Here is a 57,003-nt window from a genome sequence, read left to right on the forward strand (position 1 = left end):
TCGCCGAAATGAAGGCATCCGGCAGATCGGCTGTGCCGTAACCATCCACCGCCAGTTCCACCCGCACGCCGCGGCGCGCCGCATCGATCAGCACCCGTTGCAGCTGCTGGCCGACCTTGTCGTCGAAGATGATGAACGTTTCAAGTAGGATTTCTTCGCGCGCCTGAGCCATGGCCTCGAACACGCGGGGGTAAAAGCCTTCGCCATTGATCAACAGCTCGACACTGTTGCCATCCACCCAAGGTTTGTTCACAGGTTGATCTCCGCAGCCAATGGGGCATGGTCAGACAAATGCGACCAGGGATAATGGGACAACACTTGCGCCTTGCCCGGTTTGGCATTGCGCAAGTAGATACGGTCCAGCCGCAGCAGCGGCAGGCGCGCCGGGAAACTGCGGGCCGGGCTACCAAAATGCTCGCCGAACGCTTCCACCAGGCGTTGCGAGAGCACAGCGTCGGCCTTCAAGCGCCAGTCGTTGAAGTCCCCGGCGACAATCACCGGTGCATCGGCGGGCAAGCTGTCGAGCAAGTCGAACAGCAGGCTTACCTGGCGCTGCCGATGGGCTTCACGCAACCCCAGATGCACGCAGACTGCATGAACCGATTCGTGGCCGGGCACCTCCAGGCGACAGTGCAGCAAGCCGCGCTGTTCGTTGCCATGGATCGACACATCGAGGTTGCGGTGCTCGGCAATGGGGAATTTCGACAGCAGCGCGTTGCCATGATCGCCATGCGGGTAAATGGCATTACGGCCATAGGCGAACTGCGGCCACATGCTGTCGGCGAGAAATTCATACTGCGGGGTTTCGGGCCACGCGGGATGGCGCACGGCATGGTGCTCATGGCTGCCGTGCACCTCCTGCAGGAACACAAGATCGGCATCGGTGGCTCGAACCGCCTCGCGCAACTCGGGCAGGATGAAACGCCGGTTCAGCGCGGTGAAGCCTTTGTGCACGTTGATCGTCAATACATTGAGACGATGTACCGCGGTGGCCTGGTCGATGATGCTGGCGGGTGTTTGCAGTGTCTTGTTCACAATTGCACCTGCGGTGTCACACCCGGTTCTGTCACCAAGTGGCCGTTCAGATCCAGTTTGTCCAGAAGACGGCGCGCGTCGTAAGGTGCATGTACCTTCTGGTCGTTGTCGAAATAGCAATACACATCCCGTGACGCACGCCGGGGTGGCGGCTGATTGACTATCAGGTGGGCATCGTCCGGCTGGTCGCCGCGACTCCAGCATTCGATCCGCTGCTTCCAGCGGCGCAAGGCGCGGGCGGTATACCCGCTGCTGTAAAGCTCGACATCCCCGTGCAGACGCAGGTAGACGAAATCAGCGGTCACATCCTCGACAGAGGGCCACTTTCCCGCGCTGTCGGCGACTACTAGCGCCACCCGGTACTTGCGCAGCATGCGCACGAACTCCTCGCACAAAAAGCTCTCATTACGAATCTCTACTGCGTGGCGCATACGTGCATTGCCTTCGATGGCAGTGCCGCCATTACCCCGTAAACGCTCAGCGCAGTTGCGGGCACAGGCGTGCGCCGCCTCGCGGTCGTGAGGTAATAGCGCGAGGAACCGCTCGAAACGATCCTCATCGAATTTCATGTTCGGCGGGAACTGCCACAGAATCGGCCCCAGCTTGTCCCCCAGCAACAAAAGGCCCGATGCAAAGAAATTCGCCAGCGGCTCTTCGATGTCCTTGAGGCGCCGGCCATGCGTGATATAGCGGGGCCCTTTGACTGAAAAGACGAAGTCTTCCGGCGTATCGTCCCGCCAGCGCTCATAGCGTTCCGGTGTCTGCAGGCTGTAGAACGACCCGTTTATTTCTATGCTGTTGACGGCGCGCGAGGCAAATGCCAATTCATCGTCCTGCCGCAGGCCCTTGGGGTAGAAGTCCTTGCGCCAGGGGCCATAGCGCCATCCGGATATGCCGATGCGGATCTCGCTCACACTGTGGTCCTCATTGCTGTCCCTTCACTAGCGACCCGCAGCGACCACAAACGGTTCAGGATGGTTGACCAGTGGTGACTGGCTGTGTCCTGGGAACTTTGCACCCGCGCACGTTTCCACCGAAAACCAGACCTGACGAATACGTTGCGATGGCGCAATGGGAGGCTTGTTCGGCACACGGGAATGACCCGCTAACCTGGAGGCAAACATGGCCCGACACATCATTCACTTCACCGGCCCGATCAACTCATCCACCTGCGGCAACCTGATCAGTACCTGCTCGAAGGTGATGCAGCAGGGGGGCGATGTGCTTCAGTTGAACATCGCCACGATGGGCGGCGAATGCAGCTATGGGTTTACCTTGTACAACTTCCTGCGTGCCTTGCCTGTACCTGTGCACACGCACAACCTCGGCACCGTCGAATCGATGGGCAACATCCTGTTTCTGGCGGGCGAGCACCGTACCGCCTGCGCCATGAGCAAGTTCCTGTTTCACCCGTTTCACTGGACCCTGCATGGCGCGGTGGACCATGCGCGTATGGCCGAGTATGCGATGAGCCTGGATTATGATTTGCGGCTGTATGCCCAGATCGTCACTGAAAGAACCGCTGGCAGCGCCGAAGCACTGGACGTTCAACGCTACCTGATGGCTTATCCGCGAATACTGGATCCTCAGGAGGCACTGAAGAGCGGCCTGATCCATGCCATCGATGAAATGCCGATCGAGGCGCAAGTGACACAGTGGAGTGTGCATGCGTAAGGCTCGCAGCACCGGCAAGAAGGGAGCGCGCAAACATTTCTCCGGGCGGTGTTTCGTGCCACCGGTCGCCTGCCCACGATGGAATTGAGCATTCCTGCGCATCGGCGGTTCGGAAAAAGGGCATGGCAAAGATTCATGCGTCCAACCATCCCATCGCAAGGAGAAACGACATGGCTCGTGATCAAGAGCGGACTGGACAACGTGGTGGCACCAAGGAAACCAACCCGGGCAATTTTGCCAATGACCGTGAACGGGCTTCCCGTGCAGGCCAGAAGGGCGGGCAGGCGTCGGGCGGCAACTTTGCCAATGATAGAGAGCGCGCCTCGCAAGCTGGCCGCAAGGGCGGGCAGAACAGCCATGGTGGAGGCCGCCAGCCGAATTGAACAGTCGCGTTAGCCGAGGCCTGTCGGCCTCGTCCGATGTCCTCTCAGGGAGACTCAAGCATGCGCGCATTGACCTATCACGGCGCTGGCGATGTCCGTGTCGACAACGTGCCAGAACCGGACCTGCAGGAAGATGACGATATCCTTCTGCGTGTGACCGCCACGGCCATCTGCGGCTCGGACTTGCACCTTTATCGTGGCAAGATCCCTTTGGTCGAGACGGGCGATATACTCGGCCACGAGTTCATGGGGATCGTCGAAGACGTTGGTAGCGCAGTGACAGCCGTACGCCCCGGTGACCGGGTGGTGATCCCGTTCGTGATCGCGTGCGGCGGCTGCTTCTTCTGCCAGCACCAGCTGTTCGCGGCCTGTGAAACCACCAATACGGGCCACGGGGCGATTCTCAACAAGAAAGTCATCCCGCCGGGTGCAGCCTTGTTCGGCTACAGCCACCTGTATGGTGGGGTGCCAGGTGGCCAGGCCGACTACGTACGGGTTCCCAAAGGCAACACCGGGCCGTTCAAGGTACCAGGGCACCTGGCCGATGATCAGCTGCTGTTCCTTTCCGATATCCTGCCCACCGCCTGGCAAGCGGTGCTCAACGCAGAGGTCGGACAGGGCGCTTCGCTGGCCATCTATGGCGCAGGGCCGGTCGGGCTGCTGTCGGCGGCCTGTGCAAGAATGTTGGGGGTAGAGCAGATTTTCATGGTCGATGAGTGCGGCTATCGCCTGGATTATGCTCATCAGGCCTACGGCGTAATTCCTATCGACTTTGCCCACGACGACGATCCTGCCGACACCATCATTCGCCAGACGCGCGGCATGCGGGGCGTCGATGCAGTGATCGATGCCGTGGGCTTCGAAGCCAAAGGCAGCACCACCGAAACCGTGCTGACGGCCCTGAAACTCGAAGGTAGCAGCGGCAAGGCGTTACGCCAGAGCATCGCTGCGGTTCGCCGTGGTGGCGTGGTAAGCGTGCCGGGGGTCTATGCCGGTTTCATTCACGGCTTTTTGTTCGGCGACGCCTTCGACAAGGGCCTGACTTTCCGCATGGGCCAGACGCATGTCCATCGCTACCTGCCGGAGTTGCTCGAACACATCGAGGCAGGCCGGCTCAACCCGCAAGCGATCATCACTCACCGGCTGGCGCTGGAAGATGCCGCGCGAGGCTACGAACTGTTCGATGAGCAGCAGGAGCGCTGCCGCAAGGTGATCCTGGTACCTGGCGCTGCACCCGAACCGTTGCCTTGAGGGGAGTGGTGTGGGGTGAATTGTTGGACAATTATTTTGAATCTTTCCTGGCGGGCATCACTCAATGAATGAGTCATCCATGGAGAAGAGGAGGGCCCCGTGATGCCTAACCCCCAGCTGTACATCATTGACTACCAACTGCGTGGCGAACCACGCAGTTTCATCATCCGCATGGAGCGGATGGACAACACCGAAGCCTGGCACTGGGCCAGTTGTGATGCGGGTATTGGCATCATTCCCAAGTTCGGTCGCGAAAAAATCAAGAAAGTCAGCAGGCCAATGGCTGAGCGCTATGGGATTACCGCAGTGAGTTGGCGGCTGTCCGGGGGAAAACCCAACCAGCCGGTCAGTGACTCTGCGATTAGCAGTTGAGGGGAAAGGAGCGGGCTTTTGCCCGCTCCCTAAGGTCAAGCGCCTGACTCGGGATCGCTTGCTGGTACGCCTGGACGATTTTCCTCATCGTCGGTGACATTCGGGTCAGCATCCGGGTCGTCCACCCGATCGTCAGGCTGGCCCGGATCCAGCTCAGGCCAGTCATCCTGGACGTTACCGCCACCCATTTTCATTAGTTGGTTCATCACGGTTCTCCTTGGCGTCAGATACAGTTAGGAGTGTGATCGAGCTACGGATGATCAGCCTGCGTCCTGAAAATACCGACCAATGGGTTATTGCCCATGGGCGCGACCTGGCTTGTTGGCTGCGGCGCAATTGCCGGTGCAATCAAAACCATGCCGTTGGGGGGATCGCGGCTTGAGGGCCAAAGGCGAGGAGGGCGCTTGAGCCTGCTGGACCAAGAGCGGCTGGCTGACTGCTGTGAAAGTCGGCCGGGCAACGGTCGTTAGTGAATGCCTTGATCTTCCAGTGCTTTGCGCAACGCATGGACGCCCACCGCAACGATTAATCCAGTCATTACGATGCCAGCCATTCCGATCACAACAGCCAGGCTACGAGCCAACCCATCTTTAGGTACCAAGTCACCATACCCAATCGTCAAACCTGTCACGAAGGAAAAATACAGGCCATCTCCCAAGGGCCAGCCTTCCCGGATCCCAACAACCCAGCCGAGCAGGGCCATGAATATCAGTAACAGCGAGACGATTGGCCAGACGATGGCCAGTCCGCGCCAGAACTCACGGACGAAGTTGCGCCTAAGGTCCTTCATTGCTCGCATGGCATAAGTTCCTTGGAGAGTGCAGGCGGATGCTTGACAGGGAGTTTGGCACAACTTTCATCGCGCACTGGAGCAAACAGGTCGGGCAGGCGCTTTACAATCCTCCCTCAGCCCCTTTTTTATAACTACACTAAATGAATATTTAGTGTAGTTATAACTTTAAAGAATATCGTAAAGGGTAGGCGCCGTGCAAATCAGGCCTGGCCACCACCTGATTAAGGTCAATCAGTTGGGCGATCTACTCCGACTATGCAATGATTGACGGTTATCACACACCCAAGGTAATTGAAACAACGCCCATTAGGTTAATGGAAATGGAAGTTGATGGCCCGGGAAAGCGGCCACCTTATGGAGATCAAGGAATGAGCACCACCGCACATCGATTAACACACCTAGGGCAGCGTTGCCTGCTGGTGGCCGCTGGGATAGCTATCTGGTTGCCGCTCGGTGTAGCCAGCTTATTTACTATTTTGCTGGGCCACGAAAAATCGTTATCAGCGGGTATGGCGTTTGCGAATGTATGGTTCATGACTGCGCAAGCTGAACTGATCGCGATCGTCCTTTTGCTGGTTTATGCCGGATGGGCCAGGCCGTGGAAATCCAAGGGGCCTACATACGACACCTTCATTGTGCATAGCTGCGCTGCGGGGCTGATTGTGTTGGGCGGATCTACGTTCTTTCTATCATTGATTGGTGGTGGTAGATAACGCCGTGACGTGCACGATCAGTTGAAGCGCTTCATGCCGTGCCGCACGGATGTTGCAAACATTGGTCGTGGATCTCGTCCAGGTTACGGGAATTTGGTTACCAGCGGCGAGCCGGGGCCGTGCACCTGGCTACAATTCTGGCCACCACGGGCCCGGAAGCTCCATACGAAGATGCGCATAATGCATATTATGTTAAATCATATTAAAATAAGAGGCATCGACCACCCCTCATCACCTCGCTGCGTGCCAGCCATCAACCCTGCACACCAATTGCGCAGCCAGTGTCCACTTCTTGCAAGCGTCGCGCCAGCAGCCAGGTAAAGGCCAGCACTGGGATCAGCGCACAGCCAGCCGCCAGCCATAGCAGCATGCCGAAGCCCTCACCGGCCAGCTGTCCGGCAAGGGCCGGACCTGCCATGGAGCTCAGGGCAAAGGCGCCTGGAATCAGCATGATCGAGCGACCGCTGCGGTCCAGGCGGGCAATCGCTGCGGTCTGATAGACGCAGCCCCAGGTGAAGCCCACTTCCCAGATCCAGGCGCCGGCGGCATACATCAAAAAGCCTTCGGCATTGCCCAGTAACAACAGCCCGGTACCCAGCACCGCGAGAACGATGAGATGGGGTATGCGTACGCCCAGACGGTCACCCACCACGGCCAAGGCCAGCGCCGCTGCGCCGCCCAGCAGTTTCAGCACGGCGAAGACGATACCCAGTTGCGCTGGCTGCAATGCCAGGCCATGGCCCAAGCGTTCAAGGAACGCCCAGAGGCCAATCTGCCCGGCGCCGAACAGGAAGAAAAACGCCAACGCTGCATAAGCCGCCGGCGGAAACTTGAAGCGTGAGAGCAACCAACCTGCCTGAGCCTGTGGCGCTTCGTGAATGAAGTCCTGACGCCGGGGCAATGCCAGCGCGCTTAGGCTCAACAGCAAAATGATCGCGGCCAGCATCAAGGCCGCGCCGGCATAGTGGAAATAGGCAATCACCAGCGACGGCAAGGCGAACAGCACCGCAGCCACCACCCCCAGTTCAATGCCCAGGCGCATGCCCAGGGCGCGTTCCTTGTTGGCCATTTCACCCATGATACGCATGCCCAGGCAGGTCATCAGCGCAGCAAAAAAGCCGATCACCGCCCACAGCGGCAACTGCGCCGTGGCCGGTAACCAAGACGACATTCCATACGCCGCCGCAGCGCCAAACGCACAACCCAGGGTCAACCAGCGCCAGTTCAGGCGGTCGATCAGCACCACTGCCAGCAGCGTGCCAAGCAGGTAGCCGGCAAAACACACCGAGCCCAGCAGGCCGATCTGTTCGACAGTAAAGCCCAGGCTGTCGACCATCGACCCGAGCAGGATAGGCAAGGTATTGAACGGCAAGCCGCCAATAGTCGAAGCGAAGCTGGCGGCCAGCATGATCGCCAGTGTTTTACGGCCACTCATGTTCATTGCCCTCTCCTGCTCGAATGGCTATCAGCGCTGGCCGACGGTAATGATTTCGCGGCGCTCGGCCATGGTGGGCGGCACGCTGGCTTCGTCCATGAAAAACTGCTCGTACCATTCGCGCAGTTGATAGACCGGGCCATCACCTTCGGCCAGGACCGGGTTGTTCACCCGGATCTTGTGCGCCCAGATATCAACGTCCTGGTAAAAGGATTCGCGGTTGCGCATCACGTAATCCTTGGCCATTTCCCGGTTCTGTTCTTCGCTCCAGCCCGGCACTTTCTTCACCATGCAGCCAAAACGCAGCTCAAAACTGTTGGCTGTGATCGGCACATGGCAGTTGAGCAGGATCGAGTGGATCTCCATGCCCTCGAACACCGCGCGCATCCGGGTGAAGTGCGTGGCCGGTCCGTAGTAAGCCGATTCGGCCACCAGGTCACCGCCCAAACGCTCGGAGTCGCCATGGAAAATCTGCTGGGCGATGTGGCCTTCGAAGACGTTGGCAAAATACTTGGTTGGCGTGCCATGCACCGGCCCGAAGTGCTGGGCATCTGCCAGGTTATCGACCAGTTCGCGTGGGTTGGTCTCGATAATCAGCTTGTCCATGTGCCAGTCGTGCAGCCACTCGTCACTGTCCTGTTCCGGCAGATGAGGGATCACCACGCCGTCTGCCGGCGCCTTGCCTTCCGGGTTGTTCCAGACGAACAGCAGGTTGTTCTCTTCACAGGTCAGCCAACTGCGGGTCTTGGCTTTCGGCGGGATACGCTTGCAGTACGGGATCTCCACGCACTTGCCGCTGGCGTCGTACTGCCAGTGATGAAAGGGGCACACTACCCGGTCGTTTTCCAGGGTGCCGCGCGAAAGGTCGGCGCCCATGTGCGGGCAATGCGCATCAATGACGCTGATCTGGCCGCTGGAAGTCGCAAATGCCAGCAAGCGCGTGCCGAAGATATTCAGGGTGTGCAGTTGCCCATCACGGTAGTCGGCCGCTTCACCCAGGCAGTGCCAGCCTCGGCCAAATCGAGGGGCCAGAGCAGTTTCGACATTGATTGCTGCGAGCTTGGTCATTGTTATTGTTCCTCGTGTGGAAATCCCCGGTAACTTGCCCGGTCAATCTTCACCGAGCAGGCGCCGGTGCTCATCCTCCGCATGGACTAGGTGAGCACCCCACGAGTACTTCTTCAGCCAGGATTCATCGCCAATCGGCGACGATGCCGTGCTCCAGCGCAAACGCCTGCGCGGCGATGGTGCGCCTTTGAAAGCGCGCTGCCTGATCGCTGGTGGCCAGCCACACCATCACCTCTGCCGGCACCTGGGGAGGTGCGGTGCCGATGCGCATGGCCAGCAAGCCGTTTTCGCCGATGGTAGCCTTCAGCGCGTCGGTGGTGACCACCCCCGGGTTGAGCGTAAAGGCGCGGATGCCCTGCTCGCCCAGTTCGGCGACAAGCACCCCCGAAACCCTGGAGACCGCCGCCTTGCCCGCACCATAGGCATAGCCCCAGCCACCGTCGACGGCGGCCACCGGCGGGTCGCCTTCGCCGGCACCGGAGGTGACGTTGATCACCACCCCGGCGCCCCGTTCGAGCATGCCGGGCAACACGGTCTGGGTCAGCAACAGCGGCGCCAGCACATAGCCCTGGAACACCCGCTCCATGGTCTGCGGTTGCAGCGACATGAATGCGCTGTTGAGGTCGCGGCCCTGGTAGATGGCGTTGTTGATCAGCACATCGATGCGCCCGAACGCCGTCAGGACTGCCTGGCCAGCGGCCAATACCGAGGCGCTGTCGAGCAGATCCATGGGCACCACCAACACCCTGCGCCCCAAGGCGCGGATCGCGGTTGCCGTGCTGTTGAGGCTGCCCGCCAGGGGCAAGCCCTGAGCATCGCACAGCCGATGCGAGGTGCTTTCGCCCTCCTCCACAGTGCGAGCACTGATCGCAACATCGAACCCGGCCCGGGCAAAGGCCAATGCTGTCTCACGCCCTATACCGCGGCTTGCCCCGGTAATGAATGCCACCTTGGTCATTATTGTTCTCGCGTGGACAGAAGCTAGAAACGTGCCGGACGCACCATGGCATCCATACCGCCATCGACAAACATCACCGTGCCGTGGACAAAACTGGCGTGAGCCGACTGCAAGAATGCGACGACCTGGGCGATCTCCTCGGGGTTGCCGGAGCGCCCCAGCGGTGCGACGAACTCACGGACCGCCTTGGCAAAGCGTGGATCGTTCAGCGACGCCTGGTGCAACGGCGTCTCGACCGCCCCAGGCGCCACCACATTCAGGCGAATGCCCTGTTTGGCCCAGGCAACCGCCTTGCTACGGGCATTGCTGGTCACGGCGTATTTGGAACTGGCATAGGCCACATGGGACTGCCCCAAGGTATTGGCGTGCTCCAGCGCCAGCGCTTCGTTGCCAGCGAGCATGGCCGCGATCATCGGCTGCTGATCGGGGTTGACGTGGGTGGCGGCAATCGATCCGATCACCACAGCGGCCGGCCGGTCGCCCTTGGCCAATGCATCGGCCAGGCCGTCAAGCAGCTCACAGACACCAAAATAGTTGACCGAAATGATGGTATCGGACACCGCGCTGGAACCGACCCCGGCGCAGCACACCAGGCCGTCGAGCACCCCGCCGCTGTGCTCGAGCACCGCACTGATGGCGGCCTGCCGGCCGCTTGCGCTGGACAGGTCGGCAATTACCTCGGCATTTGCCCGGTCGATGCCGATGATGCGGTGCCCGGCGGCGCGTAGCGCCTGGCAGACTGCCGCGCCGATACCGGATGCAGAACCGCTGACCGCTGTGACTGGCATAACGTTGCTCCTTGTTGAATGGTGTTACCTAGTATTGGTGCCGCGCAAACACCACAACATCGTCCGCACGGACTAAAACGCCCCGGCCTTGCAAGCAGGACCGGGGCGTTCGGGTAACCAGGGCGAAAGTCAGGCGCTGCTGCGCGCCGCGGTGGCCAGCTTCAACACTGGCTTTTCCGGTTTATCGTTTGGCAGCGCCGCCAGCTTGGGCTTTCCCAAGGCAACCACACTGTTGAGGATGATGCGCACCAACTCCGTCTGGCGGCGCACACCCGTCTTCGAAAAGATCGAACGCAAATGCGCCCGTGCGGTGTTGCGGCGCACATTCAATACTTCGGCGGCCTCTTCAAGCGACAGGCCGTTAGCCAGTTCCATGGCCAGTGCAGTTTCAGCCCGGGTCAGGTTGAACAGCTGCTTGGTCACCGTTTCGCTGGCCATGGAGCGGCCAACCGCATCGCGGATGTATACCACCACCGCAGGTTTACTCTTGCCCTCGGCCCAGTCCTGAGTAGGAATGGCCTCGATCACCACCCCCAGGTTGACCTGCCCCGATGGTCTGGCCACCGACATCGCTTCGGCTGCGGTGCTGACCTGTTCGCTATTGGCGTCGCGCGCAAAGGCATTGCGCACCAGGCGCTGGAGTTCGCGGTTGTCGCTGGGATAGGTGGCCTCAAGGCGCCCCCCCACCAGTTTCAGGCCATCCGCCTGTTCCAGCAGTTCGCTGGCCACCGGGTTGAGGCGCAAAACGCTGCCATTCTGGTCAAGCACGATGGTGGCCACTGACAAGCGGCTGATGGCCTGGGCATACAGCTCACTGATCGACTCGCTGCGGTCAAGCAGGTTGTGCACGTGCATCGCACGGCGCAAATGCGGCAGGATCATTTCACACAGGGTGCGCTCGGAGGCGGTGAATTTGGGCGCGGCTTTAGGCCGGGTAATGCGAAAGCGCAGCTTGCCGCCATCGGGTGTGGAAACGTCGGCACCCATGATGTGGTAGGTGTCGTGCACGGTACCGTAAGTCTTGTAATAGACCGAATTGGCCCACTCGGCTTCGGTCATCAGGTCATCGACAGTGAACACCTGGTCCATCGGCGGGTTGCTGAACGGCGTGACGGCTTGCGGGTAGGCCCAGTAACTCACCTCCCCCTCGCCTTCGATGTCACCGACCACAATCATCAGGCCCAGGTCCGGCTGCTCAGGCACTCTCAAGATCAAGGTGACGTAATTGGCCTGGTACAGGCTGCGTACGTGGCGCAGGGTCTTGGCCATCAACTTATGGTTCAGCGAACCGTCATAGAACTCGCCGATGAGCGTGTCATATTCAGCCAGCTCCATACCCATTTCTGCCAGCGCTTCAAACCCCAAGGTGGAATTTCCCATCGCCCGTCTCCTTGCGGGGCACAGCCCAGGCCATGCCCGCTATTATTGTTATGATTCGAACACGTGTGTACGCGCAGCACGGTTTGGCCGGACCACAACCAGGGGTTTGCCGAGGTTGAACCAGGCAGCCAAAGCGGGGAGCAGGAAAATTGCCCCGAGTACATTGACCAGAAACATGAACGATAGCAATACCCCCATATCGGCCTGGAATTTCAGCGGTGCAAAGGCCCAGGTGCACACCCCGATCGCCATGGTCAGGGCAGTGAAAACGGCCGCTGTTCCGCGTTGACACATGGCCTGGTAGAACGCATGGCGCAAGTCGGCGCCTTCGGCCATTTCGTGCTGGATCCGCTCATACAGGTAAATGCCGTAGTCAACCCCGACACCTACCCCAAGCGCCATCACCGGCAGGGTCGCCACCTTCAGCCCGATGCCAAGCATGGCCATCAGCGCATTGCACAGCACCGCCACAATGGCCAGCGGCACCAGGATGCACAACACCGCGCGCAACGACTTGAAGGTCAACCAGCAGAACAACAGCACCGAGCCAAACAATGCCACCAGCATCAGCACCTCGGCGCGCTTCACCGCATCGTTGGAGGCCGCCATTACCCCGACGTTGCCACCGCCGAGTAAAAACTTGATTTCCGGCACCTGGACCTGGGCAATGATCCGCTTGGCCTCCTTGACCACATGCGACACCGTGGCGCCATCGTGGTCGGTGAGAAACACCAGGATCTGCATCTGCTGGCAGCCATCGGTCACCAGGCCGTCCTCGGGCATATAGGCACGGGCGCCTTGGCTCAAGCCGCGTGACGAACCCGGGATCGCCGCCCAACGCGGGTTGCCTTCGTTATTGCCGGCAATTACCGTCTTGCCAAAACCGGCCACCGACTGCACCGACTGCACGCCGGTGACGCTGCGCATCTGGAAGTCAAAGGCTTCCACCGCACGCATCACCGACGGTGACAGACACGCCTCCTCCAGGCCCTGGGCCTGCACGAACACCGCCAGCACATCCAGACCGATGGAATAGCTGCTGACAATTTTGGTGTTGTCCTGGTTGTAGCGTGACTCGGCGCGCAGCTCCGGCGCGCCGGCACCGATGTCACCGACCTCCAGCTGCCGTGCCTTGAACACCGCCACGCTTAGCAGCATCACGCTGAGCACAAGCACCGCCAAAGCCGGACGCGGTTCGGCCAGCGCCGACAAGCGCCACCACAGTGTGTGCCTGCCCTGCAGCTGGACACGCTCCTTGCTCAGCACGCGACGCTCCAAACGCAGGTAGGAAATGATGATCGGTAACATCAGCTTGTTGGTGATGATCATCAGCATCACGCCGATGCAGGCCGTCACCCCCAGTTCATGCACGATCGGGATGTCGATCAGCATGATCACGGCAAAGCCCAGGGCATTCATCAGCAACGCCAGGGAGCCTGGAATGAAGATCTTGCAAAAGGCCAGGCGCGCCGCCTGCAGCGAGTCCTTGCCGGCCAGCACTTCCTGTTTCCAGGCATTGGTCATCTGCACGGCGTGCGAAACACCGATGGAGAAAATCAGGAACGGCACCAGAATCGACATCGGGTCGATCCCCAGGCCCATCAGCGGCAACAAGCCCAACAGCCAGACCACTGGCAGCAAAGCCACCAACAGCGCCACTACGGTCAGGCGCAACGAGCGTGAATACAGCCACAGCAACAGGCCGGTGATCAGGAAGGCGACGACAAAAAAGCCGATCACGGTCATCAGCCCCTCGACCACATCACCCACCAGCTTGGCGAAACCGACGATGTTGATTTCGATCTGATCGCTGCTGTATTTGTCGCGAATGGCTTCCAAGCGCTTGGCGACCTCAACGTAACTGACCGACTTGCCTGTTTGTGGGTCCACGTCCTGCAAATCTGCACGGACCATGGCCGCCTTCAGGTCATTGGCCACCAGGCGCCCGACCTGCCCGGAGCGCGCGGCGTTGCTGCGCACCTGAGCCAGGTCTTCGGCGCTTGCGGTGAAGCGTGGCGGTACCACCACGTCACCAAAAAAGCCTTCCTCGGTGATTTCTATGTACCGCACGTTGGCGGTGAACAGCGAGGTCACGCTGGCGCGGCGGACCCCGTTGATGAAGAACACATCGTCAGTCACCTTACGCAGCGTGTCGAGGAACTCGGGGTTGTAGATGTCACCCTCGCCCTTCCAGCTGACGCTCACCAGAAAGCGGTTGGCGCCGGTGAAGTACTGGCTGAATTCGAGGAAGTTGAGCATGTACTCATGCCGCACCGGGATCTGCTTGTTGAAACCAGGGTCGAGCTGGGTATGGGTGGCGCTGTAGCCCAGGCCCAGGGTCAGCAGCAGGAACACCGTCAACAGCAGTTTGCGTTGGGCCAACAGCAGGTCGGCGCAACGCTCGACCATGCGCCCGGACCGGGCTTTAGCGTACTTCATGAACTTGCTCTCCTTTGCCCAGGGCGGCAACGCTGTTGCCGTTCCCCTGGAAAACGCCCCGTTCGCCGGCCACCAGCAGCTGATCGGTGCCCACCACAATGGCTGAGGTCAAGGTGCCCAACCCCGGTTGCCGGGTGGTGCCGATCAAGCGGCCTTCTGCGTCCAGGCGCACCATTGAGCTGCCGGCACCGACAATCAGTACGCCGCTGTGGTCCGGTAGCACTACATGGCCATAAAGCGGCTGGGTATTGCCGACCTTGATCGCCTGCCACTGCTCACCGAAGTTGTCGGTGACAAACACATGGCCGCGCATGCCGTAGGTCACCCAACGCTGGGCACTCAGGCGTACCACGCCAAACAATGAGCCGTTGTAGAACGCCGGCAGCTGTTGCCAGTGCTGGCCGTCATCGGCGCTGCGCAGCACCAGGCCCTGCTCGCCCACCAGCATGCGCCGGCCATCGCTGCCGCCATCCATTGCATTGAGATGGGCGCGGTCGACCTCCAGCGCCAGCGCGCGCCAACTGCGCCCGCCATCGTCGGACTGATAGAACTTGCCGTAGCTGCCGAACACGACAACCTGATCGCCACCGGCTGCCCAGGCGCCCAGCAACGGCTCGCCGGCATCGGGATTGAAATGAACCTCTTGCCAACTGCTGCCAGCGTCATTGGAACGCAAAATCAGGCTGTCCTGGCCAACGGCAACCAATTGCTCGGGGTTCAACGCGGTCAGGCCCGTCAGGGATATCTGGCGTTGCGGCTCGACCGTGGCTTGTTGCCAGGTGCGGCCGCGGTCATCGCTGGTGAGGATGGTGCCGCGCTCCCCTACCGCCACCTGGCGCGTGCCCAGGTTGAGCAGGCCGTTTATCTGCATGCGTTCGGTATTCAGCGTGGTCTGGGCGATGTTCAGCGCCCCGCGTGGGGTAAATGCCAGCGCAACGATTGCGGCGACCGTAATGCACACGAGATAGGCAATCAGCTTGGCGCATGGGCGACTGCGTGCAGCGACATCCAGGCGCTCGACAATAGACATACGGTCCACCCTCTTGTTCTTGTAGTCGTGAATCACCGCGCCACCGAGGCGCGGTGCTTGCAACGGTTGTTGACTGAGGTGTGTAGATAGTCCGTCTGCTCGACCTGCGGGGCATCGTCCAAACGGCCTACCCCAGTGCCGATCGACAGAACCGCGGGTCAGTCCAGCTCGAACAGGCCCGCCGCGCCCATGCCACCGCCGATGCACATGGCCACGACCACGTAGCGCACGCCGCGCCGGCGCCCCTCCAGCAGGCTATGACCGACCATGCGCGCACCCGACATGCCGAACGGGTGACCAATCGAAATAGCCCCGCCGTTGACGTTCAGGCGCTCCGGGGGAATGCCCAGGGCGTCGCGGCAATGCAGAACCTGGCAGGCAAAGGCTTCGTTGATTTCCCACAGCCCGATATCGGCAACGCTCAAACCGAAGCGCTTGAGCAGTTTGGGCACCGCCAGCACCGGGCCGATGCCCATCTCTTCTGGCGCGCAGCCGGCCACGGCGATGCCGCGGTAAGTCCCCAGCGGTTTCAGGCCACGCCGGGCGGCCTCGGCGCGGCTCATCAGCAAGCTGGCCGAGGCGCCATCGGAGAACTGCGAAGCGTTGCCAGCGGTAATGAACTCACCCTGCTCGACCCATTGGCCGTTCTTCCACACAGGTTTCAGCGCTGCCAGGTCTTCGAAACGGGTCGAAGGACGGTTGCACTCGTCGCGCTCGGCCACCACCTGCTCATGGCCATTGGGCTGCCCTTCCTTGTCAAAGCGCAGCTTGCGCACTTGCAGCGGTACGATTTCTTCGTCGAACAGGCCGTCGCGCTGGGCGGCCGCCGTGCGCTGCTGGCTTTGCAGCGAGTAGTCGTCCTGGGCGGCGCGGCTGATGCCATAGCGCCGGGCAACGATCTCGGCGGTTTCGATCATCGGGATATAGGCGCTTGGCATGCACGCCAGCACCGCCTCCGACTGGTTGCGGTAGGTGTTCTTGTGCTTGTTCTGGGTCAGCGACAGCGACTCGACACCCCCGCCGATGGCAATGCTCATTTCACCGGCCAGAATGTTCTTCGCCGCCATGCCGATACTGATCAGGCCAGAAGCGCACATACGGTCCAGGGCCATGCCCGGCACGCTGTCAGGTAAACCACCGGTGTAGGCGCACAGCCTGCCTATGTTGTAGCCCTGGGTGCCCTGCTGTACCGCCGCGCCCATGATCACGTCATCCACCGCGCCAGGCTCGATACCGGCACGCTCGACCACCGCGCGCACGACATGGCCGCCAAGCACCGGGGCTTCGGTGTCGTTGAAAGAGCCGCGAAAGGATTTGCTCAGCGCGGTACGGGCAGTCGCTACGATTACAACGTCTTGCTTGTCCATGAACAGGCTCACTCGGTGATGGGATTGAAGGTGTAACGGCTGATGGTGTCGACCACGCAGCCAGGGCGTTCGGCGCCCTCGATCTCGACGCTGATGCGCACCACCAGCTGTACCGCACTGCCGATCAGCTCGGCACTGATGACCTGGCCCCGGCCACGTACCCGCGCACCAACTTTCACCACGGCGGGGAAACGCACCCGATCGGTGCCGTAGTTCACCCCCATGGCCATGTTGTCGATGCTCATCAGTTGCGGCATGAACAGGTTGGCCAGGGCCAGGGTCAGGTAGCCATGGGCGATGCACGCCCCAAACGGGCCATTGGCGGCGCGCCCGGGGTCAACATGTATCCACTGCTGATCGCCAGTGGCTTCGGCAAACAGGTTGACCCGCGCCTGGGTCAGCTGCAGCCAGTCGGTGACGCCCAGGTCCAGGCCCTGGGCCTTGAGCATTTGCTCGGCGCTACTGAATCGGGTGCTCATGGGGTGCCCTCAAGCCTGTTGTGAACTGACCGACAGCACTTCGCCAACCATGTAGGAGGCGTAATCGCTGGCCAGGAAGATCATGACGTTGGCGACTTCCCAGACTTCAGCGGCGCGGCCAAAGGCTTCACGGTCGGCCAGCCTGGCCAGCAGTTCTTCGCTGCTGGCCTTCTTGAGAAATTCGTGCAAGGCAATCGACGGCGACACGGCGTTGATGCGCACCCCGCTTTCGGCAGCTTCCAGCGCACTGCAGCGAGTCAGCGCCATCACGCCAGCCTTGGCGGCGGCGTAGTGCGCCTGCTCTTTCTGCGCACGCCAGCCAAGCACCGACGCGTTGTTGACGATCGCCCCGCTACCGCGGCGTTCCATATGCGGCAGCATCGCGCGGGTCATGCGGAAGGTGCCGGTGAGGGTCACGTCGATGACCCGCAGCCACTCTTCATCGCTCATCTCGGTAACGCGCCTGGAGCCACCAAGGCCTGCATTGTTGATCAGCACATCGACACCACCGAGGGCCTGTTCGGCGGCGGCGACCAGGGCTTGCACCTCGGTCTCGACGGTGACGTTGCACAGCTGGCCATAAACGCCCTGCAAGCCGGTGTCGGCCTTGAGCTGTTCAACCGCCTGCTCCAGGCGCCGGGGATGGACATCGGAAATCATCAGGGCGCGGCAGCCTTCTTCGGCGCAGCGCCTGGCCGCGGCATAGCCGATGCCGGCGCCGGCGGCGGCAGTGATGAGCACGGATTTACCAGCCAGCAACTGGTGGCCTGGCACATAGGGAGGGGCTTGTTTCACGCGGTATACCTCTGACAGAAAACAGGTTGTCGACAGGTATAAAGGCCGCAGGGGGCAGGCACATCGTCAAAACGGACGGGGTCGATTATGGCAAGGGAACACGAGTAGGCGCCGACAACGCCGACGCCTGTACATCAAGCCGCGCTCACGTGCCCCAGACCTTTTGCGCCTTGGGTGCTTCGCTGAGGATCGCATCGACCGCCGCCCCTATTTCAGCGACCTGCCAGCGTGCGCCCTTGTCGCGGGTGATGCCGGTGCGCCAGCCATCACCGAGGGAGATCCGGCCGCCCTGGCTCTCGAACAGCTGGCCGCTGACATGCCCGGAGGCCTCGCTGCCCAGCCATACCACCAAAGGCGCGACGTTCTCTGCCGCCCAGGCGTCGAAGCTGTCATCGTCTGGCTTTTTGACCATGTCCGGCATTGCGCTTTCGGTCATCGCCGTGCGCGCCGCCGGGGCCAGGGCGTTGGCGGTAACGCCATAGCGGGCCAGTTCCGCCGCCTGCACCAAGGTCAGCGAAGCGATACCGCCTTTGGCCGCCGCATAGTTGGACTGCCCGATCGAGCCCTGCAAGCCGGCGCCGGAACTGGTGTTGATAATGCGCGCCGCCACAGGCTTTCCGGCCTTGGCTTGATCGCGCCAGCGCCGGCCAAGGATGTTGGCCAGGCAGTAATGCCCCTTGAGGTGCACGCGCATCACCATGTCCCAGTCCTCTTCCGACAGGCTGATGAACATGCGATCACGCAGCACCCCGGCGTTGTTGACCAGCACATGCACTTCGCCGAACGCCGCCAATGCAGCATCGACGATGCCTTGAGCGCTGCTCAGGGTGGTGATGTCGCCATCATTGGCGATTGCTTGGCCACCACGCGAACAAATCTCGTCGACCACCGCTTCGGCGGCCTCGCGACGAATGTCATTGACCACCACATTGGCGCCTTCAGCGGCAAAGGCCAACGCATAGGCGCGGCCCAGCCCGCCACCGGCACCGGTGATGATCGCAGTACGACCTGCACAGATTCCCATAGGATGTTTTCCTGTTGTTGAGTGTGGGCGGCTTCAAAGCCGTTCGATGATGCTGACGTTGGCCTGGCCGCCGCCCTCGCACATGGTTTGCAGGCCATAACGCCCGCCGGTGCGTTCAAGCGAATGCAGCAAAGTGGTCATCAAGCGCGCACCGGTAGCGCCCAGTGGGTGGCCAAGGGCGATGGCACCGCCATTGACGTTGGTGCGAGCCGGGTCGTAATCGAGCTCCTTGGCCCAGGCCATGACCACCGAGGCGAAGGCTTCGTTGATCTCCACCAGGTCGATATCGGCCATGCGCAGGCCAGCTTTCTTGAGCGCCGCACGGGTGGCTGCAATCGGTGCCGTCAGGTGCCAGATCGGATCATCGCCGAGCACCGACAGGTGATGAATGCGCGCCCTGGGGGTCAGGTTGTAGCGCTTGAGCGCCGCCTCCGAGACCACCAGTAACGCCGCCGAGGCATCGCAGGTCTGGCTCGATACGGCGGCTGTGATCGACGGGAATTCAGCACTCACAGGCTCCAGGCTGGCCATTTTCTCCAGGCTGCTGAGCCGCGGTGTCTCATCGAAGTCCAGGCCTTCGCAGGCAACGATCTCGCTGGCGAAATAGCCGGCATCTGCGCCAGCCAAGGCACGACGATGGCTTTCCAGGGCAAACACCTCCATGTCTTGGCGGCTGATCTGCCAGTGATCGGCGATGCGCTGGGCGGCGTAGAACTGATTGACTGGCTGCTGGCCAAAGCGCGCCTGCCAGCCTTTGCTGCCGGAAAACGGGTCACTGAAGCCAAGCGGTTGACCGGCGAGCATCGCCGACGAGATCGGGATCTGGGTCATGGTCTGCACACCACCAACAGCCACCACCTCCTGCATGCCGCTCATCACCGCCTGGGCAGCAAAATGCAGCGCCTGTTGCGACGACCCACACTGCCGGTCGACCGTGGTTCCCGGTACGTTCAGCGGCAAGCCGGCGGCCAGCCAGCTGGTGCGGGCAATGTCGCCCGCTTGCGAGCCGATGGCGTCGACGCAGCCGAAAATCACGTCGTCATACTCGTGGGCAGGAATGGCATTGCGCTCGACCAGCGCGTTCAACACATGCGCGCCCAGGTCAATGGCATGCATATGGGCCAGGCTGCCTTTGCGCTTGCCCGTTGGGCTGCGCAAGGCATCGACGATATACGCTTGGGGCATGGCTCAGTCCTCGAAGGTGGCGCCCGGCCCAAGCCGGGCTTCATCGCTGAGCACATAGGCGGCGACGCGGGTTTTATGGGTGGCACGGTCGCCCCAAAACGGGTCCAGCGACCACACGCGCTTCATGAACATCTGCAGGTCGACTTCCCAGGTGTAACCCATCGCCCCGTGCACCTGGATACCATGGCGCGCCGCGAGCCAGCTGGCATCGCAACAGGCCAGCCTGGCCTGCGAAACATAGACGTCGGCATGGCGATCACCCTGGGCCAGGGCATAGGCCGCGCGGTACAGCACGGGTTTGGCGAACTCGATCTTGCTGGCGACATCGGCCAGGTGATGCTTGACCGCCTGGAAGCTGCCAATCGGTTTGCCGAACTGCTTGCGCTGGGCCACGTAGTCCACCGACAGGTCGAGGATCCGCTGGGCCAGCCCAAGCAGCTGCCCGGCTACCGACAAGGCGCCGCGGTTCAGGGTCTCGGCCCACAAGGCCCGCCCCTGTTCGCCGCCGATCAGCAGGGTGTCGCGAGTTGGCTGCCAGCTCACCAGGCCCAGGCGCCTGGAGGCATCGATACTGGCGTTGGCCTGCACATCGACCTGCGCGCGCGCCACCGCATGCACTTCATCGCCGTGGGCAAGGATCAGCCACTCTGCCAGCGGTGCGTCAGGCACCAACGGGTTGATCGGGTGGCCGATCGCCAGGCGCACGCTGCCTTCGGCGATGCGCGGCAACAGGCGGGCTTTGACCGGGTTGTCATCGGGCAGGCCATTGAGCAGGCCGGTGACCACATACGCCGTGTCGGCCAGCGAGTCCGGGATGGCGTAGTAGCCCAACTCCTGGGTCATCAGTGCCCAGGCCACATCGTCCATGCCCAGGCCGCCGAACTGCTCGGGCACCGACAATGCCGTCAGGCCCTGTTCAGCTATCTTGTTGCGCAAGTCAGTGGAGCGGCCTGTATCGGTTTCCCAGATCTCACGCAGCATCTCCGGCGCCGCCTCGGTCATCAGGAAACGGCTGATGGCTTCGCGAAACGTGAGCTGATCATCGGTAAAGGTAAAGTCCATGGCCGGCTCCTATTTCGGCAGGCCGAGCATGCGCTCGGCGATGATGTTGCGCTGGATTTCGTTGGTACCGGCATAGATCGGCCCGGCCTGAGCGAACAGGAAGCCATCAAGCCAGCCACCTTCGACCGCTTGCGCAGCGCTGCTCAACAGCTCGCCGCGCGCGCCAAGAATGCGCATGGCGGTTTCGTGCATTTTCAAGTCGAGCTCCGACCAGATGACCTTGTTGATGCTCGACTCGGCGCCGATCTGCGCGCCACGGCTCAAACGCCCGACGGTGTGATAAGACGACAACGCATAGCCTTCAGCGCCCAGCCAGGCCTCGACAACCGCATCGCGGATGCTCGGGTCGCGGTCTGCGCTCTGGCGGTTGGCGTTGTACAGCTGTACCAACTTGCGCGCCGTGGCCTGGAACCGTGCCGGCGAACGCAGCAGCAACCCTCGCTCAAAGCCCGCAGTGGCCATCGCCACGTGCCAGCCCTGGCCTTCGGCACCAATGCAGTTTTCGACCGGCACGCGCACATCGTCGAAAAACACTTCGGCGAAGGTGTTCTTGCCGTTCAGCGCCTTGATCGGCCGGATGGTCACGCCCGGTGCATCCAGCGGCACCATCACGAATGACAAGCCGTTGTGCCGGGTCGAGGCCGGGTCGCTGCGGAACAAGCCAAACAGCCAGTCGGCAAACAGTGCACGGCTGGACCAGGTTTTCTGCCCGTTGAGCACATAGTGATCGCCATCGCGGATCGCCTTGCTGGTGATCGCGGCCATGTCGGAGCCGGCATTGGGCTCGGACCAGCCCTGGGCCCACATGTCGACACTGGACGCCATGCGCGGCAGGAAGCGCTGCTTCTGTGCCTCGGTCCCGAACTCCATCAACGTCGGGCCCAGCAGCAGCTGACCGTTCTGGTTGATGCGCATCGGCGCGTCGGCGCCGTAGTACTCTTCCTCGAAAATCAGCCACTCGATCAGGTCGCAACCGCGCCCGCCGTAAGCCTTGGGCCACATGACCATCGACAGGCGCTGCTCGAACAGCTTCGCCTCCCAGGCCCGGTGCTGCTCGAACCCTTCACGGGTGTCGTAGTTGGCCAGGGGCGCAGTCGGCTGATTGGCCGCCAGCCATTCACGCACTTCCGCGCGGAAGGCCTTTTGCTTGGGGGTATAAGCGAGTTCCATGGCACTCCCTCAGAACTTGGCGTCGCGTTTTTCGACGAACGCGCGGCGGGTTTGCGCAGAATCCGGACTGGTGTAGGCCTGCAGGGTGAGCCCCTGCTCCCAGCGGTATTTGTCTTCCAGGTTGCCGTCCTCGATGCCGTTGAGGGCTTCCTTGGCGATACGGATCATCACCGGGCTCTTGGCGGCGATCCTGGCGGCAATTTCCAGCGCGGTTTCACGCAGTTGCTCTTTGGGCACCACGCGCTCGATGAAGCCGTACTGCTCGGCCTCGGCGGCGCCGATCTTGTCGCCGGTGAAGAACAGATACCGAACCTTCTGCACCGGGAACAAACGCTGCAGGTGCGCGCCGCCGCCCATGGCCCCACGGTCGACTTCTGGCAAGGCAAAGGTGGCGCACTCGGAGGCCACGACAATGTCGGCAGCGCCGGTAATGCCGACACCGCCGCCGAGGACGAAGCCGTGCACGGCGACGATGACCGGCACCGGGTTGCGATGCACCGCCTTGAACGCCGCATAGTTACCGGCATTGACCGCGACGATGCGCTCGGGGTGGGCATCCAGTTCCTTGATGTCGACACCGGCGCAGAAACCGCGCCCTTCGGCACGGATGACGATCACCCGGACCTCGGGGTTGGCGCCCAGTGCTTCGATCTGATGGGCCAGGTCCATCCACTCCTGGCTGCCCAGGGCATTGACCGGCGGTTTGGCCAGCACCAGCTCGGCAATGCCCGCTTCGATCTGTGTGGTAAATGCTTGACTCATGAGGGTGTTCTCCAACGTTCGGCAGGCTGATGCTCGCTACGGCGAGCCAGTAGGGCATCCAGGCAGCGCTCGGCTTCCTGGGCAATTTCTTCGATCACTTGCTGGCAGCTCTTGAGTTCGCCAATGGCGGCGGCCACCTGGCCGCTGGGCAGAATGCCTTCGTCCGGAACACCGTCGATCATCGAACGCTGCAGCAGGACCGGCTGGTTGGCGGCCATCACCGTTTGCGACAGCGCGCCGGGGTCTTCCTTGAGTGCCTGGCGCAGAACACCGAACAAATGGCTCAGGCTCATGCCGGTTTGCTGCTTCCATTTCCAGGCGCTGCGCAACGCGATGCGCAAGCGCCCGAATGGCCCGGCCTGCTCCAGGCGGTTGATGAACGGGTTCTCGATCATGCGGTGGCGCATGCCGTCCACCGCAGTGGTCACCCGCACCCGTTGCGGGTCGTTGACCTTGAGGTAATGCACCAAGGTGCTCGACGGCGTAGGCGAGTCGCGGGTCATCAAAAAGCGCGTACCCATGGCAATACCCACGGCGCCGGCCGCCAGCGCGCCGGCAAGGCCTCTGCCGGTGGAGTAACCGCCCGCGGCGATCACCGGTACCGACACCGCTGCCAGTACCTGGGGCAAGAGGATCGAACTGGGCACACCACCGGTATGGCCGCCGCCTTCGCCGCCCTGGATGGTGATCATGTCCGCGCCCAGCTCCACCGCCTTCAGGGCGTGTTTGAGTGCGCCCACCGTCGGGATGCACAGCACCCCGGCGGCCTTGAAACGGGCGATGGTTTGTTTGTCCGGGCCTCGTCCATAACTGACAGCACGCAGGCGGTAGCGAATCGCCAGGTCAACGCATTGCGCCGCGTTTTCCTGGAACATGTGGAAGTTCAGGCCGAAATTGCTGCCACCGGTGGCGGCGATGACCTTGTTGATCTCGCCCTCCAGGGCATCGGCCGCAATCGTTGCCCCGGCCAGAAAACCGAAACCACCGGCGCGGGTCGTGGCAATCACGAGGTTGGCGTCTGCAACCCAACCCATGGCGGTCTGCACGATCGGGTAGCGACAGCCCAGGGTTTCGGTCAGCGGCGTACACAACCAGCGGCTCATGCCTGCTCTCCACTGGCGGCGGCCTTGTTGGCCTGGGCCATGGCCTTGGCATCAAAGCCGCCCAGCTTGTCACCCGACAGTAACTCGTTGTGGGCATGGGCGAAGTGGTGCCAGGCAAAGGCGGCGTCCATCGCCGTGCGTTTACCCTGCAGATCCTCGACGTGGTTGATGGCCTGTTTGGTCAGTGCAAGGCCCATTCGCGGCTGCCGGGCAATGCCGGCCGCCAGCGCATAGGTGCCCTGCTCCAGGTCTTCGCGCGGCAGTACCCGATTGACCATGCCCATCTGGTAGGCGCGCTCGGCGCTCATGCGGTCGCCAGTGAACAGAAACTCCTTGGCGATGCGCGGGTTCAGCTCATACGGGTGGGCGAAGTACTCCACCCCCGGAATGCCCATGCGTACCACAGGGTCCTGGAAAAACGCATCGTCGCTGGCCACGATCAGGTCGCAGACCCAGGCCAGCATCAGCCCACCGGCCACACACGCACCCTGGACCATGGCAATGGTAGGCTTGGGCAGTTCACGCCAGCGCCGGCACATGCCCAGGTACACCTCTTGCTCACGGGCATACAGCTGCTCGCCGCCGGGCTTGTTGGTGTGATCCCACCACAGGTGTGCACGCTCGAACGGTTTGTTGATATCGCGCCCGGGCGTGCCAATGTCATGGCCGGCCGAAAAATGCTTGCCGGCCCCGCGCAGCACAATGACCTTGACCGCGTCATCGTTGACGGCCTGGCGCAGCGCCGCATCCAGCGCATAGGTCATCTGCGAGTTCTGCGCGTTGTTGAAGCCTGGCCGGTTCATGGTCAGCGTGGCGATACCTTCTGCCACGCTGTACAACACCGGCTCCTGCGTTTCGTAGACCGAATGGTCTGCACGCTCGACGAATTCACTGTCAGGGCTGTTCATGCTCATGTCCCTCGCCTTACGCCACGCGAATGCCAGCCGGGTTGCCCTTGATCGCCGAACTGCGCAGATCATGGGGGTCGAGCCGATGGATCAGGGCCAGTTGCTCAGGCGTCGGGTGTACGGTCTCTTTCAGCGACGCTGACTTGAGCAACGGGAAACCGGTGTTTTCCTGCACCTGCTCGAAGCTCACACCCGGGTGCAAGCTGCGCACCTGAACCGCGCGGTCCGGGCCGTCGAAATCCATCACGCACAAGTCGGTGACGATCAGGCGGATGTCCATCAGGTCGCGGCGTACCCCTTGTGGCCAGCGGTCGGCCTTGAACCCGACGCCAGAGACCATGTCCACTTCGCCGCTGACGAACACGCGGGTGTTATGGCTGGGCACAAAGAACGAGTTGATGTGGTTGATGCTGTTGCCGGGCAACCCTCGCACACCGAGCATTGCGGCCTTGGGCTTGTGGTAATCGCCCACGCAGGAAAGGTTGCTCTGGCCCCAGCGGTCGATCTGCGTCGGGCCGATCATGGCGTGACGGCGGCCTCCCCAGACGCACTCGAACACCCGTTCGAAGTTCAGCGAACCGGAATATTTCGGCACATGATCACCACGCGGCCCCAGCGGGATCGGCTCTTCGACAAGGTAGGCCTCGCTGTCGGTCATCAGCAGTTGCGGACTGTGGCTGAGCTTGGCCAGGCTGGCGCCCAGGCGCGGGATCACACCAAGACCCGAGGCAATCAGCTCGCCGTTGTCACGCCAGGCTTCGCTGGCCGCGACAATCATCAGTTCGGCGAGGGTAAATTCACAGGTAGTCGACATTTTCATCCTCCTCAGAACACTGGCAGGGCCAGAGAGCCCATGCGTTCGGCACCGCCGTTGTGCTCTTGATAAGCCCGCTCACCGGCCGCCACGTACTGCGCCACATAGGCTTGCCAACCGCCCTCTTCACCGGCACTGGCGGCATAGCGTTTGAGGTGGCTCAGGTCCCAGCCATACTCGGGCTGGCAGGCGGTCGGGTGGGCGCCGAACGGCGCATGGATCACGCCGCTGACCAAATAACGTTCGAAGGTGTTGCAGCGTGCCTGCTCGGTGGTCAGTTCCAGTCGTTCGTGCAGTTGCTCGCAAGACACGAAGCACTGCTGGGCAGCGCGGGCGAACAGGTGGTCGAAATATGGGTCCGGGCCGGTCACCAGGGTGTTGCCCAGGCGGTCGGCGACGTTGACGTGGACAAACGCTACGTCCAGGTTCAGGGCGGGCATGGCCAGCAGCACTTCACCGTCGTCATACGGCGACTGAATGGTTTTAAGCGCTGGGTTCAGCCGTGTGACATCGGTGGCCAGGCCGCAGCGGGTCGGCAGAAACGGCAAACGCATGGCCGCTGCACGCAGGCCCCACTGGAACATGCCTTCATCCACCTCTAGCAACTCCAGCCCACCGGCTTCGCGGGCTTTGCGGTAATAGGGCTCCAGCGGAATGGCGTCGAGGGTGGCAAAGCCGAACACCAACTTCTTGACCTTGCCCGCCGCACACAGCATGCCCACTTCCGGGCCACCGTAGGCGACCACAGTCAGGTCCTTGACGGGGGAACGCAGAATCTCGCGTACAACCGCCATTGGCTTGCGCCGTGGCCCCCAGCCGCCGAAGCCGATGGTCATGCCATCGCGCAGGTGCGCCACGGCATCGGCCGCCGTCATTTGCTTGTTCATTGCACATCTCCTTGCTGTTGGCCGACGGAAAAGTCATGCCCCCACAGGCTTACCCGGGTAAATTCGAAGGCCGAATGCTCAGCCCAGTCCACTTGCAGGCCGCCGTAGCCGTACTCCAGGTCGAAGCCGGACGGGGTCTTCATGTAAAACGAGGTCATCCGGTCATTGAGGTGCTGGCCGAGGGTTGCCGACAGCGGTACCTGGTGGGCCAGGCGCCGGTCATGGGCACGGCCCACTTCAGTCATCGAGCCCACTTCGACCATCACGTGCACGCAGCCTGACGGCACCGCGTACTCCGCCAGCGCCAGCGAGTGATGGCGGCTGTTGCGGCAATGCAGGAAGTGGATGCGGATTGGCGGGGCTGCCGGGTCGGGGCGAAAGTTGAAGATGTCCGACAGCTCGAAGCCCAGCACGTCCTTGACGAAGGCCAGGGTCGCGTCAAAGTCCGTGGCCGGCAGCACGGTGTGGCCCAGGCCCATGTCGCCGGTGACAAAGCCCGGCACGCCTTGCGGCGAAACGAATGGCAGGCAGTCGGAACGATGCCCCCAGCTCAACTCGTGGCGGTTGCCGGAGGGGTCCAGCACACTGACCAGTGCCTGCACGCCGCGCTGCTCGATCTCGGCGGCAGTGCCTGCTTCCCAGCGCACACCGTTCTGCTCCAGGGCCTGTAATGCGGCGTTGAAAGCCCGCTCACTGGCCAACTCCCAGCCAGAGGCCAGGTAGCCCGCCTCGGCGCCTTCGACGATGAGCATGCGAAACGGCCGCTCATCCATCTTCACGTACAGTCCGCCACCGGGCGCGGGCAATACCATCATGCCCAGTACGTCTTCGGCATAACGTTGCCACTGACTGAGGTTTTCGATTTGAGCGACGAAGTAGCTCAGCCCCCGAATATCCATCATGCCCTGCTCCTCAATGACTGGACCTTTGTTGGTCTTCATTGTGCTGAGGGCGGGCCTGGTGCTCATCGTCCGTTGAGACTAAGCAGTTGATCTATCGGCAATACTGAAATGCAGGCGGTGGAAGCAGGTTTGCCCCGCGATAGCGATGCGCCAGGCACATCGCATCGCAGGGCAAGCTTGCGCCCACCGCAGGGGTTACATGTACAGGATCACCAGGTCGTTGATGACCGAGGGGCGATCACTGCCGACGACGTGGGTATTCACCTCCAGGGTCAACTGGGTGCCACGCTTGACCCGCGCCACCTGCTTGACCCTGGCCCGCGCATGAACACGCGAGCCGGCCGGCACCGGCGCCGGGAAGCGCAGGCGGTCGGAGCCGTAGTTGACCATGGTGCTGAAGCCGGTGATTTCATAACCCAGCGCCAGCTTGAGCCGGGACTGCAACACCTGCACCAACGCGCCGTGGGCAATGGTGCCGCCAAACGGGCTGTCTTTGCGCGCACGCTGCGGATCGGTGTGAATCCAGTAGTCATCACCCGACAGCGCGGCAAAGGCATCGATCAGGGCTTGATCGATAACGATCTCGTTGCTCCAGGCGCTGAAGGTGTTGCTGACCAGGCTCTGCAGCGCCACGTCATCGTCCATGGCGATCAAGCGTACAGGTGCGGCTTCACCCTGCTCCTGCGCTTGCGCCTGAGGCGCACCGTTGTAGCGCTGCAGCGCTGCGCTGTCCTGGTCCGGACCGGTAAAGCGCAGTAAACGGGTGCCCTTGGCGTCGACTTCGGCAAACACCGGTTTGAGCCGCATGCCGATGCGGATCTGATCCTCTTCAAGCCCCACCAGGGTGGTGTTGATTCGCACGCCTTCGTCCAGCTCGATGACGGCCAGCTTTTGCGGCATCTCATCGGCAAAATCCGGCAACGTGGCAATGCGGGCCACGGTGAAGCTGTACAGGGTGGCGCCACCACTGACTTCGCGCCAGCTCAGGTCATGGGCCAGGCACTGCGGGCAGTGTCTGCGCGGGTAGAACACCCAGTGTTCACAGGCGTTGCACTGCTGGATCAACAGGCGCTGTGCCTTCAGGCCTTCCCAGAACGGCGCAGAAATTTCGGTCGGCACCGGCATTGGCTTATTGTTCGACATACGGGTCATGCTCCCTGAAGAATCAAGGCGGCCTGCTCACTCATCACGCCACCGGTACCCGAGACGTAGACAGCGTCGCAGCGTTCAAGCTGGCGCTCACCCGCCTCACCGCTGATCTGCGTAACAGCTTCGATCACCTGTGACATTCCCCCTGCAGCGCCCGCCTGGCCAAAGCTGAGCTGGCCACCGTGGGTATTCATCGGGAAATCGCCGCGCCAGGTCAGGTCATGCTCGCGAACAAACTGCATGCCCTCACCCTTGGCACAGAACCCGGCGTCTTCCAGGGTCAGCAAGGCGGTAATGGTGTAACAGTCATAGATCTGCGCCGCATCGACATCACCCGGTTTGAGGCCGGCCATCTCGAACGCACGGCGCGAAGCAGGGCCAATCGGGGTGTTGAGCATGTCCCGTGCATACGAAGGCGACTTGAACGCCAGGTGCTCACCGAAGCCTGTGATGAATGCCGGGCGCTTGCGTGCACGTGCGGCCACTTCCTTGGAGGCAATGATCAGTGCCGCGCCGCCGGCCACCGGCATGACAATCTCGAGTACGTGCAAAGGATCAGCCACGCGTTTGCTCGCCAGTACCTGCTCGACCGTCAAAGGCTGCCCGTAGAACATCGCCTGCGGGTTGGCCAAGGCATTGGTGCGCTGATCAACGGCAATCTTGGCCATGGCCACCGGGTCGTAACCGTACTGCGCGGCGTAGCGCTGGGCAATCATGGCGTAGCCGGTGTTCTGGCCCATGTGGCCGTAAGGCAGATCGAACTCCGCCTCCGGCGCGCCGAAGGCGGTGCTGTGACCGCCGTAACGCATGGCGCGGGCCATTGCCCCAGGATCTTCGTCGGGGCCCATCGGCGCCAGGCGCGCCGGCATCACACACAGCACCGCCTGGCACAGGCCCAGTTCGATCGCCGCAGCCGCGCGCCAGACCATGCCCACCGCAGTACAACCTCCAAGGTCGACCACTTCGGCAAAATTGACAGACAAACCCAGGTATTCGGCGGCCATGGCCGGTACGAACACCGAAGCTTCGTGGAAGTGCGGGCCATTGATCACCAGACCATCGAGGTCTTCGGCACGCAAGCCGGCGTCGCGCAGCGCTTGCGCCGCCAGGTCGGCGACTTGCTCGAGATGGAACATTCGCGGCGCTGTGGCGTATTTCTCGGGTTTGTATTGCGCGGCGCCGACAATCGCCGCATGACCTTTAAGACCCATGTATCCCCCACTCGAAGGCTGTGTGCTTGAGGTTTTTGCCTTGCGACCATGCCACAGGTGCCGTGGCGAGTGATCGTCCATTTTGACTAGGCCGGCGGCCGGCGCCAGGGTTGACTCAACCCTGACGCTGGCATGCCAATCAGAAGCTGTATTTGACCGAGAATGTACCGTAGTCGCGGTCTGCCAGCAGGCGCTTGACCGGGTCAGCATCGCCCAGGTAGCCAGTGACCCGCAGGGCGACTTCCAGGTTGCCCAGGTACTTGAACGTGGCGCCCATGCTCAACCGCCGATCGCCTTGCAACCCGGAGATGGTCCCGGCCATCGGCGTTGCACCGCTGAACACGTTGGAGAAGTTCACCGGCACTTCCAGGTCCCAGCCGTCGAACACGCCCGGGTAACTGAAGGAGGCACCCAGGGTGTAGGCACTGGCGGTCTTGCTGCGCCAGCCAGTCGAGGTCTTGTAGGTATAGTCGTCAGACGGTTGCACCAGCGGGCGCATGGACGGAATCAGGCTGTTGCCCAGCCCCTGCAGGTTCGGCGCGGCCGAGGCCTCATCAACGCTGTCGACCCGCACATGCACGATCTCGGCGGTGAGCGAGGTCTGGCTCGCCCAAGGCCGGTCACCCAGAATGCGGATAGCCGACAGCTGCATTTGCTGGCCCTTACCGCGCGCAGGGGTCGGGCCCAGGCCGGTGTTGACCATCACCGGGGCACCGTCGCGATATGACCACTCGCCGCCGATCTGGGTCTCGCCGATTTTGGTCGAGGCGCTGATCCCGGTCAGCTTGATGTCTTCAAAGTAGGTAATGCGGTAGCCATCCGGCGTCCCGAAGAACACGCCTGGCCCGGCCGGGACGGCGCGGTAACCCACCAGGGCAGTGGCTGGGTTCTTGTCATGATAATTGACATGAAACAGTGACAGTTCCAGGGCGGGCACTGGGCGAAAGCGTACCTGTGCTCCCCACTGGCCGCTGTCACGCGGTTCATCGGTGCCTTGGTAGTTGATCCGCGAACCATTGGCCCCGATGAGAAACTCTCGGCCTGGCCCGACCACATCGCTGGTGGACAGGTAGCTGCCCACCGGCGGCAGCTCCGTGCCCATCCATTCGTATTGCACGTAAGCGCCCAAGGTCCACTGGGGGTTCAAGCGATACGACGCCGACACCTGCCCGACCGGCAACAGCACTTCCTTGACCTCGACCCCTGGCTGCGCGGCCTTGACCGCATCGGACGGGCTCTGTACACCGCTGACGCCGGGGTAGAACAAACTTTCGCCCCACGACTCGATATGGCGCCCAGCCTTGACGTCGAGCATCGAGCCATTGTCAAAGCGCCAACCGCTGAACACGTAAGCGTCAAGGAACTTGCTGCGCCCGCCGCTGTAATACTTGGTGTCGCTGGTGAACTCGTTGTGGTCGCCGGCCTTGTTGACCGTGCCCGGTGAGTCGTTGTCGTTGGAGCGATGGTAGACGTCATCGTAGAAGGTACTGGCGCGCAGCACCCCGCCGTAGTTGTCCTTGCGCACGATCATCTCGGCCAGGGCACCGATACGGTTGGTCACCAGGCTGCCCTTGTCGAAGTTGCGGTCGCCATCATCGGCGTTGGCTGTCAACAGCTTGCTCGAGGGGTCCGACAGGCGAACCCCCAGGCCGTAGCTGGTGGTCACCGTCCAGTCGATCGTCGTGCCGTTGTCGAACTCGATGGTTTCACCGGACCATGCGGGCGTGGACACCAGTGCAATTGCTACCATCAGACCCGATAACTCGAAACCCGATACACCTGGGCCAGCACCATATTTGTTGTTTTTATTAGTCACACTGCCTCTCCCGATTAACGACCTGACGGTCGCGCAAAAGTGCAAGAACACCACTCGTTACCCTCAGCCTGCTCAGAGCTGCCCTAGCACCGACTGAGCGATGACACCCTCGGGCGTGCGCCCGTAACGGAACACGCCGGCTGTTTCTTCACGCACCAGTTGCCCTTGCGCAATCAGGTAATTGACATGCGCCAGGGTCTCGCCAATCGCCATCAATTCATCGAAGCGTCCCTTTACCTTGGGAAACAGCTCGGCCATCAGTTCCACGGCACTGCGCGGCGCGGTGCAGGCGGCCAACAGCTGTTGCAAGTGCCCCTGGTGATGCGCGCGCAGTTGATCAAGGCGTAAATGCAGGTTGTAAAACGGCCGTTCATGCGCCGGCAGCACCAGCACGCTGTCGGGCACCTCCCGCAAGCGCTCGACCGAGTCCAGCCAGTCGCGCAGCGGGTCGGCATCGGGCTCGGTGACTTGCACGCAGACACTGGAGGTGATGCGCGGCAGCACCTGGTCACCGGAAATCAACAGGCCGTCCTCGGCGCAGTGCAGGCAGGCATGCTCCGGCGAATGGCCGCGGCCGATCAGGACCCGCCAACGGCGCCCGCCGATCGTCAGCTGGGTGCCCTCGCTCAGGCGCCGGAAGCTGGTCGGCACCTCTGGCCGAAAGTGCGCAGAGCCCAGCAGCGGAAACAACGCTGCGGTCTGCTCCTGGTTGAAGCCTGCGCGCTGGTAATGCTGGTAAAACGCCCAGCTGGCGCCGATGTCGCCCGGCTCGCCCAGCTGATGCATGGCCTGATATTCACTGGCGCTCATGAACACCGGGCAGCGGAAGCGCTCGGTCAACCAGCCGAGCACCCCGACATGGTCCGAGTGAAAGTGCGTGCAGATCACCGCCACCAGCGGCAAACCACCCAATACCGTGGCAAACAGCGCTTCCCAGATGTCGCGCGTCTGCAGATTGTTGAGCCCGGTATCGACCGCCACCCAGCCCTCGTCGTGGCGCAGCAGGTACAGGTTGATGTGGTCAAGCCCGAATGGCAGCGGCATGCGCAGCCAAAAAAGCCCTTCGGCGACCTGCTGAACCTCGCCATTGGCCGGTGGCTGCGGCCAGGGGAAGCGCAGGCCTGAGCGCCATTCGTGCCCCTGGGCATCCAGGCTACTCACTGACGTCACCGGCAAAAGCGGCCAGACCAATGCGCTCCAGCACCTGTGTGCTGTACGGCACATAGCTGCGGCTGCTTTCGTCACGGATGAACAGCGGGTCGCTGAACGCCGTCGGCGCATAACCCTGGCGCTGCAGGTCGACCTTGCGCAATTTGAACGTGCTGGTCAGGTCAGCCGCCGCCGACACCCGCACGAACACTGGCGCCGCATAGCGTGGCAAACGCGCCTCGGTCAGCGCATAGAACGCTTGAGGGTCAAAGCGCTGCCCAGGCTGCATCAGCACCGCCGCCATGCCGGCGCGGCCCTCCTGCCCAGGCACCTGCACACCGTAGATGTTGATCAGCTCAAGCCCGGCAAAATCGCCCAGCGCAGCCGCCACCTCCAGGGTCGAGACGTTTTCGCTCTTCCAGCGGAAGGTATCGCCGATGCGGTCGATGAAGTACAGGTAGCCGTCTTCGTCATAACGCAGCAGGTCACCCGAACTCCAATAGGCATCACCTTGGCGAAAGACATTGCGACGGATCTTGCTTTCGGTTGCCCCGGCCGAGGTGTAACCCTCGAAGCGGCCGCCGCCGATCTGCGGGTGGTCGATGATCAAGCCCAGGGCTTCACCCACCTCACCCACTTCGCAAAGCTGGTAAAAGCCCTGCTCGTCACGTGGGTGGCTGTCGGTTTCAACGTCATAGCGCACCAGGCGCAGGTTGCTCTTGTCCCAGAACGGTATGCGCCCGCAGGCACCCAGGTAGTTGTCGACGTTGACCACATTGGTATTGGACTCGGTGGAACCCCAGCCCTCGAACACCTGGATCGGGCCGAAACGCTGCACCCAGTTCTGCCAGGTTTCACGCGTCAGCCCGGCGCCGAGCATGCAACGCAGGCCATGCTCACGTTCGCCGGCGGCCTCGGGCTGGTTGAGCAGGTAGCGGCAGATTTCGCCGATGTACTGGAACACGCTGATGCGGTACTCACGCACGTCTTTCCAGAATTCGCGGACACTGAACTTGCGCCGCACCACAATCGCCGCACCGGTTTTCAGCGCGGTGGACGTCACTGAAGTGGCCGCTGCGCCGTGGTACAGCGGCAGGCAGCAATAAAACACGTCGCTGGGCGTGGTCTGCAGCGTGACTTCCATGATGTCGCCCGTCGACATCCAGCGCATGTGGCTGTAACGCGCAGCTTTCGGCAAGCCGGTGGTGCCTGAGGTAAAAATCAGCAGGCTCGGCGACTCGGCGCGCAGGTCGGCACGCAGGTCACGCGGGAATGGCGTGCACGGGGCATTGGCCAATGCTTCGGCAAGGCCGGTGTCGACCTGTGCAGGCATCACCCCGGCCCATGCTTGCTCGGCATCTTCGACCAGCCACAGCGGCAGCGACGGCAGGCCTTCGGTGGCGAGCACATTGCCCAGCAGCTCTTCGCCGACCAGCATGGCTTTGGCCCCGATTGCCTCCAGAGCGTGGACCAGCGGCCGGCCACTGACCTGGGTATTGACGAAGCCCACCACCACACCGAGCTTGACCAGGCCGAACCAACAGCAGAAAAACGCCGGGCGGTTCTCCATGGCCAACGCGCAGACATCGCCGGGGCGCAGGCCTCGGGCATGAAAAACGTGGGCCAGTTGGTCGGCCCGAGCGTTGACCTGGGCGTAGCTCAAGCGCTGATCGCCATAAATGACGAAAGGCCGCTCGCCGTGACGCTGTGCCTGTTCTTCGAGGCGATCGGCCAGGGTATAGCGATCCGCAGGTTTGATCCGCGCGGAGGCTTCGGCCCGGCGATCAAGGATGGCCTGGGTTTGTTCGCGCGGCACGACCCCGCGATCAACACTGGACAGCAGGCTTGCGTTGTTATTGAAATTGTTCATCCCTACCTCCGATAAAACCGGCTGTTCATGCAGGCGCCTGGGCGTGGGTCGGATAGTCCGAATAGCCAGGCGAGCCTTTCGTATAAAGTGTCTTGCGGTCGAAGCCGGCCAGCGGCAGGCCGGCGCGCAGGCGCTCGACCAGGTCCGGGTTGCCGATAAAGTGGCGGGCAAACGACACCGCGGCGCCCTGCCCGGCTGCTATTGCCGCAGCGGCCGAAGGCCCGTCGAAGCCGTCATTGAGGATTAGCCCGCTGCTGCTATGGCTGCGGGCCAAGGCAAATGCATCCAGTGCGGCCAGCGGCGAGCGCATGATGTGCAGGTACGCCAGGCCAAGCGGCTCGACCTGCTCGCACAAGGCTTGTGCAGTGGCGGCCGGGTCAGCGTCGCTGATGTCGTTGTACGGGTTACCCGGGCACAGGCGAAAACCCACACGCCCCGCGCCGATCGCTGCCGCCATCGCGGCCAGCACCTGGGCCGGAAAACGCACGCGGTTGGCTACCGCGCCACCATAGCCATCACTGCGCTGGTTGCTGCCGGACGCCATGAACTGCATCGGCAGGTAACCACTGGTGCAATGCAGCTCGACCCCTTCGAAACCGGCTTCGCGGGCGTTCAGCGCCGCGCGCCGGTATTGCTCGATCACGCGGTCGATGTCCTCCAGGCTCAACGCCTGAGGCTCATCGGTATCGACCAAGCCTGCTCCGTCGCAGAACACCTGGGTGCGGGCCCGTATCGCCGATGGGGCAACGGTCCGTGCCCCGGCCGGTTTGTTCTGCCAACTGGCGGCGCGGCCCACGTGCATCAGTTGCAACACCATGCGCCCGCCGGCCTTACTGACCGCGCGGGTGATCTGGCGCCAGCCCTTGATCTGCGCGCTGTCGTAGATGGCCGGCGTGCGGCAATAGCCCAGCCCATCGGCCGACGGCGCGGTGCCCTCGGCAATGATCAGCCCGGCACTGGCACGCTGACGGTAATAGTCGACCATTTCAGCCGTCGGCACCGCCTGTGCACTGGCGCGACTGCGGGTCATAGGCGCCATGACAATGCGGTTGCTCAGCTCCAGCTCGCCCAGGCGCAGGGGTTCAAACAAAATGCTCATCGCGATTCCTCAGCGCACACGAATCTTCGGTGCCGCAGCACCGCGTCGCAGGGTGGCTAGAAAATGTTCCAGGGGCGCGGCCGGGGCGACGTCCGGCAGTTGATCCTTGTCCGGGCGCCGGGCCCAGAACTCGGCCCAGGACGGGAACAGGTCGTGGAAGCTGCCGGCATAGGGTTCACGCCCTGGCCAGCGCATTTTTCGCTCGCCGATTGGCGGCTTGTTGAGGTCGCTGGCGTACCAGTAGCACGGCAGACGGCGACGGAAGTACCAACGGCCCTCGATGCGCTGGTAATCATCCCAATAGAGCATTTGCATGGTCACCCACTCGGGGCCAGTCTCATGCTCGTTCTTGGAATACACCACGCCAACGGCATTGTCGGCGTCAAGCAGTTCGATGATGTGCTGGCCCAGGTGATGCGAGGTACCGCTGAACTGATCGCGCAAGGTGGCATCGACCCACGCTTTCAGGTGCGCGCGGCCGGTCTTTTCGCGGCCAACGCGGATGTCTTCGGCAAACAGATTGACGTGGGCATCAAGATCGCGCATGTCCAGCGACAGCGAGTACTTGGCCGCCAGTTGCCGAATTTCCTCGATCGATTCAAGCCGTTCGATACGTGCCAACAACATGTTCGGCTCCATGCTCATCACTCCAGCACCGTGTAGAGTTCCGAGCTGCGCCCACCATCCACCGGCACACACGCACCGGTGATATAGGACGCCTCGTCGCTGGCCAGAAACAAAATCGCGTTGGCCACCTCCTGCGCCTGGCCGATACGGCGCAGCGGAATCAGTTTCTCGGTATTGCCGCGGGCCTTGGCGTCGGCCAGCATGCCCGCGGTTGCCGGGGTTTCGATGACGCCCGGGACCACCACGTTGCAGCGAATCCTGTTGGCCGCCCCTTCGCTGGCTGCGGCGCGGCTGAAGTTGATCACTGCGGCCTTGGCTGCCGAGTAGCCGGCCATCCAGGGCGTACCGAACAACCCGCAGATCGAGGCGATGTTGACGATGGCACCGCCGCCCTGGGCTTTCATCAGCGCCATGGCCGTGCGCGTGCCCCAGAACGTGCCGTCCACGGTGGTGCGGAAGTTGGCGTGCCAGTCGCCCGTGCTGGTGCTGTCGATGGCACCCCAGGTGTAGGCCATGGCGTTGTTGACCAGGATGTCCAGGCGGCCATGCTGCTGCGCCGTAGCTTCGATTGCGCCGACAAAGGCTTGCTCGTCGCTGACATCGGCGACCTGCCAATGGGCCTTGCCACCCGCTTCGCGAATGGCGCTGGCCACAGCTTCCAAGGGCGCCTGATTACGCCCGCAGAGCACCACGGTGGCGCCCTCCTGGGCAAAGCGTCGGGCGGTGGCGGCACCGATCCCGGAGCTGGCACCGGTAATGAATGCGATCTTGCCTTGAAGTCGTGTGCTCATTGCCTGCTCCCGGTTCAAATGAAGGCCATGCCGCCGTTGACGGCGAGGTTCTGACCGGTGATGAAGCTGGCGTCGGAACTGGCCAGAAACACGGCGGCGCGGGCGATCTCGTCGACCTCACCCATGCGGCCCAGGGGGATTGCCTTGAGCATGCCCTGCAGCCACTCATCGGGGATGTCGGCCATCATCGGGGTGTTGGTCGGGCCGGGCACCAGGGTGTTGACGCGGATGCCACTGGCGGCCAGTTCCCGCGCCATGCTGCGGGTCAGCCCCATGACGCCGGCTTTGGCTGCGCAGTAATGGCTTGGACCTTCGCCAGTCATCGCGGCGGTGCTGGATATATTGATCACCACGCCCTGGATGGCGTGCTTTTGCATCAGCCGCACAGCTTCACGGCTGCACAGGAACGTCCCCGTGAGGTTGACGCCTATGACCCGCTGCCAATGCGCGTCCGGGGTGTCGACAAAGGCGTCGACCGAGCCGATACCGGCGTTGTTGACCAGGATGTCGAGGGCGCCGAAACGGGCTTCCAACTTGTGCATCGCCGCCGCCACCGAGTCGCCGTCGGCGACGTTGCACGCCAACGCCAGGGCGTGCTCACCGAGCCCTTCGATCGTCTGCTCGGCAGCCTGCAGGTTGATGTCGGCCGCCACCACCCGTGCGCCGGCCTCGGCAAAGCGCTGGGCAATCGCCCGCCCCATGCCTTGCCCGGCGCCCGTGATCAGGGCCACTTTGTTCGCTAACTTCATCGTTGTTCTCCCGCAAGCCTTGGCTTCCCCGATCACCTGCACAGCACGCTGGATGATCGAGCACGGGACAAATCATTAACCCTGTACAAAACCGCAACATCGTCCGATAAGACTACGCAGCCGCGCTTGCACGATGTGCCGTAAGCAAGTGGTCTGAATGGACGATGTGCCCGAGCATGATCGGCGCCACGCTCCTGCTCACTAGAACAAAACCGGGAGCACCCGTCGTGAACTCTTCCAACCGCGTTACCTGGCGTAGCCACTACGCACTGTTCGTGCTGGCCGTTATTTACATCTTCAACTACATCGACCGGCAGCTGATGGCGATCCTGATCGAGCCGGTCAAGGCGGAGTTCGGCATTTCCGACACGGGCATCGGCCTGCTTTCGGGGGTGACCTTCGCGGTGTTCTATACCCTGTTCGGCTTCCCCCTGGGCCGGCTGTCCGACCGTATCGGGCCGAAACCGGTGATTGCCGCCTGCTGCATTGCCTGGAGTGTGATGACTATGGCCTGCGGCTTGGCCACCAGTTTCTGGCTGTTGGTTCTGGCGCGCATCGGTGTAGCAGTCGGTGAAGCTGGCGGTACGGCGCCTTCGGTGGCGATGATTTCGCAACTTTACCCGGCAAAAAACCGCTCCACCGCCCTTTCCATCCTGATGCTCGGCTCAAGCTTCGGCGCGATATTCGGCCTCGGTTTCGGTGGCTGGATCGCCCAGCATTACGGCTGGCGCTCGGCGTTCCTGATCATTGGCGTACCGGGCATCCTGCTGGGGCTGTTGCTGTGGCTCACGGTCCGTGCGCCGGCAATTGCCAGCGAAATGCAGACCAAGGTCGAAGTCATTCAGGAAGGCTGGGCAAAGACGGTGGCCAAGCTGATGGAAACCCCCTCGTTCCTGTGTCTTGTACTGACCGGCGCGTCCAGCGCCATCGCCGGCTATGCGATTGGCACCTGGAGCCCGAGTTTCCTGATCCGCTCCCACGGCTTGAACCTGCAGGATGCAGGCTTTCTGGTCGGCGTGGTGGGCGGCAGCGGCGCCACCTTCGGCACCCTGGCCTGCGGCATCATTTCCGACCGCATGGCCCGCCGTGATGCCGGCTGGCAGATCGGCGTACCGCTGCTTGCCACCGTGGTCAGTATCCCGTTCGGCTTGGCGTACTTCCTCTGGCCAACCGGCATTCTGTTCCATCTGGGCAGCACCCCGGTACCGACCGCGTTCCTCTTCTATGCAGGCTTTGCCTTCTTTGGTACCTGGTGGGCGACCCCGTGCCTGGGCGCCGTCACGCATCTGTTCCCAGCTGCGCGCCTGGCCCAGGCCACTTCAATCTTCGTCATGGCCATGACCCTGCTGGGTGTCGGCGTCGGCCCGCTGTTGATCGGTGTACTCAGCGACCTGTTTGCCCCTTCCCTCGGCACCGAAGCGCTGCGCTACGCCCTGGCCACCTCCATGTCGATGCTGATGCTCTCCACCGTATTCCTGGGCATGGCCCTGCCCCGCTACCGCGCTCAACTGCAGCGATCGGCTGCACCGACTGCCACCCCTGAAAATGCCGTAACTGCCTGATCAATGGAGATTCGATGATGTCAGAACAAGACCTACCGTTGCCTATCGGCCACTTCGTCACCCTCGACAACGGCCTGCGCCTGCATTACCTCGACGAAGGCAGCGGCCCCGTCGTGGTGTGGCTGCATGGCAGTGGCCCGGGCGCCAGTGGCTACAGCAACTTCAAGGGCAACTACCCCGACTTCGTCGCAGCCGGCTTTCGTAACCTGGTGATCGACCTGCCCGGCTTCGGCCGTTCAGACAAACCCGACAACGTCCAGTACGACCTGGATTTCTTCGTCAACGCCGTGTCCGGCTTGCTCAAGGCCCTCGAAGTACAACGCTGTACCCTGCTCGGCAACTCCCTGGGTGGCGCCATCGCCATTGGCCTGGGGCTGGCCGAACCGCAATTGCTCGAAAAGCTGATTCTGATGGCCCCGGGCGGTGTCGAAGAGCGCGAAACCTACTTCAAGAAGATCGGCATTCAGCGCATGGTCGAGCTGTTCAATGCCGGGCCGCTCGACATCGACAAAATGCGCCAGATCATGAGCCTGCAGCTGTTCGATGCCTCGCAGCTGCCCGACAGCCTGCTGGCCGAACGCGTCGCCGTAGCCAAGTATCAGCCGCACTGCCTGTTCTCGACCATGATGGTGCCGAACATGACCGAGCGCCTTGGAGAGCTGCGCGTACCGATTCTCGGGTTCTGGGGCACCAACGACAACTTCAACCCGGTCGGTGGCGCAATGAAAGTGCTGGACAACGCCCCTGACGCCCGCTTTATTCTGCTCAACCGCTGTGGACACTGGGTTCAGGTGGAGCACCGTGAGTTGTTCAACCGTTCCTGCCTCGAGTTCCTGCGCCAAGCCTAGTCATCGTACGCAACGTACCTTGCGACAGCAGCAACCTGGCCGCTGTCGTATCGACTGGCCTCTACCAAGGGCTGACATAACAATGACAAAACTCTCCCACTTGCTTGCGCCTGGCCGCATCGGCCCCCTTCAACTGCGTAATCGCATCATCATGGCGCCCATGGGCTCCAACTTCGCCGAAGCCGACGGGCACTGTGGCGAACGTATCCAGGCCTACTACGAAGCACGTGCCGAAGGCGGTGCCGGGCTGTTGATCATGGGCGTGTGCGCCGTCGCCTTCCCCGCCGGTACCGCCGAGCCTTACCAGGTCGGTGTCTCCTCTGATGCGTTCATCCCGGGCCTTGCCCAACTGGCTGACCGCGTGCACAAGCACGGCGCAAAGATCGCCATGCAGTTGCAGCACGCCGGCAAGAACGCCATACGCGACATGGCCGCGGGCCGACCGCTGTGGGTGCCGTCGTTGCCCCCGGCCAGTACCTCCGACATGATGCAGGCCTTGACCCCGGAGGAACTCGCCTCCTTCGTCAGCGCCGTACGCGGTCGCAAAGGCGGGATCGAGATGCGCGTGATGGACCAGGGCGACATCGCACAGATGGTCGAATGGTTCGCCGCCGCCGCCGAGCGTGCGCAGCGCGCCGGGTTCGATGGCGTGGAAATCCATGCCGCGCACAACTACATCATCGCCGGCTTTCTATCGCCGTACTACAACCGCCGTGAAGATGCCTACGGTGGCGCACTGGAAAACCGTGCGCGCTTGCTGCTTGAGGTGCTGGCTGCCATACGCGCGCGGGTTGGCGCAGGCTTTGGCGTCTGGCTGCGGCTGGATGCCGAAGAACTGCTCACCCCCGGTGGCATCACCCTCGACGATGCCAAGGCGGTTGCCCGCCTGGCTGAAGACGCCGGCGCCGATGCGGTCAGTGTCTCGGCCTATGCCATGACCAGTAGCGGGGTGGCCTTTACCGAGGCGCCGCTGGTGCAAAAGCCGGCGGCATTTCTCGAATGGACAGCGGCCATCAAGCAGTGCGTGAGCATCCCGGTGATCGCCGTTGGGCGTATCGAAGTGGAAACCGGCGACGCCGCGATTGCCGCCAGTCAGTGCGATTTCATTGCCATGGGCCGCAAGTTGCTGGCCGACCCACAATTGCCGAACAAACTGCAGGCCGGCCAGCTGCAGGCCGTTCGACCGTGCATTTACTGTTATGTGTGCGTCAGCCAGATCTTTATCAACGAGCGGGTCAAATGCGCGGTCAACCCGCAAACCGGCCATGAAAGCGAGCGTATCATCACACCGGCGGCAGCCGCGCGACATGTTGCGGTGATCGGCGGGGGCCCGGCAGGCCTGGAAGCCGCGCGCGTGGCGGCCTTGCGCGGCCATCGCGTGACGCTGCTCGAGCGCAGTGACCGCCTGGGCGGCACCCTGTTCTTTGCGGCCCTCGCCTACCCCGAAAACGGTCGTCTGCTCGACAACCTGCTGTACCAGGTGCGGCAACTGCCCATCGATATACGCATGGGCAGTACTGTGGATGCAGCCTTACTGCGCGACCTGGGCGTCGACCAAGTGATTGTTGCCACCGGCGCACAGCGCGCAGCGCCGGACATCCCCGGCGCCGAGCAGGATCATGTATGGAGCGGTGATGAACTGCGCCGGCTGATGACCGGTGACCGCGCCGAAGAGATTGCCCGGCGCAAACTGTCGCTGACGCAACGCACCCTGATGAAGGCCGGCAACCTGATCGGCGTCACCGACAGCACCGAAGCCATGCAAAAGCTGTCCCGCGTGTGGATGCCCTTGGGCAAGCGCGTGATCATTGTCGGCGGTGGGCTGGTGGGGCTGGAGCTGGCGGAGTTTTTGATTGCGCGTGGGCGTCAGGTGTGTGTGCTGGAAAGCAGTGGCCACCTGGGCCGGGAGCTGGCGATTGTGCGACGTTGGCGGGTACTGCATGGCATCCGTGTGCACGGTGGGCAACTGCTGACTGGGGTGAGTGTTACCGCCATCGACGGTAACCGCGTGCGCTATCAGACAGCCGAAGGTGAAACTGCCGAAGTACGCGCAGACTCGGTGGTGCTGGCCAGTGGTGCAACGCCTGATACCCGCCTGGGCGATGCACTGAGCAGTGCTGGGTTAAAGGTGGTCAGCATTGGTGACTGCCAGAGCCTGGGGTATATCGAAGGCGCCATCGCCGCCGGCAATCGCGCTGGGCGAGAAGCCTGAGGCCAAAAAAAACCCCAGGTATCTACCTGGGGTTTTTTTCGCTCGGCCGTTACCGCCCCATCGCCCTCGCCGCATCGGCGGTGTACATATCAGGGGTGAATTTGGCTTCGTTGAGAATCGGCCCTTTCTTCGATTCGTTGGTCATGGCGTAACCGGTGTACTGGCCCGAGTTCAGGTCCATGAAGAACTGCGAACCGGCCTGCCAGGCGCTCATGTCCGGGTGGTAGTAGTAGTTGATCATCGCGTGCTTCCACAGCGCACCACGGCTGTCATAGTTGTCCGAGACCACCGCGTGCCAGGTGTCTTCGTCGATAAACAGCACACGTTTGCCGTAAACATGGCGGTAGCCCTCTTTCAACTTGGCCTCAAGCACCCACACACGGCGTAGCTCATAGCGCATGTAGTCGGGGTTGGGGTGGTTGGCGGTAAGCATGTCGGCGTACTTGATGTCACCGCTATTGGGCTTGAAGGCGTTTGCCGGCACGTAGATTTCGCGCTTGCCGACCAACGTCCAGTTGAAGCGCTCGGGCGAGCCGTTGTACAGGCGGTCTTCGTCAACCGTCATGGTGCCATTGGTGCCGATCATCGGCTGATCGTAACCGTAGCCAGGCAGTTGCCGCACACGCCGGGTGGACGGGCTGTAGCTCCAGGCCTGGCGAGGGTTGGCGAGGAAGTTGTAGGGCTCTTGCGAGATACTCACCACACCGTTGTCGCGCACCGGCTTCAAGGTAGTGTTCCAGCTCATGGCCTGTATCGCGCCTTCGGTTTTTGGCTCGACGGTCGGTGAGTTGGCTTGCGAGAGGTTGCGCGCATAGGCGCGGCCCCAACCGATGCTGCCGTTTGGCAACACCGAGGCCAGGTCGCTGACCTTTTCTTCGGTGTAGGCCCGTGCTGGTAGCTGGTGGTTCCACAGCAGCTCCATGCCGTTTTTCGGAATCGGGAACGGTACTTGGCCAATCCCTTCGATACCCATGCCGTCATCGACCAGCTTGGCGCTCAAGGCGTTCTTCATCGCCCGCTCACAGACATAATCCGGGTAACGGAAGTCCCGATGGCCCGGGTAGATGTTCATTTTGTAGGTGGTGGGATAGCGCTTGAGCAGGGCCTTCTGGCCTTCGGTCAAATGGCTTTCGTACTGGCCCATGTTCTGCGCGGTGATCACCAGGATGGGCTTTTCGTTGGCATAAGGGTCGACTGGTTGATCGCCAGAGAACTTCACATGGTTCCAGCCTGGCACTTCGCCCAGGTACTTGCCGGTGTAAGGCGGAATGGTGCCCTCGGCATTACCGGCTTTTTCGGCACCGACACAGGTCAGTTCCTTGCCGAGTTTGGCAGCCTCTTCAGGCGACACTTGCGCAAGTGCGTTGCCTTGCAGGCCGACATTTGCGGCCACTGCAGCTACGAACATCACGCCTTTTGTTGTTATTTTCATCGGTTGGCTCCTTCGCAGACCAGGACTACTGGGGTACCTCCATTGTTCCTGATCTGCGGTGGAGTACATCGTCCGGAAAGACTAACCAGTCAGGCGCCGACCAATAATTCCTTCAGTTGCGCCTTGATCACCTTGCCCGACGCATTGCGCGGCAGCGGATCGCGGCACAGGTGTACCTCGGCCGGTACCTTGTAGGCCGCCAGGCGCTGGCCGATAAAGGCACACACCTGCTCCTGGGTCGGCGCTGGCTGAAGCTCGCTGCGCAACACCAGGGCCAGGCGTTCGCCCAGCGCCTCATCGGTCAGGGCAAAGGCGGCCGCCTCGGTCACCCCGGGCATTTCGCAGATACACGATTCCACTTCACTGGCGGATATCTTCTCGCCCGCACGGTTGATCAGGTCCTTGGCGCGGTCGGTGATGTACAGGAAGCCCTCCTCGTCCAGATGGCCGATATCACCGGTGTCCAGCCAACCGTCGCACAAAGTCTGGGCACTGGCTTCGGGCAGCTGCCAGTAAGCGTTCATCAGGGTCGGCGAACGTAGCCAGATCAAACCGCTGCGCCCCGCCGGTAGCGGTGAGCACGGGTCCGGCCCGATGCAAACATCAACTATCGGCAGCGGCCAGCCCACCGAGTCGGGCTTATAGACGAACTGATCGCCGCCCACCGCGGCACCGATGCCGTTGCTCTCGGTCAAGCCATAGCCACTGCCCCCAATCGCATGCGGCTTACGTTTGCTGATATGCGCCAGCAGCCGGCTGGAGGCCACCGCCCCGCCCAGGCCCAGGCCATACAGGCTGTCGCTGTCGGCGCTGGCAAACCGCGGCGAACCGAGCAGTTGCTGCATCATCACCGGAGCGCCATTGAACTGGGTACAACGCTCATCGCGAATCAGGTCGAAGGCTTTGTCCACATCCCATTTGTACATCAGCAACAAGCGCCGGCCGCTGCGCAGCCCCAGCAAGAACTGCGCATGCAGGCCACTGACATGGAACAGCGGCACCGCCATCAGGTTGGTCGGCGCCAGGCCGCTGGCGATCACTGCCTGGATCCGCTCGGGCGAACTCATGGCGCAGAACGCCGACTGGAACTCCAGTGCCGCCAGTGCCTGGCAAATGGCGCGATGGCTGGACAGCACGCCCTTGGCCCGGCTGGTGGTGCCAGAGGTGTAAAGGATCAGCGCCGGGTCAGCGGGGTTGATCTCGATGGCCGGCAACGCCAGCGGCGGAGCCTGGATCAGCGCTTCGAAACGCTGGCAGTTGGCCGATAACGCTTGCCCCGCCGGCATGCCAACCACAATGCTGACCAGTCGCTGTGCCAGCAGGTCGCTGGTCAGCAATTGCAGTCGCTGCTCGTCACAGACCAGCACCTGCGCACCGCTGTCTTGCAGGCCATGGAACAATTCGTCGCGCAGGCCCCAGCTGTTCAACGGTACGCACACCGCGCCACAGCGCTGCACCGCAACAAAAGCCACCAGCCAGGCAGGCTGATTGCGCATGGCGATGGCCACCCGGTCCCCCTGCTTTACCCCAAAGCGCTGCGCCAGTTGCGCAGCCAGGCGGTCGACCTGATCGAAAAACCCGGCGAACGTCAGCCGTTGCTGCTCCCACACCAGAAACTCTCGCTCACCGTGTGCACGGCCTGCATCGATGGCTTCGAGCAAATTCGCAGGTGCATGGCGAAAATACCGCAGGCCGTCGTCGGGCGAAGACACCACTTCGAACGGCGAACCCGGGCCAATCAACTGCTGCCAGGCGTTGCGCCACTGTTCCATCTTCATGTTCATTTCTCCAAAGACGCAAAAGCGGCGTAGCGCGCGCACTGGAAGTCACTGTCACCCAGGCACGCCTGGGCCACGCGAATCCGCTTGAGGTAAAGGCCGACGTCCAGCTCATCGGTGACACCGATGCCACCGTGCATCTGCACCGCCTCATTGCTGACCTGGGCGGCGACCTCGCCGGCCTTCCATTTGCCCAGGCTCACCAACCGCCCGCGCTCGGCCGCGCTCAATGTGCTGTCGTCGAGCGCGGCCAATGCCGCCATCACCGCGCTGCGGGCCAGCTGCAACTCCACATGCAAACGCGCGGCCCGATGCTGCAGGGCCTGGAACGAACCGATGGGCACATCGAACTGCACGCGGGTCTTGAGGTAATCCAGGGTCATGGCGAACAGTTGCTCGGCGGCCCCGAGCATCTCGGCGGCCAGGCACGTGCGCCCGCGGTCCAGCGCCTCCTCCAACACCGGCCACGCTGCGCCAAGCGTACCGAGCAAGGCGTCGCTGCCCACGTGCACGGCACTCAAACGCAGCCGCGCACAATTGCGCGAGTCGATCAGCGTCAATGGGCTGACCTGCAAGCCCGGCGTATTCGCCGGTATCAGGAATACACTGATACCCTGCGTTTCACCTGCGCGGCCACGGGTGCGCGCCGCGACCAGGTAGGCATCGGCGCCCAGGCCATCGATGACAAAGAACTTCTCGCCATCCAGACGATAACCACCGGACTCGGCCGTCGCCGTCAGTGCCGTGTGCTCAGGGGCGTGGCGCGGCTTTTCATCCAGTGCCAGGGCCAGGCGCCGCTCGCCACTGATCACCGCCGTCAGCCACTGGTCCTGTTGCGCAGCGCTGCCAGCCAGATGGATCAGCGAGCCACCGAGCACCACGCTGGACAACAAAGGTGAGGCCGAAAGGTTTCTGCCCATGGCCTCAAAAACCGGCCCCAGGCCCATGCAGCCGAATTCAAGCCCGCCCAATGCCTCGGGAAATGGAATCCCACTCCAGCCCAGGCCCACGGCGTCTTGCCACAGTTGCGGGTCATACCCGGGGGCGCTTGCCGCGTCGCGCAGGCGCCGCTGCGCCGCTACCGGGCTGCGCGCCGCAAGGAAATCGCGGGCGCTGTCGGCCAACAGGCGTTGCTCTTCGCTATACACCAGACTCATCTTCAAACTCCCCTCAAGCGCTAGGCAGGTTCAAGACCCGCTTGGCGATGACATTCAACTGCACCTCCGACGAGCCGCCGGAAATGGTCAGGGCATAGCTGTTGAGCCAGCCACGGGTAATCGCCAGTTCCTGGCTGCTGAACGGCTCGCCTTCAAGGCCCAGCGCGCGGTAGCCAAGGGCGTCGAGGAGGATCTCGAACTTGTCGCGTTCCTGCTCGGTGTGCACCAGCTTCATGATTGCCATGATGGCGCCGATATCCAGGCCAGCCCTGGCCTCCTCGCCCATGCGCTGCACGGTGAGGTTGTAGGCATGCTCATTCATCGCGCAGGCCTGGGCACGAGCACGCAGGGCCTGATCGGCAGGCGCCTGGCTGTCGGGCAGGTAGCGTTCGATCAACGGCAGCAGGTGAAAGTGCGTCGGCAGGCTGAACTCGCCGAACTTGGACATGGCCTTGCGCTCATGCTGCAGCAGGCTCTTGCCCAGGTTCCAGCCACCGTTGAGCGGGCCGATCAGCTGGCTTTGCGGCACGCGCACGTTATCGAAGAACACCTGGCAAAAAGCCGATTTGCCGCTGATCAAGTCAATCGGCGAAAAACTCACCCCGGGGCTTTTCATGTCCAGCACGATCAGGCTGATACCCTGATGCTTGGGCGCCTTGGGGTCAGTGCGCACCAGGGCGTACATCCAGTCGGACTTATCGCCATAGGAGGTCCAGATCTTGGTGCCGTTGATCACGAAGTCATCGCCATCGGCCACCGCCGAGGTTTTCAGGCTGGCCAGGTCGGAACCGGCATTGGGCTCGGAGAAGCCCTGGCACCAGCGCACTTCGCCGCGACACATCGGTGGCAGCAGCGCCTGTTTCTGCGCTTCGCTACCGAACTCAAGCAGCACCGGGCCGAGCATCCAGATGCCCAGGTTGATCTGCGCCGGTCGACACTTCAGCCGGCGCAGCTCGCTTTCCAGCACCGCGTTGTACTCGGCGCTCAAGCCGCCACCGCCGTATTCGCTGGGCCATTGCGGGCAGAACCAGCCTTTGTCACGCATACGCTCGAACCAGAGGCGGGCGTCTTCGCTGGGAAAGTCTACCTGGCGGCCACCCCAGACGATTTCGCCGTCGGGGGTGGCGGTGCGCAGCGATGGCGGGCAATTGGCCTCCAGCCATTGGCGCGTCGTTTGCCTGAATTGCTCGATTGCGCTCATTCGTTCACCTGAAAGGGACGTTATTGTTATTCGCTTCAAGGGTACAACGGTGACTCAGCGTTGCGTGCGCGGCATGCCCAGGCCGAACTGGGCGATCAACTCGCGCTGGATTTCATTGGTACCACCGCCGAAGGTCAGGTTCACCGAGGCGCGCACTTCGTACTCCAGTTCGCCGAGCAGATACGCCGCCGCAGAACCTGCCCGCATCAGGCCGCTGGCACCGACGATGGCCGACAGCTTGCGCAGGATCTCGATCGCCGATTCCGAGCCGTAGACCTTGGTGGTCGAGGCCAGCGCGACGTCGACGCGGTCACGCTCAAGGTCGGCGGCAATACGGAAGTTGATCAGGCGCATGGCTTCAAGCCGGGCATAACACTCGGCCAGATCGCGCCGCACCCAGGCATGGTCGGTAGCACGCTGGCCCTGCTCATCGGCACACCGTGCCCACAGATAAACCCGGCTGAACAGGCTGACGACCTTGTCCGACCAGGCCCCAAGGCCCAGGCGTTCGTGGTTGAGCTGGGCGGTGATGAGTTTCCAGCCACCGTGCAGTTCGCCCACCAGCATCTCCCTCGGCACCCGCACGTTATCGTAATACGTGGCGGCCGTGGGGTTTCCGGAGGTCGGGATCAGCGTACTGGAGAAGCCTTCGGCCTGGGTATCGAGAATCAGGATCGAGATGCCCTTGTGCCGCACCTGCTCGGGGTCGGTACGTGCCGCCAGCCAGATGTAGTCGGCCGAGTCGGCGCCCGAGGTCCACAGCTTGCTGCCGTTGACCAGAAAGCCGTCGGCGTCTTCACGCGCGGTGGTTTTCAGCACGGCCAGGTCGCTGCCGGCACTGGCTTCGGAATAGCCGATGGCAAAGTTGATCTCGCCGGCGGCGATGCCGGGCAGGAACTTTTCTTTTTGCAGTGCCGAACCATGGGCCATGAGGGCCGGGCCAACGGTGCTGATGGTCACGAACGGCAGCGGTGCGCCGGCAATGTTGGCTTCTTCGAAGAAGATCAATTGCTCGGTGGCCGCGTAACCCTGGCCGCCATAGGCCTTCGGCCAGCCGACCGCCAGCCAGCCGTCACGGCCGATCTGGGCGATGGTGCGGCGAAACAGCTCGCCGCCTTCGGTGCCACGCATCTGCTGGCGCAGTTCGGGGGTCATCAGGTTCTGGAAATAGTCCCGGACCTTGAGCCTCAGGGCATGCTGTTCGGGGGTGAGATCGACGAACATGGGACGCTCCTTATACCGCGCCGAGAATCAGGCCGCTGGTAGGCACGCCGGTTCCGGCGGTCACCAGCACGTTTTCGACACTGTCCACCTGGTTGACCGCCGTGCCGCGAACCTGGCGCACAGCTTCGGCGATGCCGTTCATGCCGTGGATGTAGGCTTCGCCCAACTGCCCGCCGTGGGTGTTGATTGGCAGTTTGCCGCCCCGTGCATGGTGCCCGGCACGGATGAATTCCTTGGCTTCACCGCGCCTGGCAAAGCCGAACTCTTCCAGTTGCGGCAGTACGAAAGGCGTGAAGTGGTCGTAGATCACGGCGGTTTGCAACGCGTCTGGGCCCAGGCCCGACTGGCTGTACAGCTCTTTGGCGACCACACCCATTTCCGGCAGCCCGGTGATGTCGTCGCGGTAGTAGGAGGTCATCACCTGTTGCCCGGCGCTGATGCCCTGCGAGCCAGCCTTGATGATGACCGGCTTTTGCCTGAGGTCTCTGGCCCGCTCGGCTGAGGTGATCACCATCGCCACCGCGCCATCGGACTCCTGGCAGCAGTCGAGCAGGTGCAGCGGTTCGCAGATCCAGCGCGAGGCCTGGTGTTCTTCAAGGGTGATGGGCTTGCCGTAGAAAAATGCCTGGGGGTTGGTGGCGGCAAAATCGCGCACGGCCACCGCGACCCGGCCGAAGTCCTCGGAGGTAGCACCGTAGGTGTGCATGTAGCGCTGGGCAAACATGCCGACCCAGGCCGCCGGGGTGTGAAAGCCGTGCGGCATATACCAGCCGTAGTTGACATTCTCGAAGGTTGGTGTCGACGCAAAGCCATAGCTGCCGGTGCCGAAGCGGTACCAGGAGCGTTCGTTCATCGCCCGATAGACCACCACAACCTTGGCCACCCCGGTGGCCACCGCCATTGCCGCGTGCATCACCGGCCCGCAGGCGGCGCCGCCACCGTGGGGCACCTGGGAGAAGAATTTGACGTCCTTGCAACCCAGTAGCCGGGCAATTTCGTACTCCGGGACCTTATCGACCGAGTAGGAACTGAAACCCTCGACTTCGCTGGGGTCAATTCCGGCGTCCTTGAGCGCCGCCAGTGTCGCTTCCATGGCCAGGCGCAGTTCGGTGCGCCCGGAGTTCTTGGAAAACTCGGTCGCGCCCAGCCCTGCAATGGCGGCGCGCCCGGAAATCGACGAATTGGTCATCTGTGTTGTCTCCCGCGAATCAAGGCAGAACCAGCGCGACCGTGCCGGTCACGTGATTGCCCATGGAGTTTTTGCCCTTGAGGGTCACTTCCAGGCTGCGCGTAGCGGCATCCTGATGGGTCACTTCGCCGCTGAAGGTCATGCTGTCGCCGGGGTAGTTCGGCGCGCCCAGTTTGATTTTCAGCGAGCGGAACTGCACCTGCGGGCCGCTCCACTGTTCGATGAAGCGTTGCACCAGGCCGTTGGTGGTCAGGATGTTCATGAAGATATGTGGCGAACCCAGCTCGCGCGCCGCATCCAGATCATGGTGACCGGGAAAGTAGTCGCGTGTGGCTATCGCCCCACCGGCAATCAGGCCGACCGTGATCGGAATCGTCAGCTCCGGCAGTTGCTCGCCAGGGCGCACGTCTTCAAAGCGCTTGGTGTTCATCAAGGTCATATTTCCATCCCAAGGTAGTGTTATCGCTCAACCAGTCACCGAGACGTTCCAGAATCATCGACGACCCTCCCAATGCGCAGCTCAGGGCGCGGCTCCAATAGAGAAAGCGATGGATCGGGTACGTCAGGTCGACGCCGATGCCGCCATGCACATGCTGTGCGGTGTGGCCGATGTGGTGCCCGGCTTCGCACGCCAGGTACGCGGTGGCCAACGCTTGCGAAGGCGCTGGAAGACCGGCGTCGAGGCGGTAGCACAGTTGCCACAGGGCACTGCGCAACACCTCCAGGTGCACATGGGTGTCGGCCATGCTCATTTGCACGGCCTGGAAGCTGCCGATGCAGCGGCCGAACTGCTGACGCTCACTGACATAGGCGACGGTGCGGTGTACCTGCTCGGCGCTGACGCCCAGCTGCAAGGCCGCCAGGGAGGCAATCGCACGCGGTGCCAGCCAGTCCAGGGCGGCGGCGGGCAGCACCTGCTGATTGCTCAGGGTGACGCCGCGCAAAGTCAGGTCGGCAATGCCTTCGCCGTGGGTCATGACCCCCGCTACACGGTTGATGCCTGGCTGGCTGAGGTCCAGCAGCACCAGCCTTGGCTGTCCCATGACCCGGGCCAATACCAGCGCTGCCACCGACTGCTCGGCCAGGGCGAGCGCCGCAACCCGGCCGTCGAGGCGCCATCCGCCCTGTTCGGCGCTGGCCTCAAGCTCGATGCCGCGCACCGTGTTCAGGCCATCGAGGCTCAGGGTCAGCAAGCCCGTGGCTGCAACAGCCTGTTCAACCCACGGTGCCAGGGCCTTGTCGCCGAACTCGGCGAGAGTGGTCGCGGCCAGTTGGTGACGCCACAACGGCACCTGTGCCAGGGCGCCGCCCTGGGCATCGAGGATCTGCACCAGCTCGGTCATGCCCAGCCCGCTGCCGCCGGCCGCCTCGGGGATGGCCAGGGCATGCAGGCCGGTTTCCACGCAACTGTGCCACAGGTCTTGCATATAGGCTTGCCCGCAGAGGTCCCAGTCACGCAGGCGCTCGTCGGTGCAATAGTCGCTCATCAGGCTGCCCGCCATTTCGGCAATGGCACGCTGGTCTTCGCTGAGTTCAAAATCCATGGTACCCCCTACTCTGCCGCTGGACGGAACATCGGCAGCGCCAGGTCGTCGTCAAAGGTCTGAAACTCGACCTCCACACGCTGGCCAATGCTGATGTCTTCACGCTTGACGCCAACCAGGCCGGCGATCAGGCGTACGCCCTCGTCCAGTTCGATCAGACCGATCGGGTTGGGGTGATCGAACGGTGCCACTTGCGGGTAGTGCATCACCACAAAGGAGTACAACCGGCCCTTGCCGCTGACGTGCTGGGTGTCCCAGTCGAAGCAATGGCACTGGATGCACACCGGTGCCGGCGGGTGGCGCAAGGTGCTGCACTGGGTACAGCGCTGGATCAACAGCTTGCCTTCCTTGCAGCCGTCCCAGAAAAACCGCGTGTCGTCGCTGACACCGGGCGCCGGACGCTTGGCTTGCACCGGCTCGGCCACGCCCAGGGGCGGCGCCTGGACCTTGTGTGCGTTGGCCGGGCGGAACTTGAACACCCGGAACAACAGCTCGCCGACTTTTTCGTCGCCCGTGACCTGCTGCGAGAAGTAACTCATCACCAGGGTGACAAAAAAGCCGGTGCCAAGGCCGGTGGTCTTTTCCTCGCCGACCGAGTCCAGGCGCGTGGTGTAGTAGAGCTTTTCGCCCAGGCGCAGGTTGCGTTCGAAGGTCAGCTCCGAGTTCACCGCCACCACCGACGGGTAGCCGTAGCTTTCGATCACACCCAGCACTTCATAGGGGTTTTCGGTGGTCGAGCCAGGCGCGTAGTTATTGATGTGAAAGCCTTCCATGCACCAGATCTGCAGCATGGGTGGCGGTGCGATGATGCCGTCATTGCAGCTGCTGGCAGCTGCCACGGGGTCGGTGTAGAGCGGGTTTTCAAGGCCGATGACTTCGCACCACTGGCGAATCATTGGCGCGTTGACGTCGTCCCAGGCGTTCACACGGCCGTATTGGCGCCCAACCAGGGCGCGCACTTTGGATAGCAATTCTGGATCAGCCAAGTTCGTCTCCTGCGTGTTCAAAGCGGCGCCCGCAACGCAACGCCGAGGTGGGTCGATCAGTGCGGGGCAACCTGCGCCGCACCGAGATAAGCCGGGCGTTCACCACCGCCATGCAGCAACAGGTTGCAACCGCTGGCGTAAGTGGCCAGCGGTGAAGCGATATAGAGGCAGGCATTGCCGATGTCCTCGGGCACCGCCATGCGCCCGGCCGGGATACCGGCGCTGACCGCAGCGATGCCTTGCTCGTCGCCATAGTGCAGATGGGCAAGCTCGGTGCGCACCAGGCCCGGGCTTACCGCCACTACCCGTACCTTTGGCGCCCACTCCGCTGCCAGCGACTGCACCAGGGCCAACACGCCGGCCTTGGCCGCGCCGTAGGCCGCGGTGCCTGGCGAGGCGCGCAGGCCGCTGATGCTGCCAATGAACACGATGCAACCGCCGTCGGCCTGGGCCTGCATCAGCAGGTTGGCTTGCTGGGCGACATTGAGCGGCGCAATCAGGTTGAGACGGATAATCCCCTCATGAAAACGCGGCGAGGCGCTGCCGGCGTCGGCCGAGGGGCTGCCGCCGGCGTTGTTGACCAGCACATCGAGGCGGCCGTAGTCGATGCGGATGCGGTCAAACAGGCCTTGCAAGGAAGCCTGGTCGCGTACGTCGGCAGCGATGAAGTCTGCCTGTGCCTGTGCCACGCTCGGCAAATGCTCGGGCAGGTTGCGCCCACACACGATCACCTTGGCCCCGGCGGCCAGAAAGCTGCGGGCAATGCCGGCGCCAACTCCCTTGGTTCCACCGGTGACCAATACCACCTTGCCGTTGTAATCCAGCCCCGAGTGACCACTCATGGCACGCTCCTCATGCTTGTGTTGAGGGCCACTCTAGGGACAAAACCGCTCGGCCACGTCGTCTGAACGGACGATGAAGCGCGGCGCCGCGCTGGCAACAATCCGCGCAACGGCGCCCGCTCTGCGGTGCCTACTGCCAGAGGTTGATCATGTCCGACTCACTTACCGCGCCGGTGCTGCTGGAGTACCCGGCCCCAGGTGTCGCCCTGGTGCGGCTCAACCGCCCGCACGCCACCAATGCCCTGAGCCTGGAGTTGCAGGCGCTGCTGTCGCACTACTTCAGTGAGCTGGGGAGCAACCCTGATGTGCGCTGCATTCTGCTGACCGGCGGTGACAAGGTGTTTGCCGCCGGGGGCGATATCAACAGCCTGGCCGGGGTGGGGCCGATCGATATCTATCAGCGCCATACCGAGCGGGTCTGGGCGCCGATCCAGCACTGCCCCAAGCCTGTGATCGCGGCGGTGTGCGGTTACGCCTATGGCGGTGGCTGCGAGCTGGCGATGCTCGCCGATATCATCGTTGCCGGGCAGAGTGCACGCTTCTGCCAGCCGGAAATCAGGATTGGGATCATGCCCGGGATTGGCGGCACCCAGCGCTTGGTGCGGGCGGTAGGCAAGGCCAAGGCGATGCGGATGGCGCTGACCGGTCAGCCGATCACGGCTGAGGAGGCGTGGATTTCGGGGCTGGTCAGTGAAGTGGTGGCCGATGATCAGGTGCTCGCTCACGGTTTGAAGTTGGCGCAGGTGGTTGCGGCAATGCCGCCGCTGGCGGCCGAGCAGATCAAAGAGGTGATTCTTGCGGGGATGGATGCGCCGCTGGAAGCGGGTTTGGCGCTGGAGCGCAAGGCCAATGCATTGCTGTTTGCCTCACGTGATCAGAAGGAAGGCATGCAGGCATTCATTGACAAGCGGCCTGCCCGGTTTGAAGGGCACTGATTGGGGGTGGTGGCCCAGCCTAAAGGAACGCGCCAGGGGCCCTGCGCTGAGCTTTGGCCCCTCGCTGCTGCGTCGCTATTAGGACCTCATCGCGTGCCCCGCCCGCCCCCCAGCCTGCAGAACCGCTTCACGCAGCTCACCCTTGACCACCTTGTTCGAGGCATTCACCGGTAGCGATTCGAAGAACCGGACCTGTCGCGGCACTTTGTAGTTGGCCATGCGCTCTCTGGCCCAGGCGATCAGCGACGGCTCATCCAGCTGCTGGCCGGCACGCACTACCACGCAGGCACACCCCACCTCCCCCATGCGCTCATCCGCAACCCCTATCACCGCTACCTGCGCGATGGCCGGGTGTTCGATCAAACCCGCCTCGATCTCTGCTGGATAGCAGTTAAAGCCACCGACGATGAACATGTCCTTGAGCCGGTCGGTAATCTGCAGGTTGCCATGCACATCCAGGTTGCCGATATCGCCAGTGTGCAGCCAACCCTCGGCATCAATGGCCTGCGCCGTCGCTTGCGGGTCATTGAAATAACCGCGCATCACATGAAAACCGCGCAGGCAGATTTCCCCTGATGCGCCCGTGGCGACCGGTTGGTTATCCGCCGAACGGATGCACACTTCGGTGCCTTCGATGGCACGGCCACTGGTGCCGGCAACAATGTCGGCGGGGTCATCCGGGTTGCAGATGGTCGCCAGGCCGCCACACTCAGTCAGCCCATAGGCGGTGGTCACCACGTCTACCCCAAGCTCCCGGCGCATGCGCTCGATCAGCACCGGCGGGATCGTCGATGAACCGGTCACGGCGATGCGCAAGCTCGACAAGTCAGTCTCGGCCAGGCGCGGGTGGGCCAGCATCGACAAGTACAGCGTCGGTGGCCCTGGCAGTACGCTGATGCGCTCGGCGGCAATGCGCTGGAACACAGCTTCGGCATCGAAGACCGCATGCGGCAGGATGGTCGCGCCGGCCAGAAGGCAGGTCAGCCAACCGGCCTTGTAGCCAAAGGCATGAAAAAACGGGTTGATGATCAGGTAACGGTCACCCGGCTGCAAGCCAATGACCCGTACATATTCGTTGTAGGCCCGCAGGTTCTGCCCGTGGGCACTCATCACACCCTTGGGCTTGCCTGTGGTGCCGGAGGTGAACAGCAAGTCGGACAAGTCTCGCGGGCCCACCGCCACCGCACGCTGGCGGGCTTGCAGCTCACTGACAGACTTGCCCTTGGCGAGAAAGCCGGCCCAATCCAGGTCGCCGGCCAACTCTGCCTGCCGTGTACCAAACACCACCAGCTGTTCCAGGCTGGCAGGGCGCAGCGGCGCCAGCATGGCCGGGTAGTCCAGCCCCAGAAATACCCCTTGCATCAACAGCACGCGCGACTGGCTGCGCGCCAGGATATCGGCCGCCTCGGCGCCTTTCATGCGGGTATTGATCGGCACCAGCACAGCCCCCGCACAATGTACGCCCAGGGCAGCGACCACCCAGTCGCGGCAATTGGGTGCCCAGATCGCCACGCGGTCGCCCGCCTCGATCCCCAGCGCCATCAGGCTACGGCAGACACCCAGTGCCAACGCAGGCAAATCCCGGTAATCGGTGGCAATGCCGTCTTCCTCGATCGCTGCCCGCCCGGCAAAGCGTTCGGCACTGGCGAACAACAAGGCAGGAATCGACAAAGGCACCAGGTTCCAGGCATGCACGCTGCCCGGTAATGCTGAACATGCAGTCATAGTGACAAACTCGGCAATCGGGTTATTCGGGAAAGAGCACCCGCAGGTGCTCGCTGCGGGCCAGGGACTGGCAAGCCAGCGTCCAGCCCTGGTCTATCTCCTGCTGGTCAAGGGCATCGTTGCGCAACAT

Annotated in this window: 55 protein-coding genes (2 of these 55 running past the window's edge); 9 read left to right on the top strand and 46 right to left on the bottom strand. The window is 62.7% G+C overall.

The genetic code is table 11. The features are described 5' to 3' along the window. The 3 genes in view from clsB to EGJ09_RS13690 are tightly spaced (each overlapping or abutting the next) and all read right to left on the bottom strand, a layout consistent with a single transcriptional unit that may run on beyond the window. A protein-coding gene (gene clsB / locus EGJ09_RS13680) for a cardiolipin synthase ClsB (protein ID WP_115274793.1) crosses the window boundary here: on the bottom strand, positions 1-253 show its beginning. 950 nt of this gene lie to the left of the window's left edge; only the first 253 of its 1,203 coding nucleotides appear in the window; its start codon is at positions 251-253; the stop codon falls past the left edge of the window. Next, complete coding sequence (locus tag EGJ09_RS13685) at positions 250-1,035, bottom strand: endonuclease/exonuclease/phosphatase family protein (RefSeq protein WP_125924144.1); 786 nt, start codon at positions 1,033-1,035, stop codon at positions 250-252. The genes clsB and EGJ09_RS13685 overlap by 4 nt, the downstream gene beginning before the upstream one ends. After that, positions 1,032-1,949, bottom strand: a complete 918-nt coding sequence (locus EGJ09_RS13690; RefSeq protein WP_125924145.1) for a DUF72 domain-containing protein — start codon at positions 1,947-1,949, stop codon at positions 1,032-1,034. Before EGJ09_RS13690 ends, EGJ09_RS13685 begins: the two co-directional genes overlap by 4 nt. Before the next feature lie 208 nt (positions 1,950-2,157). On the opposite strand from EGJ09_RS13690, the gene EGJ09_RS13695 reads away from it, so the two are divergent. The 4 genes from EGJ09_RS13695 to EGJ09_RS13710 all read left to right on the top strand — a co-directional run bounded on the left by EGJ09_RS13695 (position 2,158) and on the right by EGJ09_RS13710 (position 4,715). Then, positions 2,158-2,709 carry an ATP-dependent Clp protease proteolytic subunit gene (locus EGJ09_RS13695; RefSeq protein WP_046786213.1) on the top strand — a complete coding sequence of 184 codons (552 nt, stop codon included), beginning with the start codon at positions 2,158-2,160 and terminating at the stop codon, positions 2,707-2,709. Between the two features lie 170 nt (positions 2,710-2,879). Beyond that, positions 2,880-3,092, top strand: coding sequence for a general stress protein (locus tag EGJ09_RS13700; protein ID WP_046786214.1), 213 nt, complete (start codon positions 2,880-2,882; stop codon positions 3,090-3,092). Between the two features lie 60 nt (positions 3,093-3,152). Continuing rightward, complete coding sequence (locus tag EGJ09_RS13705) at positions 3,153-4,343, top strand: zinc-dependent alcohol dehydrogenase (RefSeq protein WP_046786215.1); 1,191 nt, start codon at positions 3,153-3,155, stop codon at positions 4,341-4,343. A gap of 102 nt (positions 4,344-4,445) precedes the next feature. Further along, the gene (locus EGJ09_RS13710; RefSeq protein WP_046786216.1) at positions 4,446-4,715 is read left to right on the top strand and encodes a DUF6555 family protein; all 270 of its coding nucleotides are present in this window, start codon (positions 4,446-4,448) and stop codon (positions 4,713-4,715) included. Between the two features lie 35 nt (positions 4,716-4,750). On the opposite strand, the gene EGJ09_RS26450 is transcribed toward EGJ09_RS13710, so the two are convergent. Together EGJ09_RS26450 and EGJ09_RS13715 are read right to left on the bottom strand one after the other, a co-directional pair. Then, on the bottom strand, positions 4,751-4,921 hold the full coding sequence (locus tag EGJ09_RS26450) for a hypothetical protein (RefSeq protein WP_158621136.1): 171 nt from the start codon (positions 4,919-4,921) through the stop codon (positions 4,751-4,753). Between the two features lie 260 nt (positions 4,922-5,181). Continuing rightward, entirely contained in the window at positions 5,182-5,514 is a 333-nt protein-coding gene (locus EGJ09_RS13715; protein ID WP_196996322.1) for a potassium channel family protein, read from the bottom strand. A gap of 362 nt (positions 5,515-5,876) precedes the next feature. On the opposite strand from EGJ09_RS13715, the gene EGJ09_RS13720 reads away from it, so the two are divergent. Next, positions 5,877-6,221, top strand: a complete 345-nt coding sequence (locus EGJ09_RS13720) for a hypothetical protein (protein ID WP_046786219.1) — start codon at positions 5,877-5,879, stop codon at positions 6,219-6,221. A gap of 253 nt (positions 6,222-6,474) precedes the next feature. Here EGJ09_RS13720 and EGJ09_RS13725 read toward each other — a convergent pair whose 3' ends face one another. The 29 genes from EGJ09_RS13725 to EGJ09_RS13865 form a co-directional block, all read right to left on the bottom strand. Beyond that, positions 6,475-7,662 (bottom strand): MFS transporter, encoded by a 1,188-nt coding sequence (locus EGJ09_RS13725; RefSeq protein ID WP_125924146.1) that lies wholly within the window; start codon positions 7,660-7,662, stop codon positions 6,475-6,477. Between the two features lie 24 nt (positions 7,663-7,686). After that, positions 7,687-8,724 carry a Rieske 2Fe-2S domain-containing protein gene (locus EGJ09_RS13730; RefSeq protein ID WP_125924147.1) on the bottom strand — a complete coding sequence of 346 codons (1,038 nt, stop codon included), beginning with the start codon at positions 8,722-8,724 and terminating at the stop codon, positions 7,687-7,689. A gap of 124 nt (positions 8,725-8,848) precedes the next feature. Continuing rightward, positions 8,849-9,682, bottom strand: coding sequence for an SDR family NAD(P)-dependent oxidoreductase (locus tag EGJ09_RS13735; protein WP_125924148.1), 834 nt, complete (start codon positions 9,680-9,682; stop codon positions 8,849-8,851). Positions 9,683-9,705: 23 nt separating this feature from the next. Further along, positions 9,706-10,470, bottom strand: a complete 765-nt coding sequence (locus EGJ09_RS13740; protein WP_125924149.1) for an SDR family oxidoreductase — start codon at positions 10,468-10,470, stop codon at positions 9,706-9,708. A gap of 129 nt (positions 10,471-10,599) precedes the next feature. Beyond that, positions 10,600-11,850 (bottom strand): helix-turn-helix transcriptional regulator, encoded by a 1,251-nt coding sequence (locus EGJ09_RS13745; RefSeq protein WP_125924150.1) that lies wholly within the window; start codon positions 11,848-11,850, stop codon positions 10,600-10,602. Between the two features lie 48 nt (positions 11,851-11,898). Further along, positions 11,899-14,289 (bottom strand): RND family transporter, encoded by a 2,391-nt coding sequence (locus tag EGJ09_RS13750; protein ID WP_125924151.1) that lies wholly within the window; start codon positions 14,287-14,289, stop codon positions 11,899-11,901. Beyond that, on the bottom strand, positions 14,276-15,319 hold the full coding sequence (locus EGJ09_RS13755) for a YCF48-related protein (RefSeq protein ID WP_125924152.1): 1,044 nt from the start codon (positions 15,317-15,319) through the stop codon (positions 14,276-14,278). The genes EGJ09_RS13750 and EGJ09_RS13755 overlap by 14 nt, the downstream gene beginning before the upstream one ends. 158 nt (positions 15,320-15,477) lie before the next feature. Beyond that, positions 15,478-16,686, bottom strand: a complete 1,209-nt coding sequence (locus EGJ09_RS13760; protein WP_125924153.1) for an acetyl-CoA C-acyltransferase — start codon at positions 16,684-16,686, stop codon at positions 15,478-15,480. 8 nt (positions 16,687-16,694) lie between these two features. Next, complete coding sequence (locus tag EGJ09_RS13765; RefSeq protein ID WP_125924154.1) at positions 16,695-17,165, bottom strand: MaoC family dehydratase; 471 nt, start codon at positions 17,163-17,165, stop codon at positions 16,695-16,697. A 9-nt stretch (positions 17,166-17,174) separates the two neighbouring features. Beyond that, positions 17,175-17,960: an SDR family oxidoreductase gene (locus tag EGJ09_RS13770; protein ID WP_125924155.1), complete on the bottom strand. Its 786-nt coding sequence runs from the start codon at positions 17,958-17,960 to the stop codon at positions 17,175-17,177. Positions 17,961-18,105: 145 nt separating this feature from the next. Continuing rightward, positions 18,106-18,984, bottom strand: coding sequence for an SDR family oxidoreductase (locus EGJ09_RS13775; protein WP_125924156.1), 879 nt, complete (start codon positions 18,982-18,984; stop codon positions 18,106-18,108). A 33-nt stretch (positions 18,985-19,017) separates the two neighbouring features. Beyond that, a complete protein-coding gene (locus EGJ09_RS13780) occupies positions 19,018-20,169 on the bottom strand; it encodes an acetyl-CoA C-acetyltransferase (RefSeq protein WP_125924157.1) in 1,152 nt (383 codons plus the stop codon). A 3-nt stretch (positions 20,170-20,172) separates the two neighbouring features. Continuing rightward, positions 20,173-21,231: an acyl-CoA dehydrogenase family protein gene (locus tag EGJ09_RS13785; RefSeq protein ID WP_125924158.1), complete on the bottom strand. Its 1,059-nt coding sequence runs from the start codon at positions 21,229-21,231 to the stop codon at positions 20,173-20,175. Positions 21,232-21,240: 9 nt separating this feature from the next. Continuing rightward, a complete protein-coding gene (locus tag EGJ09_RS13790) occupies positions 21,241-22,401 on the bottom strand; it encodes an acyl-CoA dehydrogenase family protein (protein ID WP_125924159.1) in 1,161 nt (386 codons plus the stop codon). Between the two features lie 9 nt (positions 22,402-22,410). Next, positions 22,411-23,163, bottom strand: a complete 753-nt coding sequence (locus tag EGJ09_RS13795; RefSeq protein WP_125924160.1) for an enoyl-CoA hydratase family protein — start codon at positions 23,161-23,163, stop codon at positions 22,411-22,413. Continuing rightward, on the bottom strand, positions 23,160-24,266 hold the full coding sequence (locus tag EGJ09_RS13800; protein WP_125924161.1) for a nitronate monooxygenase family protein: 1,107 nt from the start codon (positions 24,264-24,266) through the stop codon (positions 23,160-23,162). The genes EGJ09_RS13795 and EGJ09_RS13800 overlap by 4 nt, the downstream gene beginning before the upstream one ends. Further along, positions 24,263-25,174, bottom strand: a complete 912-nt coding sequence (locus EGJ09_RS13805) for an enoyl-CoA hydratase (protein WP_125924162.1) — start codon at positions 25,172-25,174, stop codon at positions 24,263-24,265. The genes EGJ09_RS13800 and EGJ09_RS13805 overlap by 4 nt, the downstream gene beginning before the upstream one ends. Before the next feature lie 16 nt (positions 25,175-25,190). Next, a complete protein-coding gene (locus tag EGJ09_RS13810) occupies positions 25,191-25,988 on the bottom strand; it encodes a CoA-transferase subunit beta (RefSeq protein WP_125924163.1) in 798 nt (265 codons plus the stop codon). An 11-nt stretch (positions 25,989-25,999) separates the two neighbouring features. Then, positions 26,000-26,875, bottom strand: coding sequence for a CoA transferase subunit A (locus EGJ09_RS13815; protein ID WP_125924164.1), 876 nt, complete (start codon positions 26,873-26,875; stop codon positions 26,000-26,002). Further along, positions 26,872-27,777: a VOC family protein gene (locus tag EGJ09_RS13820; protein ID WP_125924165.1), complete on the bottom strand. Its 906-nt coding sequence runs from the start codon at positions 27,775-27,777 to the stop codon at positions 26,872-26,874. The genes EGJ09_RS13815 and EGJ09_RS13820 overlap by 4 nt, the downstream gene beginning before the upstream one ends. 195 nt (positions 27,778-27,972) lie before the next feature. Next, positions 27,973-28,920 (bottom strand): OB-fold domain-containing protein, encoded by a 948-nt coding sequence (locus EGJ09_RS13825; RefSeq protein WP_125924166.1) that lies wholly within the window; start codon positions 28,918-28,920, stop codon positions 27,973-27,975. Between the two features lie 5 nt (positions 28,921-28,925). Then, positions 28,926-30,137, bottom strand: a complete 1,212-nt coding sequence (locus EGJ09_RS13830) for a thiolase family protein (RefSeq protein WP_125924167.1) — start codon at positions 30,135-30,137, stop codon at positions 28,926-28,928. Between the two features lie 139 nt (positions 30,138-30,276). Then, positions 30,277-31,953, bottom strand: a complete 1,677-nt coding sequence (locus tag EGJ09_RS13835; RefSeq protein WP_125924168.1) for a DUF1302 domain-containing protein — start codon at positions 31,951-31,953, stop codon at positions 30,277-30,279. A gap of 72 nt (positions 31,954-32,025) precedes the next feature. Then, the gene (locus tag EGJ09_RS13840) at positions 32,026-33,114 is read right to left on the bottom strand and encodes an MBL fold metallo-hydrolase (RefSeq protein ID WP_125924169.1); all 1,089 of its coding nucleotides are present in this window, start codon (positions 33,112-33,114) and stop codon (positions 32,026-32,028) included. Beyond that, a complete protein-coding gene (locus EGJ09_RS13845; RefSeq protein ID WP_125924170.1) occupies positions 33,107-34,972 on the bottom strand; it encodes a long-chain-acyl-CoA synthetase in 1,866 nt (621 codons plus the stop codon). The genes EGJ09_RS13840 and EGJ09_RS13845 overlap by 8 nt, the downstream gene beginning before the upstream one ends. 25 nt (positions 34,973-34,997) lie before the next feature. Next, positions 34,998-36,071, bottom strand: a complete 1,074-nt coding sequence (locus EGJ09_RS13850; protein ID WP_125924171.1) for an alkene reductase — start codon at positions 36,069-36,071, stop codon at positions 34,998-35,000. A gap of 9 nt (positions 36,072-36,080) precedes the next feature. Then, on the bottom strand, positions 36,081-36,710 hold the full coding sequence (locus tag EGJ09_RS13855; protein ID WP_125924172.1) for a nuclear transport factor 2 family protein: 630 nt from the start codon (positions 36,708-36,710) through the stop codon (positions 36,081-36,083). Between the two features lie 5 nt (positions 36,711-36,715). Next, positions 36,716-37,489, bottom strand: coding sequence for an SDR family NAD(P)-dependent oxidoreductase (locus EGJ09_RS13860; RefSeq protein ID WP_125924173.1), 774 nt, complete (start codon positions 37,487-37,489; stop codon positions 36,716-36,718). A gap of 14 nt (positions 37,490-37,503) precedes the next feature. Beyond that, a complete protein-coding gene (locus EGJ09_RS13865) occupies positions 37,504-38,238 on the bottom strand; it encodes an SDR family NAD(P)-dependent oxidoreductase (protein ID WP_125924174.1) in 735 nt (244 codons plus the stop codon). Positions 38,239-38,465: 227 nt separating this feature from the next. On the opposite strand from EGJ09_RS13865, the gene EGJ09_RS13870 reads away from it, so the two are divergent. From EGJ09_RS13870 to EGJ09_RS13880, 3 genes are all read left to right on the top strand, one after another. Then, entirely contained in the window at positions 38,466-39,800 is a 1,335-nt protein-coding gene (locus EGJ09_RS13870; RefSeq protein WP_125924175.1) for an MFS transporter, read from the top strand. Positions 39,801-39,817: 17 nt separating this feature from the next. Next, positions 39,818-40,648: an alpha/beta fold hydrolase gene (locus EGJ09_RS13875; protein WP_125924176.1), complete on the top strand. Its 831-nt coding sequence runs from the start codon at positions 39,818-39,820 to the stop codon at positions 40,646-40,648. Between the two features lie 82 nt (positions 40,649-40,730). Next, positions 40,731-42,860 carry an FAD-dependent oxidoreductase gene (locus EGJ09_RS13880; RefSeq protein WP_125924177.1) on the top strand — a complete coding sequence of 710 codons (2,130 nt, stop codon included), beginning with the start codon at positions 40,731-40,733 and terminating at the stop codon, positions 42,858-42,860. Positions 42,861-42,909: 49 nt separating this feature from the next. Here EGJ09_RS13880 and EGJ09_RS13885 read toward each other — a convergent pair whose 3' ends face one another. From EGJ09_RS13885 to EGJ09_RS13930, 10 genes are all read right to left on the bottom strand, one after another. Further along, positions 42,910-44,292 (bottom strand): DUF1329 domain-containing protein, encoded by a 1,383-nt coding sequence (locus tag EGJ09_RS13885; protein ID WP_256658438.1) that lies wholly within the window; start codon positions 44,290-44,292, stop codon positions 42,910-42,912. Positions 44,293-44,381: 89 nt separating this feature from the next. Then, positions 44,382-46,070 (bottom strand): class I adenylate-forming enzyme family protein, encoded by a 1,689-nt coding sequence (locus EGJ09_RS13890; RefSeq protein WP_125924178.1) that lies wholly within the window; start codon positions 46,068-46,070, stop codon positions 44,382-44,384. A gap of 2 nt (positions 46,071-46,072) precedes the next feature. After that, complete coding sequence (locus EGJ09_RS13895; protein ID WP_125924179.1) at positions 46,073-47,227, bottom strand: acyl-CoA dehydrogenase family protein; 1,155 nt, start codon at positions 47,225-47,227, stop codon at positions 46,073-46,075. A gap of 13 nt (positions 47,228-47,240) precedes the next feature. Then, complete coding sequence (locus EGJ09_RS13900) at positions 47,241-48,428, bottom strand: acyl-CoA dehydrogenase family protein (RefSeq protein ID WP_125924180.1); 1,188 nt, start codon at positions 48,426-48,428, stop codon at positions 47,241-47,243. 54 nt (positions 48,429-48,482) lie between these two features. Beyond that, a complete protein-coding gene (locus EGJ09_RS13905; RefSeq protein WP_125924181.1) occupies positions 48,483-49,652 on the bottom strand; it encodes an acyl-CoA dehydrogenase family protein in 1,170 nt (389 codons plus the stop codon). A gap of 10 nt (positions 49,653-49,662) precedes the next feature. Further along, positions 49,663-50,841, bottom strand: a complete 1,179-nt coding sequence (locus EGJ09_RS13910; RefSeq protein WP_125924182.1) for a lipid-transfer protein — start codon at positions 50,839-50,841, stop codon at positions 49,663-49,665. 19 nt (positions 50,842-50,860) lie between these two features. After that, the gene (locus EGJ09_RS13915) at positions 50,861-51,280 is read right to left on the bottom strand and encodes a MaoC family dehydratase (RefSeq protein WP_125924183.1); all 420 of its coding nucleotides are present in this window, start codon (positions 51,278-51,280) and stop codon (positions 50,861-50,863) included. After that, entirely contained in the window at positions 51,252-52,385 is a 1,134-nt protein-coding gene (locus EGJ09_RS13920; protein ID WP_125924184.1) for an acyl-CoA dehydrogenase family protein, read from the bottom strand. The genes EGJ09_RS13915 and EGJ09_RS13920 overlap by 29 nt, the downstream gene beginning before the upstream one ends. 8 nt (positions 52,386-52,393) lie before the next feature. Further along, positions 52,394-53,371 (bottom strand): bifunctional MaoC family dehydratase N-terminal/OB-fold nucleic acid binding domain-containing protein, encoded by a 978-nt coding sequence (locus tag EGJ09_RS13925; protein ID WP_125924185.1) that lies wholly within the window; start codon positions 53,369-53,371, stop codon positions 52,394-52,396. A 56-nt stretch (positions 53,372-53,427) separates the two neighbouring features. After that, positions 53,428-54,213 carry an SDR family oxidoreductase gene (locus tag EGJ09_RS13930; RefSeq protein ID WP_125924186.1) on the bottom strand — a complete coding sequence of 262 codons (786 nt, stop codon included), beginning with the start codon at positions 54,211-54,213 and terminating at the stop codon, positions 53,428-53,430. A gap of 149 nt (positions 54,214-54,362) precedes the next feature. On the opposite strand from EGJ09_RS13930, the gene EGJ09_RS13935 reads away from it, so the two are divergent. Next, positions 54,363-55,148 carry an enoyl-CoA hydratase gene (locus tag EGJ09_RS13935; protein WP_125924187.1) on the top strand — a complete coding sequence of 262 codons (786 nt, stop codon included), beginning with the start codon at positions 54,363-54,365 and terminating at the stop codon, positions 55,146-55,148. Between the two features lie 78 nt (positions 55,149-55,226). Here EGJ09_RS13935 and EGJ09_RS13940 read toward each other — a convergent pair whose 3' ends face one another. Together EGJ09_RS13940 and EGJ09_RS13945 are read right to left on the bottom strand one after the other, a co-directional pair. Further along, positions 55,227-56,873: a FadD3 family acyl-CoA ligase gene (locus EGJ09_RS13940; protein ID WP_125924188.1), complete on the bottom strand. Its 1,647-nt coding sequence runs from the start codon at positions 56,871-56,873 to the stop codon at positions 55,227-55,229. A 22-nt stretch (positions 56,874-56,895) separates the two neighbouring features. Further along, positions 56,896-57,003: the 3' portion of a ferredoxin--NADP reductase gene (locus tag EGJ09_RS13945; protein ID WP_125924189.1), read on the bottom strand. The gene runs 921 nt beyond the window's last position; the window shows 108 of its 1,029 coding nt (coding positions 922-1,029); its start codon lies beyond the right edge, outside the window — the gene reads right to left on this strand; it ends in the stop codon at positions 56,896-56,898.

The organism is Pseudomonas sp. p106 (assembly GCF_003936645.1).
Taxonomy (GTDB): Bacteria; Pseudomonadota; Gammaproteobacteria; order Pseudomonadales; family Pseudomonadaceae; genus Aquipseudomonas; species Aquipseudomonas putida_E.

Bases quoted from the DNA above. Each gene is read 5' to 3' on its own strand.
- EGJ09_RS13695 (WP_046786213.1), top strand. From the start codon at position 2,158: ATGGCCCGACACATCATTCACTTCACCGGCCCGATCAACTCATCCACC.
- EGJ09_RS13700 (WP_046786214.1), top strand. From the start codon at position 2,880: ATGGCTCGTGATCAAGAGCGGACTGGACAACGTGGTGGCACCAAGGAA.
- EGJ09_RS13705 (WP_046786215.1), top strand. From the start codon at position 3,153: ATGCGCGCATTGACCTATCACGGCGCTGGCGATGTCCGTGTCGACAAC.
- EGJ09_RS13710 (WP_046786216.1), top strand. From the start codon at position 4,446: ATGCCTAACCCCCAGCTGTACATCATTGACTACCAACTGCGTGGCGAA.
- EGJ09_RS26450 (WP_158621136.1), bottom strand. From the start codon at position 4,921: ATGAACCAACTAATGAAAATGGGTGGCGGTAACGTCCAGGATGACTGG.
- EGJ09_RS13715 (WP_196996322.1), bottom strand. From the start codon at position 5,514: ATGCGAGCAATGAAGGACCTTAGGCGCAACTTCGTCCGTGAGTTCTGG.
- EGJ09_RS13720 (WP_046786219.1), top strand. From the start codon at position 5,877: ATGAGCACCACCGCACATCGATTAACACACCTAGGGCAGCGTTGCCTG.
- EGJ09_RS13725 (WP_125924146.1), bottom strand. From the start codon at position 7,662: ATGAACATGAGTGGCCGTAAAACACTGGCGATCATGCTGGCCGCCAGC.
- EGJ09_RS13730 (WP_125924147.1), bottom strand. From the start codon at position 8,724: ATGACCAAGCTCGCAGCAATCAATGTCGAAACTGCTCTGGCCCCTCGA.
- EGJ09_RS13735 (WP_125924148.1), bottom strand. From the start codon at position 9,682: ATGACCAAGGTGGCATTCATTACCGGGGCAAGCCGCGGTATAGGGCGT.
- EGJ09_RS13740 (WP_125924149.1), bottom strand. From the start codon at position 10,470: ATGCCAGTCACAGCGGTCAGCGGTTCTGCATCCGGTATCGGCGCGGCA.
- EGJ09_RS13745 (WP_125924150.1), bottom strand. From the start codon at position 11,850: ATGGGAAATTCCACCTTGGGGTTTGAAGCGCTGGCAGAAATGGGTATG.
- EGJ09_RS13750 (WP_125924151.1), bottom strand. From the start codon at position 14,289: ATGAAGTACGCTAAAGCCCGGTCCGGGCGCATGGTCGAGCGTTGCGCC.
- EGJ09_RS13755 (WP_125924152.1), bottom strand. From the start codon at position 15,319: ATGTCTATTGTCGAGCGCCTGGATGTCGCTGCACGCAGTCGCCCATGC.
- EGJ09_RS13760 (WP_125924153.1), bottom strand. From the start codon at position 16,686: ATGGACAAGCAAGACGTTGTAATCGTAGCGACTGCCCGTACCGCGCTG.
- EGJ09_RS13765 (WP_125924154.1), bottom strand. From the start codon at position 17,165: ATGAGCACCCGATTCAGTAGCGCCGAGCAAATGCTCAAGGCCCAGGGC.
- EGJ09_RS13775 (WP_125924156.1), bottom strand. From the start codon at position 18,984: ATGGGAATCTGTGCAGGTCGTACTGCGATCATCACCGGTGCCGGTGGC.
- EGJ09_RS13780 (WP_125924157.1), bottom strand. From the start codon at position 20,169: ATGCCCCAAGCGTATATCGTCGATGCCTTGCGCAGCCCAACGGGCAAG.
- EGJ09_RS13785 (WP_125924158.1), bottom strand. From the start codon at position 21,231: ATGGACTTTACCTTTACCGATGATCAGCTCACGTTTCGCGAAGCCATC.
- EGJ09_RS13790 (WP_125924159.1), bottom strand. From the start codon at position 22,401: ATGGAACTCGCTTATACCCCCAAGCAAAAGGCCTTCCGCGCGGAAGTG.
- EGJ09_RS13795 (WP_125924160.1), bottom strand. From the start codon at position 23,163: ATGAGTCAAGCATTTACCACACAGATCGAAGCGGGCATTGCCGAGCTG.
- EGJ09_RS13800 (WP_125924161.1), bottom strand. From the start codon at position 24,266: ATGAGCCGCTGGTTGTGTACGCCGCTGACCGAAACCCTGGGCTGTCGC.
- EGJ09_RS13805 (WP_125924162.1), bottom strand. From the start codon at position 25,174: ATGAACAGCCCTGACAGTGAATTCGTCGAGCGTGCAGACCATTCGGTC.
- EGJ09_RS13810 (WP_125924163.1), bottom strand. From the start codon at position 25,988: ATGTCGACTACCTGTGAATTTACCCTCGCCGAACTGATGATTGTCGCG.
- EGJ09_RS13815 (WP_125924164.1), bottom strand. From the start codon at position 26,875: ATGAACAAGCAAATGACGGCGGCCGATGCCGTGGCGCACCTGCGCGAT.
- EGJ09_RS13820 (WP_125924165.1), bottom strand. From the start codon at position 27,777: ATGATGGATATTCGGGGGCTGAGCTACTTCGTCGCTCAAATCGAAAAC.
- EGJ09_RS13825 (WP_125924166.1), bottom strand. From the start codon at position 28,920: ATGTCGAACAATAAGCCAATGCCGGTGCCGACCGAAATTTCTGCGCCG.
- EGJ09_RS13830 (WP_125924167.1), bottom strand. From the start codon at position 30,137: ATGGGTCTTAAAGGTCATGCGGCGATTGTCGGCGCCGCGCAATACAAA.
- EGJ09_RS13845 (WP_125924170.1), bottom strand. From the start codon at position 34,972: ATGAACAATTTCAATAACAACGCAAGCCTGCTGTCCAGTGTTGATCGC.
- EGJ09_RS13850 (WP_125924171.1), bottom strand. From the start codon at position 36,071: ATGAGCATTTTGTTTGAACCCCTGCGCCTGGGCGAGCTGGAGCTGAGC.
- EGJ09_RS13855 (WP_125924172.1), bottom strand. From the start codon at position 36,710: ATGGAGCCGAACATGTTGTTGGCACGTATCGAACGGCTTGAATCGATC.
- EGJ09_RS13860 (WP_125924173.1), bottom strand. From the start codon at position 37,489: ATGAGCACACGACTTCAAGGCAAGATCGCATTCATTACCGGTGCCAGC.
- EGJ09_RS13865 (WP_125924174.1), bottom strand. From the start codon at position 38,238: ATGAAGTTAGCGAACAAAGTGGCCCTGATCACGGGCGCCGGGCAAGGC.
- EGJ09_RS13875 (WP_125924176.1), top strand. From the start codon at position 39,818: ATGTCAGAACAAGACCTACCGTTGCCTATCGGCCACTTCGTCACCCTC.
- EGJ09_RS13880 (WP_125924177.1), top strand. From the start codon at position 40,731: ATGACAAAACTCTCCCACTTGCTTGCGCCTGGCCGCATCGGCCCCCTT.
- EGJ09_RS13885 (WP_256658438.1), bottom strand. From the start codon at position 44,292: ATGAAAATAACAACAAAAGGCGTGATGTTCGTAGCTGCAGTGGCCGCA.
- EGJ09_RS13890 (WP_125924178.1), bottom strand. From the start codon at position 46,070: ATGAAGATGGAACAGTGGCGCAACGCCTGGCAGCAGTTGATTGGCCCG.
- EGJ09_RS13895 (WP_125924179.1), bottom strand. From the start codon at position 47,227: ATGAGTCTGGTGTATAGCGAAGAGCAACGCCTGTTGGCCGACAGCGCC.
- EGJ09_RS13900 (WP_125924180.1), bottom strand. From the start codon at position 48,428: ATGAGCGCAATCGAGCAATTCAGGCAAACGACGCGCCAATGGCTGGAG.
- EGJ09_RS13905 (WP_125924181.1), bottom strand. From the start codon at position 49,652: ATGTTCGTCGATCTCACCCCCGAACAGCATGCCCTGAGGCTCAAGGTC.
- EGJ09_RS13910 (WP_125924182.1), bottom strand. From the start codon at position 50,841: ATGACCAATTCGTCGATTTCCGGGCGCGCCGCCATTGCAGGGCTGGGC.
- EGJ09_RS13915 (WP_125924183.1), bottom strand. From the start codon at position 51,280: ATGACCTTGATGAACACCAAGCGCTTTGAAGACGTGCGCCCTGGCGAG.
- EGJ09_RS13920 (WP_125924184.1), bottom strand. From the start codon at position 52,385: ATGGATTTTGAACTCAGCGAAGACCAGCGTGCCATTGCCGAAATGGCG.
- EGJ09_RS13930 (WP_125924186.1), bottom strand. From the start codon at position 54,213: ATGAGTGGTCACTCGGGGCTGGATTACAACGGCAAGGTGGTATTGGTC.
- EGJ09_RS13935 (WP_125924187.1), top strand. From the start codon at position 54,363: ATGTCCGACTCACTTACCGCGCCGGTGCTGCTGGAGTACCCGGCCCCA.
- EGJ09_RS13940 (WP_125924188.1), bottom strand. From the start codon at position 56,873: ATGACTGCATGTTCAGCATTACCGGGCAGCGTGCATGCCTGGAACCTG.